The organism is Rickettsia australis str. Phillips (genome assembly GCF_000273745.1).
Lineage (GTDB): Bacteria > Pseudomonadota > Alphaproteobacteria > Rickettsiales > Rickettsiaceae > Rickettsia > Rickettsia australis.
In genome coordinates this window covers 1-56714 of record NZ_AKVZ01000027.1, presented here as the reverse complement: position 1 = coordinate 56714, position 56714 = coordinate 1, and the positions used below count along the sequence as shown (strand labels likewise).

Here is a 56714-nt window from a genome sequence, read left to right as displayed (position 1 = left end):
GGTAATATTCCGCTTCTACCGTCAACCATAAAACAAATTAAATCTGCCTCTAAAATTGCTTTAGTAGTCTGTTCCATTAACCTTGCGCCCATACTATCATGATTCTCTTCAAGTCCTGGGGTATCAATTAATAAAAATTCAAAAGAGCCGATTTTACCATCTGTATATTTTCTATCTCTAGTAATGCCTGGCAAATCGTGAACGATAGCTTTTTTACGTATGCTTAATCTATTGAAAAGTGTTGATTTGCCTACATTCGGACGACCAACTAAAGTAATGATTTTCTTAGTCATTATTAATATATTATTATGGTTAAGAGAACTAATAATGCTCCGATAAAACCTATTATATTTGCTATTATAATAGGTATATTTTTTATTAATATGCCGTATATAAGCCAACTACAAAGAGCAATAGCACTTATAGTAAAGGCATGCATAGAAACGGAAGCCGAAGATTTGCAGGTGAAAATCTTATGAGCCTGTACATAAAACATAAAATTGCCGATTGTACCGACAATCGTCATATATTTTTCGTAAAATTTCACGAATTTTGGAGACATATATTTATTTTTAAAAGTGATTTTACCGTTTTCGGTCCATGCAGGCAATGACGACTCTCAGACTACCCCTTAAAGCTTGCAATTACCGGTATATGATCTGAAGGTTTTTCTTGGGTCCTTAAATTATAATCCATATAGCAATTTTCTAAATAGTCAATAGTATTATTACAACCAAGAATCATATCAATTCGCATACCTTTATTTTGTTCAAAACATCCTGCTCTATAATCCCACCATGAAAATGCTTGTTTACTCGGATGCATCAATCTATATAAATCCTCAAACCCGGAATTTAGAATAGTACGTAGTTTTTTTTGTTCAACCTTAGTAAAACAAGTAGTTTCAGCAAGTAGCTTAGGTGAATATACGTCTATATCGAACGGTGCAATATTGACATCGCCGCCTATTATAGTTTTTTCGTCAAAAGATTTTTTAGTTGATAGATAATTGATAAAATTATCATAAAATGCTAGCTTTGCCACAAATTTATCGCTACCGACAAATGAACCGTTAGGAGCATAGAGCGAGATTATATTACAAAACCCTATAGGTAATGATAATTTTATTTCTAAGAATCTTGCTTGATCACTGCAGTAATTATTCGGAAAATCCTTAATTATTTCATCCGCAGGAAATTTTGAAATTATAGCAACGCCGTTATATGATTTTTGCCCGTGAACATAAAAATTATAAGGTAGATCGGATAATTCATCAAAAGGAAATTTTTCGGTTTCGCATTTTATTTCTTGTAATAATAAAATATCCGGATTTTCTTTAGATAAAAAATTACGCAATAAATTAAGTCTTGTTTTTATGGAATTAATATTCCAAGTAGCTATTTTCATGTTGGTTTTTCTAAGTTTGTGCTTTCATTACGGAATCGCCACTCAAGAAAACCAAAATGATAAACTAAGAGACTAGTAATAAATGCTCCGGAAATTACTATAATCATTGAGTATTTTATTGTATGATAATTTGGATTACTACCGTACATATCTAATAATACGCTAAAAGCTATACCCCATAATACAGTGATTTCAATACTAACACCTCTTGATACCCTCTTAATTGCATTTTCTTTCATAATAAAATCTCGTAATATTGTACCGCAATTAGCTATAATGAAAGCACAAAACGGGCCCCAAAAACTTAAAGGTTCAATTTTGTGAATAATAACCATTGCAACTCCTATAATTATAAAAGTTGTTTGTCCGAATGAATCGCAAATTGCTACTATATTATTTAATGATTGTTCTAAATAATTATCTTCAGCAATCTGTTTATTATAATAACTAAATAATTTAATAATTGTAAAACCGAGTAAAACTACTATAAATATGTAATAGAAATAAGAATGAGTAAAATAGAAGTTTAAATGTCCGGTATCATGGTTTACTATTAAATCGAGCATTATACAGCTACTAACAGACGGTAATACCGCAAATAAAAATGTACCGAATAAAGTACTATTTTTTCTACTACTCAAAATAATTCCTGCAAAAGCAAAAGCAAGGCAACCAAGTAAACCTATAACATGACACCAACGAGAATCTATAGATTTAGGTAATAGAATACGATATATGTATGTCTTAATAATTTTTTTATACTCGTTACTTGCAAGAAAATCATCTATCGTAAAATTAAATTGTTCAACTATATTTAAAGATACGTTTTTTTGCTAAACATTAAATGTAGAGGAGTTTTAATATTTAAGGGAACTTCTAATATATTCCTGTCCATTGTTTTTCCTAAAATATTAACGGCACCGACAATGCGATCACTAATGAAACCGTCAATTTCTTTCTTGATTAATCCATTTATCAATTCCATATTATTTTGATATATTCTAATTATATCTTGATTTTTCTCATTATATAAAAAATCCGTAAATTTAGGGTCTCCGTATACAGTACCTTTCACTATTCCTAACTGAAGATTAAATAGACGTATTTGTGCTTTTAGTTCATTAACATTTTGGAAATTTAACTTTTTGGCAAGCGGTTCAATAATAAATAATGATAATTCTTCAAGACGATAAAGCTTTGAAAAATAAGCATAGTTACTTCTCTCAGTAGTATAAGTAGCTCCTGCTGTCATGTTGGCATTTCCGCTTTGAATATCTAATTGATCTTGATACCAGCTATCTTGATTATACTCAATATTGATACCTATTTTTGCAGCAATAGCGTTAATTAATTCTATATCCATACCAGAAACGGTAGTATGACCGTTTGAAGTAGCAATTAAGTATTGGTAAGGTGCATTTATATACCATGCAGTTATCAAAGTTTTTTTATCAGCTGTCCCTTCGCATTCTAAAATTGCTTATTGTTCGTTTGCACCTATGCTCAAAGCATAAAAATTTTTAGAAATGAGCAGTATAAAAATAAAATTTTTAAAATTTTCATGTTCTGTATTTTTTAGAACTGTGTTTTGTCATTCCCGCCTACGCGGGAATGACATCGAATCCGTGTAATAAGTTCCTTAATTATGAACTACCTTAATCTCGCCGTCAGAAAATTTAATATTAAAAATTTTTTCATTCGCAGCAGCAATTTTAGAAGATAAAAAATTACCCGTTTCTCCTTTAACTATAGCAAAACCTCGTTTTAATACGTTATTATAATCAAGGCTTGCAAGTAATGTACTATTTAATTCTAATTTATACTCAAAATTTTTCAAAGTATTATTTGCCGCTTTTGATAGATAAGCTGTTTGATGTGTTAATTCTAATGTTTTGTAATTGAGTATTTTAGCAGGGTTAACTCTTTCTTTAGAAAAAGATTTAATTTTTGTTTCTTGTAGTGCAATAAGGCACAGTAAAGCATCTAATAAATTAAAACCGGTTTCATCCAGTAATTGCTGTCTATTATTCATATAGTGAGAGAGATATCTGTGTATTTTATCGTAATTTATTATATTGTGTTCGTGATACTTAATTAACCTGCTAGTATTATTCAATAATATTTTTTCATAAGAGTGTAGAGTATTATTTAAAATAGATCGTACTGGTACGGCAAACTCTGCAGCAGCAGTCGGTGTTGGAGCTCTTTTATCGGCTGCTAAGTCTATTAAAGTATAATCCACTTCATGACCTACTGCGGAAATAATAGGAATTTTTGAGTTGTAAGCGGCGCGTACTAATATCTCATCGTTAAATGACCAAAGATCTTCTATAGAACCGCCGCCTCTAGCAACAATTATAACACTTGGCTTATTTACCTCTTCTAAATTGTTAAATCCTTCAATTGCTTCAGCAATTTCATTGCTGGAATTTTCTCCTTGTACGCTAACCGGCCATATTATTATCCGAGTCGGAAAACGTTCACGAATACGATGAATAATATCTTTAATAACGGCACCGGTTATTGAAGTGATAACGCCTATTTTATCAGGTAAAAAGGGTATAGGAATACGTATTTTATTAAATAAGCCTTCTTTTTCTAAACGAGCTTTACGCTCGTTTAGAATTTGCAGCATAGCTCCAAGTCCTGCAGGTTGCAAATTATCTACCGATAATTGATAGCGTGAATTACCTGCATAACTTGAAAGTTTACCGCTAATCACCACTTCTATACCGTCATTTAAAGGAAATTTGATTTTAGCAAGAATAGGACGCCAGCAAGTACAAGCTAAAATAGCGGTATTTTCTTTTAAGTTAAAATAAGCATGACCTGAGCTTGCTATTTTTAAACCTGAAATTTCTCCTTTTACCTTAATACAGCCAAAATTATTTTCTAATAATTCTTTGATTTTATTAGAAATCTCACTAACTGAAAACTCTGTGGTTGCTTGATTTGCAATGAAATTATCTAGCATTTGTTTAAGATTATTTATAGTTTGAACGGGGGTTTATGTTATTCCCGCGCAAGCGGGAAGCCAGTAAAATATATAAAAAATTTAATTTTTTATATGTTTATTTTATCAAATATGTAATTTTATTTTTCTAGATTCCTGCTTTCGCATTAATGACATATATCTCTCCATAGAATAATCTTGCACTGCAAAAGCGCAAGCAAAATTTTTTATTATTTGATATATTACTAATAGCTTGCTATTATTTTTACTATTAAAATATATTTGTTAATATAAATGCTATTGCGAATAATATGTTTGCTTATTATCATAATATTTTCTTTGATAAGTTTTGCCGATTTTTCTAAGAATGGTCAAAATATTAAAATAAGCAATATGATAGCCGACTTCGTAGAGTATAACGAAAGTCAGGATTTGATATATGCTAAAGGTAATATAAAAATTATCACGGATGAGTATTTATTAACGGCAGATAATTTACTTTATGATATAGAAAACGATATTTTATGGGCAGAAGGTAATATCCGAATTAAGGATAAACAAAACAGAATAATAGAGGGTAATAAAGCAGTTTTAAAAAACAAATTTAAGAAAGGGGTCATATCGGAATTCATTTTACTTTCCGGTGATAATAATCTTTTAATTGCTAAACTTGCCGAAAGAATAGATAAAAATAATCTTAAGCTGCACCATGCCGAATTTACCCCTTGTTATGTTACTTGTAATAGAAATCCTATTTGGCAAATTGCTGCTAAGGATACTTATATTCATTCTGAAGAGCATAGAATAGTTTATAAACACGTATTTTTTGAAGTATACGGCGTACCGATTTTTTACTTACCGTATTTTTTCCATCCGACGCCTAAGGCCCCTGCAACTTCTGGATTATTGGTACCTGACGTCAAAAATAAAGGGTTTGGTATACCTCTATATTTACGTGCAAAACCTAATATGGATTTTACTCTCACTCCAAGGATTTTTAGTAAATATCAAACTTATGAGCTAGAAGCACGTTATCGTCTGAATGATACCGATAATATGAATTTTCAAGGTAGTTACGGTAAATTACCATATTTTCTAAAAAAAGACGGAAGTATAGTAAAAAATAAAAAAGTTTCTTCTTATCATTATATAGCAAGTGGCAATTTTATTAGTACTGATAAAGTTTATGATTACGGTTTTAGAGTAGAACGTACATCGGATAAAGCTTATTTAAAAAATGATTATAATAACTACGCTTCATATTTAACTTCTAAAATATTCTTAAATAAAATTCATGAGGCTGATTATTTTTCAGCGGAAGGATTAAGTTTTCAAGGCTTAGGTAGTAATGATAGTAAGTATACTGATCCGTTAGTATTACCGAAAATCAATACAAAAAACGTGATAAATTTGAATGATAATGACAACAGCCATATCGTTGTTGAAAATAATACGTTAATGTACAAAGAAAGAATAGGGAAACAAGTTGCTAGAACCTCTTTACAAGTATCCTTTATGCATAATGTGCTGACTTCTTCAGGGCAAATTTTTGATTTTGTAGCAAAAGATAGAGGTGATTTTTATCTTGTTAGATGGGCTTATTTAGATAAGCCGAGAGAAAGTAAATCATTTCAAAGAAATATACCGGAATTGCAAACCTTATGGCGTTATCCATTAGTAGGTAATATAACAAAAACGATAAATTTACTTATTGAACCGGTAGTTTCTTTTACTATGGGACGTAAACTATCTAAGAAAGATAAAAAATTTGTTATAATTGATCCTGCTAAATATGAATTATCTGAAAAAAATATCTTTTTATCCAATCGTTATAGCGGTATTGATTGCCATGATTTTGGTAATAGATTAAGTTACGGCTTAAATACTAGTATTGCTAAAGAAGAAAATTATTTAACATTATTTTTAGGACAGTCACGTAATACAAGATATAGTATAGATTTACCTGCCGATGATAAGGAAAATGTAGGGCAGATTCTAGGTAATCTTTCTAATAATTTAGAAGTGTTTTATAGCTTTCGGAAAGATAGATATTTTAAACCTATTAGAGATGAAGTGGGAGGAAATTTTAACTATGATAAGATTAACTTTCTAGGTAGTTTTATTCAGCTCACCAATCTTAAAAAATATTATTCCGTAGAAAGTATAAAGGTTTCAAATAACAGAGTACGACAATTTTATGGAGACATAAATTATCAGCTAGCGGAAAATTGGACTATAGGCTTTGGTGCCCGCATTGATCTCTCTAGACGTTCTACAAATTTACTTACTCGAACTATTAGGGTGACATATGCTAAAGATTGTGTTAGAATTACTACAAAGATTTATTCCGATTATCTAGCCGACGGAAGTAGAGGAATCAAAAAGACTACCTCTTCGCCTACTATTTCTATTGGTTTAAAGGTTTTGAATATGTGAGTTTCAAATGTGCCATATGTCATTACCGCGTAGGCTGGAATCCAGGGTAAAGCGAGATAAATCGAGCTTTATTCGGTATTGTGTATATCTTTTAATTACTAGATTCCCGCCTACGCGGTAATGACATCTAATTCCAATTATTACGTTATGTGAGTCTGAAAAAATATGAAAAAATTACTACTTATAATCATTACTGTTTTTTTTACTTTTAATGTAGCACAAGCATCATTACCGAATATAGTAGCATCCGTAAATGATGAACCTATTACTCTTAATGAGTTCCATGCTAGAAAAAAAATGATTATGACACTAAATAATATTGAGAGCTTAACGCCCGCTCAAGATAAGCAGTTGAGTGACTTGGCAATCAAGAGCTTAATTGATGAATCTTTGCTTTTTCAATATGCCGGAGATAGAGAAATTCCGCAAGAAGAGATAGACAACGCTATTAAATCTATTGAAGATCGTAATAACATGCCTCACGGTTCTCTTCTTCAGTATCTAAAAAGCAGATCAGTTAATTCTGATAGTTTTATTTCCCAAATTAAATACGAGTTGATTAAAATGAATATTTTATCAAGTCTATCAAGATCGGTACAAGTAAGTAATAAAGAAATAGATATCGCAATTTTATCTAGCGATCAAAAAGACGTAGAAATTTCAATGCAAGTATTTACATCTAAAGATAGTGGTAATAAAGCGTTTACGCAGATGAATCATTTGAAAAATCGACTAAAAAAATGTGCGGATGTTAAAAAATCGCTTTATGATAATTTCGCTACTATGGAAATGATTACCGATAAGCTTAGCAAGATAGAAGGCGTAAAACAAACTATCGTAAAGGACTTAAGCTTGGATAAAGCAAGTAATGTTTTTGAAGTAAATAACAAATTTGAAATAATATTAGTGTGCAGCAAAAAAATCTTAAATGTTAATGAAGATGAAAATAATTATGTAGTAAATTTTTTAACTAATAAAAAGATTTCGCAAAAAGCACAAAAAATGTTTGAAAATATGCGTAAAAAGGCAGCCATAAGAATAATGCTGCCGTCTTAGTATATTGTCACCCCGTGGCTTGACCAACGGGGTCCAGTCTTTATTAATAAGATTTTTTTGGGTGCCGTGGTCGAGCCACGGCATGACACTGGAAAAATAACAAAATTCCATTTCTACTAAAACAACATTACCCCATGCTCCCTTCAATTGCAAAACATGTAGCATCTCATCAAATTAATCCTCTTAAAAAGCACGGACAAAATTTTATTTTTGACAGTAGTTTATGTGATAAAATTGTACGTGCGAGTAACCTTGCAGAAAATAGCAGGGTGCTAGAAATAGGACCGGGCACCGGAGGGTTAACTAGGTCAATATTGCAGAAAAATCCTGAATTCTTAACTGTTATAGAAACAGATGAGAGATGTATCCCGCTTCTTAATGAGATTAAAGAATATTATCCTAATCTCAATATTATTAAACAAGATGCTCTTAAAATAAATTTAACTGATTTAGACTATGATAAAGTAACTATAATTTCTAATTTACCGTATCATATAGGTACTGAGTTAGTGATTAGATGGCTGAAAGAAGCACGGCTAATTACTGATATGACGCTAATGTTACAAAAGGAAGTAGTAGAACGTATTTGTGCTATGTCGTCAACTAAAGCATATGGCAGGTTATCGGTAATATGTCAGTTAATTGCTAAAGTGGAAAAATGCTTTGACGTAGCACCGACTGCTTTCTATCCACCTCCTAAAGTATATTCTGCGATAGTTAAACTAATACCTTTAAAAAATCCGCCGTCTATTGCTCTAATAAATAAAGTTGAGAAAATAACAAAACTTGCTTTTGCAGGACGGCGAAAAATGATCAAATCATCACTGAAAAATCTTGTACCTAATATACATGAAGTATTAACTCAGTTGAAAATCAATGATAATTATCGTGCTGAAAATCTTACCCCTCAAGATTATTTGAGAATTGCTACGAGGCTCTCAGTAAATAAATTTTAATTAGTAATTACAGAGCTTGTTAGATATTATTAAGTTTGCATTATTCAGCTTTATCTAACTTTTGTGCTTCTGCTTCTTGCTGTAATTTATACTCTGCTGCTTTTTCTTCTGCATAATTAAAAAAGAAATAACAGAAAGTTAACAAACTAGTCAAAACTATTCCAAGAGTTATTAGTATTACCTTAAGCTATTTCCTTGCATTGTAAGCTTTTAATCGCCTTGCTTCCTCTTCATCAATATAAGGCTCAGAGGTTAAAATTTCTTCTTCTTTATTTTTCATATAAAATTAGCTTATATATTAATGATAGAGTTTAATTTTTGAGAAAAGTAATTTATAGGGGGTAATTAAAAGCAGTCAATAATTATAATTGTTAATTGTAATAATTATATTTTTAATAAATCTATTTTACTCAAAAATACGGCTTTTCCTATTTACTAGGTAAATATGCATTAGTTCTTGAGGTTTGTAATTAAGCAATTAAACTTGATTTTACAAATTCTGAAACACAATAATAACAAACAAAATTTATTAAAGCGTATGTATTGTTAAGTAAAAAATGCTGAAAAGCTTGATTTTATGCTGCACTCGCCGTTTGATACATTGGTGAATTTGCCTAAAAATGGTGAATGGTACCCGCGGCCGGACTTGAACCGGCAAGAGCTTACGCTCCACGGATTTTAAGTCCGTTATGTCTACCATTCCATCACGCGGGCAGTTATAAATACAGAACTGTATTTTTCTAACTGGACAGATTAATAAAAAAAATACAAAAAAGCAAGTACAAAAAGCAAGTACTTTTATCGTTAATATATTTAGTCTGATATGGAAAAGTTATTAAACACCTTTACAATAGTTAATTTACTCATTAATTTATTAGATAATTAACTTAAATAGTGACAAAATAGTAATAATATGATAGATTAGTTTCAGAAAGTAATACTTTCTCTTGCATGTTATTGACATGTTTATTGACAAATGCCGCAAGGTAAGGTAGTTTTGCATAATGAATTTTTATCGGCTCTTATATTTAGGTGAGGCTTAAAGTAAAATTTAAGTTTCAGTTATTATAAGCGTGTGTTAAGTTCAAATAAGTAATTTCTATCTAATAAAGGTTTTTATGGCTACAAATATAGTAGGTAAAGTTAAGTGGTATAATTCTACGAAGAATTTTGGATTCATTGAACAGGAAAATGGCGGCAAAGATGTGTTTGTACACAAATCAGCCGTAGACGCAGCAGGTTTACATAGCCTTGAAGAAGGACAAGATGTAATTTTTGACCTTGAAGAAAAGCAAGGAAAAGCCTATGCTGTTAACCTCAGAATTAAATAAATGTATTTATAATACCAAACGCAGCTATCCAAAATTGTTTATAATTTAGGGTAGCCTAGTCATCTTTATCAAAATAGTAAATATTTTGTTTTTGTCTTATAATAACCTATATAATTTTAAGTATAATAAATTATTTTTACTAAAGGGCATGAAAATGCTCTAAATCTAATAATATTATTCTGGCTTGAATAAGATTCTAAAATAGTTTCATTATTCATTATCGTTTTATATATTTAGTTTGGTTTGTAATCTAGCTTAAGCATATTTTTTGATTCAGGATAATTATATAAGTCGTTATTTTAATTTACTATAACTTATTTTTTATACAATAGACCTCTTGCATAACTTATCTTAGAGGTTATTTGTAAATAAATTGTAATTAGTAATTAAATAGCTTTTTTAGCGAAAATTAATAAGATTTTTGTAGAAATAGTTATTCATATTTCAAAAAAATCTTATCATTTGCAACCAAAAAGAATTTAATTATCGGTTAAAACTTATTTACAGATAGGCTCTTAATAAAAGGAATAAGAGATTTTTACTCTACCCAAGCGTACTATAGTTAAGTATGTAAGGCTGAGAGAGCGTCTCATATATCTTTAAGAAATGGGTTATGTAAGTAGTCTAATCAATAATGTGCATATTTTGATTTAAAACTATATTGGATTATATAATGAAAAATTTTAATTTATCTGAAGAATTAATTATCGCTCTTGAGACAATGAATATCACTGAGCCGACTGAAATACAAAAGCAATCGATTCCGGTTGCAATGGCGGGGTCGGACATACTAGCTTCTAGTCAAACAGGTTCAGGAAAAACTCTTGCTTATTTATTGCCTTTGATTGATTCATTTATTAAAAATAAAACTACTGCTTTAATTCTTGTTCCGACTAGAGAATTAGCAACACAAATACACAGTACTTTAAATAAAGTAACTACATCCTATAAAATTAATAGTGCAGTTTTGATAGGCGGTGAACCGATGCATAAACAATTTATGCAATTAAAAAAGAATCCAAAAGTGATTATCGGTACGCCAGGGCGTATTATCGATCACTTAAATAGAGGAAGTTTGAAAATTGATCGCATAGGCATAACTGTACTTGACGAAATGGATAGAATGCTTGATATGGGGATGAAAGAACAGTTAGAAGAAATCAATAAATTTTTACCGGAAAAAAGACAAGTGTTAATGTTTTCTGCTACTATGCCAAAACATATTATTGCTGTTTCTCAAAAATATCTAAACAATCCGGTACGTATTACAGTAGGTGCTACCAATAAAGCAGCTGCAGAAATAAAACAGGAATCAATGTATGTTTCTGATAAAGAAAAATTTAGTGAATTAACTAAACAACTTGGTAATATGGAAGGATCGGTAATTATTTTTGTGAAGACTAAACGCTCTGCCGATCAATTAGCTAAAATGTTAAAATATGAAAATCATAAAGCAGAAGCTATACATGGTGATTTAAGTCAACGTCAACGTGAAAGAGTAATTTTATCATTTCGTAAGTTAAACCATAGAATAATGGTAGCAACCGATGTAGCGGCGCGTGGGCTTGATATTCCCCATACACAGCATGTTATTAATTATGATTTACCTATGTGTCCTGAAGATTATTTACATAGAATAGGTAGAACGGGTAGAGCAGGGGCTACCGGACATGCCTTGTCTTTTATTTCGTCTGATGATATTATTAGATGGCGTGCAATTGATCGGCTAGTCAATAAAGGAGAATCTACGCCGCGTAGTGAGTTTAGAGGTCATAAAAATAATCGTAAAAGATCATTCGGTAAAAGAGTCGGCGGTGAGGATAAAAAATTTAATTCTTTTGATAATAGCCGTAAAAGAACCTTTGACAGTAACATCTACGGTAATAAAAGAAAGAAAGTATCGTAGTAAGGTTAAGGTCTGATGTCATTCCTATGAAAGCATAAATCCAAAAACAAAGTATAAATACAGCAAATTTTTGAAATTAAAAGCTCAATTTATCTCGCTTTATAATGGGTTTCTGCTTGCGCAGGAATGACACCGAGCACTTTTCTTGAGCCATGCAATAACGCTGAATAAATCACGGGATGACAAATATAAAAAAGGAGGATAAATTCATAAGTTTAAATTTTTTACGATTTCAATATATGTCTAATATTTTCTTTATATTAATAATTTCTTTTCCCGGAGGTTTAATTTATTTACTTACCAGTTCAACACTTTCTTTTTGGCTTCGAGAATCCGGTTTTGATAAAATTACTATCGGGCTTTTTAGTTTAGTTAATGTTATTCATATATTTAAATTTTTATGGGGTCCTTTACTAGAAAAAGTAAGTTTTGCCCCTTTAAGTAAGCGAGGATATAAATATTGTTTAATTATTGCTTTGGTTAGCTGTATTTGTTGTGTATATGTTCTAACAAATTTTAACCCTAAAACTCATTTTATACCATTTGCTTTATGTTTAGTAGCGGTGGCATTTTTTTCTTCCATTTATGATATGTTGCTTCAATCATCACAGATGTTACTTATTACAAATAAAAATTGGGGCATAAGTGAAGCAGCTTGTACTACAGGCTTTAGAATAGGTATACTTATAGCAGGTTCAGGAGCGTTATATTTATCAACTATCATATCTTGGCAAGATGTTTATCGTGCTATGGCAATTTTATGTATACCGTCATTACTATTAATTATAATTTATCCACTTAAATTTAAAAATAAGATAATTATTAATGATTTTTATAGATTTTGGCATGCTTTTTATGACTTTATCAAGAAACCTAAATGGCTAATAATTGTTAGTTTTATGCTGCTATATCGTCTTCAGGATAATTTTCTTTCAATTATGCCAAATATGTTTTATCTCGATATCGGGTATACGAAGAAAGATTTAGCTTTTGGATATAAAGCTTTTGGTATGTGTGCTGCAGTCCTTGGAGGTTTTATAGGCGGGTTTTTGTGCCGAAAATATGAATATTCTTATTTGCTTAAAAGAGCATTAATATATCATGCTTTATCTAGCCTATCTTTTTTATTTCTCTATTTTTATAATCGAGATATTACAAGTTTGTATATATCGGTCTTTTTTCAAGAATTTACTAAAGGCTTAACTATATCGCCGTTTTTTTCTTATCAATTAAGATGCTGTAGTGCTAAATATTGTATAACCCAAATTGCTTTAATTACTTCTATTGCTTATATTAGTACCATATTGTTTGGTAGTATTTCAGGCTATGCAGCTACTTATCTTGGATGGAGTTATTTTTTTATCATAGCAGGATTTTGTTTTATTCCTGCTTATATATTAATTCAATATTTACCTAAACTATAAATATTGTATAATTTAAATTGTCGTTTTATAATAATCAACAAATTTATTAGTGTGATTTATTTATGTTTATTCAAACTGAAGATACTCCAAATCCGGATGCAATAAAATTTTTCCCAGGGCAAAAAATAAGTAGCGATCAGCCGGTATTTTTTAGTGAGCTTGCTGAAGTTAAAGGCAGAAGCCAACTTGCAGAATCGCTATTTCATATTAATAATGTAAAATCAATATTTTTCGGTAGTGATTTTATAACGGTAACTAAACAAGCTGAAGGTAATTGGCAAGTTATAAAGCCTGAAGTTTTAATGATTATTATGGATCATTTTGTTTCAGGCTTTCCTGTATTTGAAGAAAGTACCAAAGCAGATACTGTAAATCATAACCTTGAGGTGTTTTCAGAAATAGAGAAGCAGATCATAGAGATTATTGAAACTAGAGTGCGACCATCTGTTGCTCAGGACGGCGGCGACATAATATATAAAGGGTTTGAAAACGGTGTAGTTAAATTAGCACTTCGAGGTTCATGCCTTGGATGTCCTAGTTCCACAATTACCTTAAAAAACGGTATTGAGTCCATGCTTAAACATTTTGTACCTGAAGTACAAGAAGTTGAAGCTGTAGAAGAAGATTTTGAGTAATTTAGGCCTTACCTAAGTGAGTGGATTTTAAGTTTCGATGTCGTTCCCGCATTCTATGTCATTCCAGCTTCTGCGGGAATGACATAGAAGACATGTAATAACAACTTCAGCTACTTGCAATGACGATATCTATAATACTAACCTTCCTTTGCAGAATTGATTATATCATTTTGATGCCAAATAACGTAATATAGTTTAACATCTTTTGGAGCATATACTACGATAGGTAGTTTGCTATTATGTCTTAAAAATGTTTCATTGCCTAAAAATATACTTACCGGTTGCATCGTTGCTTTTATGTTTGGGCATGCCATCATTGTACTAGCAGGGTGATCGCTAACTTGCTCGATTATATAATAATTATATCCCCATCCTTCTAAAGTTTTTGTTTCCAGCTTACCGCCAAACCAAACACGATTACAATCTTTCATTGCATTTTTTGTTGCTTGTAATTCTACTTTAGCGTTGCTTCATTAGACTCTGTAGGTAAATAAATTACATAACGCTTTTGATTTTTAAGTGGTGTAGATAGGGTGCAATATCTTTTAACCGCTTATCGGCATTAGCTAAGCAAGCTGCTACCAAAAAGACCTAGTGTAAGAAACAATATAATTTTATTTGGCATATGATTATTTGTTTAATTAATTAAACTCCATTATCTCGCCTAAAGGAGTTATATAAGAAGAATTTATTTTACCATCGGCTATATCAGCACAAAACCTTCACTATAGTCAACCTCACCCTTTGCGTTTATTTTTTTACTTAAAAATAATATAGCATTTTCAAATTTATTTTCTTTAATATAGGCTGATTATTTAAACTGAAAACTTTCATGGCAAGCTTTTCATTATTAGGTAATCTAAAATATATTTCTGATCCGTTATTGGATTCAAAAAAATTACATTTATTTATTAGCACCTAATAATAAATTGTTTAATACATCTATGGTAACTTGTTCTTCAAGGTTTATAATTTTAGCAATAATATGTAATTATTGTGATTATTTTGTATATTTGAAATAAGAATAGTTTGAAAATTATTTTGTTTTAGTTCCGTAAAGGTTAGTTCAGCCTTATATTTTTGTTTGTCACTAGAAAAGTTAGGTAGCGTTTCTATTAAATTAAAATTAAGAAAGTTTTCGCTAACTCTTGTATTCAGCATATTATTTTGATTTAATTTGGTAAAATCTAATTCGGCATAGTATGTTACTCCATCAATATCTAAACTATAACTATATACAGGCTTATCTTCTAATATCTCTTCAAATAAATCTTCCCACAGCTCTTGTAACTCTTGTACAAAATTTTGAGCATGTTCTTTAGTTACAAGTATCAATTTGATTTGCAAAGCTTTTTGCTATAAAAAACTTTAAATCTTTTTGATACGATAAAGATAAATCATGAATATGACATTTAAATGTTTTATCGACATAATTTATTAGTGATGCAATATCTGCAGGAAAATTTTTAGTTATTTCTAATAATTCTTTTTTATGCTGTTCGAAATTATGTTCATTTTCTAATCTAATCCCTTTTCTTTCTTAAGAAAGCCGGTATGTCATGAATATCCGACTCTTTATTATCTTGATCTAGAGTATTAACAACAATGTTTTTGCGTTCTAAAGTTTGATTATTTGAAGCACGCAGAGAACCCCATATTTTTCCTAAAAATGATGGTTTTGGTGCGTCATCTTCAGATTTGTTAAAAGTATTTACATATAACCCTAGTTCTTTTTCATTTCCGATAAAATTTTGATTTATTGGAGAGTCGGTAATTGCAATATTTTCGGTACTGTAGCTGTTAAAATCAGGAATTTCTTCTATTTGTGTAGGTTGTACTATAGCTTCATTATGAGTTTCTTCAGGAACTATATTGGTAGTTTCAGCTATTGCGGGTTTATATGTCGGTACTTTATCGGCATCAATACCGGTAGCAACAACCGATACTCGGATAATTCCTTTTAATTCTGGATTAAATGTTGAACCGAAAATAATATTAGCATCAAGGTTATCTACTTCTTCTCTAATTCTATTAGCAGCGTTGTCAACTTCAAATAAGGTCATGTCGGAACCGCCAGTAATATTGATTAATACACCTCGTGCACCGCACATTGAGCTATGATCTAGCAGCGGATTTGAAATTGCAGATTCTGCTGCTTTAATAGCTCTATCTTCGCCGCTAGCTTCACCCGTACCCATCATTGCTTTACCCATTTCGCTCATTACTGCTTTAATGTCGGCAAAATCAAGATTAATAAGTCCCGGCATAATCATTAAATCCGTTACTCCTCTAACACCTGCATGTAATACATCATCTGCCATTTTGAAAGCATCGGCAAACGTCGTTTGTTCATTAGCAATACGGAATAGATTTTGGTTCGGTATTACAATTAAAGTATCAACGAATTGCTGTAGGTCAATAAGTCCTTTATCGGCAGTTTTCATACGATGACCGCCTTCAAAATGGAAAGGTTTAGTGACTACCCCAACCGTAAGGATGCCTAGTTCTTTAGCAATGCGTGCAATAACCGGTGCAGAACCGGTACCTGTACCACCACCCATACCTGCTGTAATAAATACCATATTGCTATTTTCTAAGTAACTACGAATTTCGCTTTCTGATTCTTGAGCAGCAAGTGCTCCAACCTCAGGAGAAGCTCCTGCCCCAAGACCTCTAGTCGTAGAAACACCGAGTTGTATTTTGTTCGTGCATAAAGAATGTTCAAGCGATTGAGCATCGGTATTAGCTACTACAAAATTAGCACCTTGCAGATTAGCACTAATCATATTATTTACTGCATTACTACCTGCACCTCCTACACCGAAAACCGTAATTGTTGGCTTTAATACTATATTTTCAGGAGCTTTTATATTTAAAACCATAATAATCTTTATATTTATATAATTATGTTCAAGTATAATAAAATTTTAAGGCTGTGTGAAGAAAAATTTAATTAATATATTTTTGTTCTTTTTGGCTGCAAATTATGAGATTTTTTTGAAATAGGAATAGCTATTTGCTGCAAAAATCTTATTAATTTTTGCTCAAAAATATCTCACAATATAAATAATTAAATTTTTTCACACAGCCTTAAAATTTCCACAGTATTTTATAAAAAATGTGGATTATGTTATTTTAATAATGGAACGCCGTTATTATGACAAGCTTTGATTAATGCTTTATTATTATTAGCCACAGGGAGCCCTTCATGCATGGCAGTTAACAAATAAGTTGCATAGTATGAAGTAAGATTATTGGTTCTTGCAGTATTCATAATTTTGTACATAGGAAAATCAAAATTTGATATATTGATGGGTAAGGAGTTTAAAAAATCTATAGTTTTAATAATTTTTGCTGAAGTTATTCTAGCACGTTTTGCTGCTATTAATATTGTATTAGTTACTTCAAATTTCCAAAGAAATGGTACTACTGCTCTAAATTTATAACAATAATCTCATGTAAAGTCGGAATATTCATCACGTTCATCATAAAGAACCATGAAGCAGTTATGGAGCAATCGGCTATAAATGGTTTAGAACTCATCTTCTACCTTCACCTCGAAGCTCTTTAATAGTATAAGGAGCCAATGTATTACCTTTGCTGAATTATCTTATTTGCTCTACTATATTATCTCTTTTAGGTTTTTAAGTTATAGGTATAATTTTTGCAACCGGCGTATAATGCCTTACAAATAGTAATTTGTTCGCCGTCTTGTAACACGCTGTATTAGATAGGAAAAATAAGTTTTTGTTTCTAGTAGGTTAATTTGATTAGATAAATTTTGTTTCACATAGGTAATATAATAAATAAACTAATTTAATAATAGCCTATTTATAAGATTTTGTGTAGTAACATTAATAGTTTAAATTTATATTTTTATATAAAACCTAAGGTTATCCAACCATTTTTTCAGGAACTACTATTTTATCAAAATCTTCTTCCGATAAAAGATTGAGTTTTTTAGCTGCTTCTTTTAGAGTACTCCCATGCTTATGAGCTTCTTTAGCAATTTTTGCGGCATTATCATAGCCTATATGCGGATTAAGAGCCGTAACAAGCATTAGCGATTTATCACGTAAATCATTAATGCGTGCTATATTAGGTTCTAAGCCTTTAACACAGTGAGTAACAAAGCTATTTACGCTATCGGATAACAGCTCTATAGATTGTAGGATATTGTATATTATTACAGGTTTAAAGACGTTAAGTTCAAGATGTCCGTTAGAGCCGGCAATAGTAACCGTAACATGATTTCCCATTACCTGACTGCACACCATTGTTAAAGCTTCGACTTGGGTAGGGTTTACTTTACCAGGCATAATCGAAGAACCGGGTTCGTTTTCTGGTAAATGCAGCTCACCAAGACCGCATCTTGGACCTGACCCAAGTAACCTTATATCATTTGCTATTTTCATTAAGCTAACTGCTATAGTATTAAGAGTGCCTGAAAATGCTACTAGTGCGTCGTGGGCAGCTAGACTTTCAAATTTATTAGGAGCAGTCTTAAAGGGTTGTTTAGTAAACTCTGCCACTTTCTCAGCAAATTTTATATCAAAGCCTATTTTTGAGTTAATACCTGTGCCGACTGCCGTTCCACCTTGAGCAAGTAGATAGACTTTTTTTAGTGCATCTCCTATGCGTTCTAAAGCATACTCTATTTGTGTAATATATCCGGAGAATTCCTGTTTAAGAGTTAAAGGAGTTGCGTCCTGCAAGTGGGTTCGTCCTATTTTTATGATTTTATCCCAATCTTTTGACTTGTCTTGCAAAGCGGTAAGTAAATTATTCAAAGCCGGTATAAGTTGTTGTTTAGTTGCAAGTACGGTTGCTATGTGCATAGCGGTTGGAAAAGAGTCGTTGGATGATTGTCCTTTATTAACATGATCGTTAGGATGTACTGGAGATTTGCCGCCTTTCTTGCTTGTTAATTCTTCATTAGCAATAGAGGCAATAACCTCGTTCATATTCATGTTTGTTTGCGTACCTGAACCTGTTTGCCAAACTACTAAAGGAAAATTATCCTCAAATTCGCCTTCTAAGATTCTATCTGTAGCTTTATCGATACTTGTAGCTATTTTAGCGTCTAAATCACCAAACTCATAATTAACCTGTGCTGCACATTTTTTTAAAATAGCAAGAGCACGAATTAAAATTTCAGGCATTTTTTGTTTGCCTATTTTAAAATTTTCTAAAGATCTTTGAGTTTGAGCTCCCCAATAAAATTTTTCTTCTATTTGAATTTCTCCAAAAGAATCGCTTTCGGTTCTGTAATTTTTCATAAATTGTTAAATGTTATATAATTATCTATTTTTTTCATAAAATGATCACTTACTACATTCAAGTCTAATTGCTGGGCTAATTTAGCAAAGCTATAGTATAATTTGTCTGTTAAAGAAGCTTTGTTTAGATTCTTAGCAATAAATATTAATGTGCTTTTTATCATAAGATTACGATTAAAACTATAAAATTTTTGCCAATGTTCGTTATATTTAGGTTCAGAAGATTCCATGTAATCGGAATATATAGCTTTAGTAATTACTGCTTTACCTTGATATATATCAAATATAGTATCATTAATGAATCTTTCATTTTTGAGGTTATTGATCACTTTATCAAAAAAATTATTTAATATAGCCGTTGTTATCTCTTCTTCTGTAAGTTCATTTATAAATATGTCTAATTGCTTTTCAAAACTCTCGATAATTTGTTTATTTGGTCCCCTTTTCATGACTTTGCTCTCACATTAATTGATATAATAAAAGTTTATGACTTTAATTTTAGTAGACTAAATATTTATATCGAAGTAAATAAAAAACAATATTTGATTTAAAAATATTATTGATGTAATGAATGAAAAATTATAGAAGCGGCATTTGATACATTAAGACTTTCAACTCTCCTAGAAATAGGGATTTTGGCTAAATAATCACATGTTTCTTCGATTAATCTTCGCATGCCTTTATCTTCTGAGCCAAATACTAATGCCATTTTGTCTGAAATTAATTTATCGGTAAAGTCATCATTTGCAGAACCGGTTAGACCTATAATCCAAAAGCCGTGTTTTTTAAGATAATTCATACATGAGCGTAAGTTAGTAACTTTAATTATAGATATTAATTCTAAAGTACCGCAAGCCGCTTTAGCAATGCCTCCGCTTTCATTCGGAGAATTATCTTGAGGTAATATTATAGCATTTATATCAAAAGCAGCGGCACTACGAATAATTGCTCCAATATTTTGTGTGTCTGTTATTTGATCAAGAATCGCAATTTTACATTTTGGGTTTTTTATATCTATGTGCTCTAAATTGTAAGAAAAAATTGGTCTAACTTTTGCAGCTATTCCTTGATGTGTTTGGTGTCCCAGTAATTTAGATAAAATATCGTTATTAACAATTTCATAAGATCTAGTACCTATTAATTTTTTGTTTGTATCAAAAATTTCCCTAGTGCATAAAATATTTTCAATTTGACGTTTTGGATTATTTAGAGCAGAAAATACAGGATGTTTCCCATACATATAATAACAATTTTTAGAATCAAGTTTTTTATTTTGCATCTTATTGAAAACCATCAGTAATTTGTTCTTGACAGAAACTACTATTTATTATAGAAAGTTACAACTAAATAAATGTGCAAGCTGCTACTTGTTTATTTGATAATTCGGCAAGAAGTTTTATTAAGTCCTAATACTAATTATATATTGTATTTTACAGTGAATTAGTCTATTTAATACAGTAAAGTTCTTTAGGAGGGGTGGCCGAGTGGTCAATGGCAGCAGACTGTAAATCTGCCCGCGTAAGCGTTCGAAGGTTCGAATCCTTCTCCCTCCACCACTTAAATGGTTCAGGGAAGCATGTCATTTTATTTTAAAAGATTTCATGTATATATGTTTAATTTAAAAATAAAACATAATTGTGTACATTTATAAATCTGAATAAAATTGATATAGGACTATTAACAAAATAGCTTTGAAATTATTTTATTAATAGTGGCACAATGCGGGTGTAGCTCAATGGTAGAGTTCCAGCCTTCCAAGCTGGCTGTGTGGGTTCGATTCCCATCACCCGCTCCAGAGATAGTGGTAATAAATAAATTGAGAAAAAAATTCATTTATAAAAAATTAACTATGTATTAAACCTAAAAAATTGTAGAGAGTAATAATATGGCAAAAGCAAAATTTGAACGAACTAAACCGCACGTTAATATAGGTACGATCGGTCACGTAGATCACGGTAAAACTTCCTTAACGGCAGCAATAACTATAGTACTTGCTAAGACAGGTGGAGCAAAAGCTACAGCGTATGATCAAATTGATGCTGCTCCTGAAGAAAAAGAAAGAGGTATAACTATTTCTACTGCACACGTAGAATATGAGACTAAAAATAGACACTATGCACACGTAGATTGTCCGGGACACGCTGACTATGTAAAGAACATGATAACCGGTGCCGCTCAGATGGATGGTGCAATATTAGTAGTTTCTGCTGCTGATGGTCCTATGCCGCAAACTAGGGAGCATATATTACTAGCAAAACAGGTAGGTGTACCTGCTATGGTAGTATTCTTAAATAAAGTAGATATGGTGGATGATCCTGATTTATTAGAACTAGTAGAGATGGAAGTAAGGGAATTATTATCACAATATGGCTTCCCGGCTGATGAAATACCTATTATTAAAGGTTCTGCACTTCAAGCTTTAGAAGGACAGCCTGAAGGTGAAAAAGCTATTAATGAGTTAATGGATGCAGTAGATAGCTATATACCGCATCCTGTAAGAGCTACTGATAAACCTTTCTTAATGCCTATAGAAGATGTATTCTCTATTTCAGGAAGAGGTACTGTTGTAACCGGTAGAGTAGAGTCAGGAATGATTAAGGCAGGTGAGGAAATTGAAATAGTCGGTTTAAAAGATACACAAAAAACTACCTGTACCGGTGTAGAAATGTTCAGGAAATTACTTGATGAAGGACAAGCCGGGGATAATGTCGGTATATTACTACGTGGTACAAAAAGAGAAGAAGTTGAAAGAGGACAAGTTCTTGCAAAACCTGGTAGTATAAAACCGCATGATCAGTTTGAAGCTGAAGTATATGTGCTTAGTAAAGAAGAGGGTGGACGTCATACACCATTTACTAATGACTATCGTCCGCAGTTTTATTTTAGAACAACAGACGTTACCGGTACAATAAAATTGCCTGCTGATAAGCAGATGGTTATGCCTGGAGATAATGCTACTTTTACAGTGGAATTAATTAAACCAATTGCTATGCAGGAAGGGTTGAAATTTTCTATACGTGAAGGTGGTAGAACAGTGGGTGCCGGCGTAGTAACTCAAATAAATAATTAATTGATTTTATAAATACCTATTATTTTTTAATAATAGGTATTTATATTTTAAGATGTCTGAAAAACATCTTGCTGTTTAAATATTAGGTTTACTGAATGAAAAATAAAATCAAAATTCGTTTAAAATCATTTGATCACCGTAGTCTTGATCAAGCTACAAAAGAGATAGTTAGTGCTGTTAAAAGAACATTTGCTAGTATTAATGGTCCTATTCCTTTACCTAGAAAAATTGAAAGATTTACCGTCAATAGGTCTCCTCATGTACATAAGAAGTCAAGAGAGCAATTTGAAATTAGAAAGCATAAAAGATTATTAGTTATAGATGATCCAAATCCGGCAGTTGTTGATGCTTTAAGTAAAGTTGATTTAGCAGCAGGTGTTGATGTAGTGATTGAATTAGAGAGTGGGGAATAAATGAGAACCGGTATAATTGCTCAAAAAATTGGGATGACTAGTGTTTTTAATGATAAAGGAGAAAGAATTTCTTTGACATTAGTAAAAGTTGATGATTGTCAAGTAGTAGGGCATAAAACTCTAGAAAAACATGGATATAATGCTTTGGTTATAGGTATAAAAGATAAGAAAATATCTAGAGTAACCAAGCCTATGAAGCAAGTTTTTGCTAATGCTAAAATATCTCCTAAAACTAAATTAAAAGAATTTAGAATTTCTGAAGAGAATTTTATTGATATAGCAGCAAATTTAGAAGTAGATCATTTTATGGCCGGACAATTTGTGGATATAACGGCAACTACTATAGGTAAAGGGTTTGCCGGTAGTATGAAAAGACATAATTTTAGAGGTCTTGAAGCTTCTCACGGTGTTTCTATATCCCATCGTTCGCATGGTTCTACAGGACAAAGACAAGATCCAGGGAAGGTTTTCAAAGGCAAAAAAATGGCTGGTCATATGGGATGTCACCAAGTTACTATTCAAAATTTGAAAATATTTGCCGTTGATAAAGAGCGTAAGCTTATTATGATTCAGGGTAGTATACCTGGTCACAAAAATTCGTATCTTTCAATAAAAGATGCAATAAAAAAGATTTCAATAATTGTATAATAGATATTTAGAGGCTATCAGTAAATGAATTTTAATTAAATAGTTAAAGAGCTTTTTTAGCAAAAATTGATAAGATTTTTGCAGAAATATTATGCATATTTCAAAAAAATCGTATGATTTACAGCAACAAAAAATTAAATTATCGGTTAAAATTTGTTTACTGATAACCTCTTAGACATGTTTGTGGAGGTTAAAGATTATCAAATTAACAAAACATCATGCAATATTATTTATATAAAAGTTTTATATAAGACTGTATAAGGTTAAATAAAGATGAAAACTAAAATATTAAGTCTTGCTAATGAAGAAGTTGGTGAGATTAGCTTAAATGAAGATATATTTGCTGTTGAATTTATCAGAAATGATATAATAAAGCAGGTTATTGATTGGCAGAGAGCTAAAGCAATGTCCGGTAATCATAAAACTAAAACAGTATCAGAAGTATCAGGAACCACAAAAAAACCTTTTAAGCAAAAAGGTACAGGTAATGCAAGACAAGGCTCTCTTAGATCGGTGCAGATGCGTGGTGGTGGTGTAGCTCACGGACCTAGAGTACGTAGTCATGCAACAAAATTACCTAAAAAAGTACGAAAACTTGGTTTAATTCATGCTTTATCTGAGAAATTCGCTGAAGGGAAATTATTAGTAATAGATTCTTTAAAGCTAGATCAGCCTAAAACTTCTGCTCTTGTAAATATATTAAGCAAATTCCAAGGGAAAAGTTTCTTTGTAATAGATGGCAATGAAGTAGATACTAATTTTTCTTTAGCTGCAAAAAATATTTATAATATTGTGATTGTTCCACAAGTAGGAGCAAATGTTTATGATATAATACGATATGAATATGTCATATTATCACAAGAAGCAGTGAGCGTTTTAGAAGAGAGGTTAAGATGAGTTTTTATAAATACTACGATTTAATTAGAAAACCTATTATTACAGAAAAAACTACTGCCCTTTCGGAACAAAATAAATACGCTTTTTATGTAGATAAATTTGCTAGAAAACTTACCGTTAAAAAGGCTATAGAAGAAATATTTAAAGTAAAAGTAAAAAAAGTGAATATTTTAAACGTTAAAGGTAAGAAGAAAATATTTAAAGGAATTATAGGGACTCAAGTCAATAGAAAGAAAGCTATTGTTACATTAGAAAAAGACCATAATATCGATTTTGCCGGAGGAATTAAATAAATGGCTTTAAAAAACTTTAATCCAATTACTCCTTCTCTTAGAGAATTAGTTCAAGTTGATAAAACTAGTTTATGGAAAGGCAGACCTTTAAAATCTTTGACCAAAGGTATATCTAAAACCGGTGGACGGAATAATCAAGGTAGAATTACGTCTTGGCACAGAGGTGGAGGACATAAAAAATTATATCGTATGATTGATTTTAAAAGAAATAAAATAGATATTTCTGCTATTGTTGAAAGAATAGAGTATGACCCTAATAGAACTGCTTTTATTGCTTTAATAAAATATGAAGACGGGGAGTATTCTTATATTCTAGCACCGCAAAAATTATCTGTAGGTGATAGAGTAATATCAAGTCAAGATGCTGATATAAAAATAGGAAATTGTTTACCTTTAAAATTCATTCCTGTCGGTACTATTTTACATAATGTTGAAATGAAAGTAGGTAAGGGTGGTCAAATTGCAAGGTCTGCAGGTACTTCAGTAGATCTAGTGGGTAAAGATTCAGGGTATGCTCAGATTAAATTAAGATCAGGTGAATTTAGGTTAGTACCTTTAGATTGTAAAGCTACTATAGGTAGTATATCTAATTCGGATCAAAAAAATATTAATTTAGGCAAAGCAGGTAGAAATAGGTGGCTCGGTTGGAGACCACATGTTAGAGGTGTAGCAATGAATCCTGTAGATCATCCTCATGGCGGTGGTGAAGGTAAAACTTCAGGAGGGCGCCATCCTGTTACTCCTTGGGGATTCCCAACAAAGGGTAAGAAGACACGTAAAAATAAACGTACTTCAAAATTTATCGTAAAGAAAAGAAAATAGATTTTAAATTAATTAGGTATTAGTATGGCACGTTCAATATGGAAAGGGCCTTTTGTAGACGGTTATTTAATAAAGAAAGTTCAAAAATTAATGGAATCAGGTAAATCTGAAATGATTAAAACTTGGTCTAGAAGATCAACGATTTTGCCTATTTTTGTAGGGTTTACTTTTTCTGTTCATAATGGTAATAAATTTATTCCGGTTTTTGTAAATGAAGAAATGGTTGGAAGAAAATTAGGTGAGTTTGCTCCTACTAGAACATTTTACGGTCATGGAGCAGATAAAAAAGTCAAAAGAAAGTAAAGATTTATATGGTACAGGAAAATAAAAATTTTGCTACGGCAAAAGCTAAATCTATTAGAGTAAGTCCAAGGAAGCTAAATTTAGTTGCAGCCTTTATTAGAAATATGAAAGTATCTGAAGCGCTGGTACAATTAACTTTTTCTCCTAAAAGAATTGCAAAAGTTGTAAAAGATTGTTTACAATCTGCTGTTGCAAATGCTGAAAATAATTTAGGTCTAGATATAGATAGATTGGTTATTACTAAAGCGATTGTAGGTAAGGCTTTAGTAATGAAAAGAGTTATGCCAAGAGCAAAAGGAAGAGCAACTAGAATAAATAAGTTTTTTAGTAATCTTTATATAACTGTTACAGAAAAAGAGGATAATTAAAATGGGGCAGAAAGTTTGTGCACATGGTTTTAGAGTTGGACCGACTTTAATTAAAGGTTGGGATTCCGTATTATATGCAGAAAAACATTATAAAACTCTTTTTATACAAGATTTAAAAATTAGGGATTTAATAAATAAGGGTTTTAATCAAGCTCAAGTTAGCAGAGTTTTAATTGAACGTCCTTCTAATAAAAGTATTATAATTAATATTAATGCCAAGAAACCAAATATTATTATCGGTAGAAATGGTAGTGAAATTGATAAGCTAAAAAAAGTTATCGAGAAAATGACTTCTTTAAAAGAAGTGTATATAAATATCCACGAAGTTAGAAAATTTAATATAGATGCTGCTATAGTAGCTCAAACTGTAGCATTACAGCTTGAAAAAAGAGTTTCTTTTAGAAAAGCTATGAAAACAGCAATTCAGGCCTCATTTAAGCAAGGTGGACAAGGTATAAGAGTTAGTTGTTCAGGGCGACTTGGAGGTGCTGAAATTGCTAGAACCGAGTGGTATATAGAAGGAAGAATGCCGTTACATACTTTAAGAGCTGATATTGATTATTCAACAGCTGAGGCTATAACTACTTATGGAGTTATAGGGGTTAAAGTGTGGATTTATAAAGGTGAATATACAGAAAATAAAAGATATAATTAATTTTAAGTATTAAAATGTTAGCTCCGAAAAAACAAAAATTTAGAAAAGCTCATAAAGGTAGAGTTGCTTCAAAAGCAAAATCAGGTACGGCGCTTGCTTTTGGATCATTTGGTCTAAAATCTATAGATGGTTGGCGTGTTACTGCAAGACAAATAGAAGCAGGGAGAAAAGCTGCTACTAGATGTATGAAAAGGCAAGGAAGATTATGGATTCGCATTTTTCCAGATGTTCCCGTTTCTAAAAAGCCTGCTGAAGTAAGAATGGGTAAAGGTAAAGGTTCTACTGAATTTTTTGCAGTTAGAGTTTCGCCTGGAAGGATTATGTTTGAAATTGAAGGGGTAGAAGAAAATATTGCACTTAGAGCTTTGGAGCTTGCAAGTGCAAAATTACCTGTTAGAACAAGGATAGTGAGACGTTATGAATGATTTAAAATTATTAAGAAGTAAGTTATCTACTGAAACAATAGAAGAGCTTTATAAAAACCTTAATCTTTTAAAAAAAGAATTGTTTAATTTAAGATTTCAACAAGCTTTAGGTGAGTTAAAAAATATTAGTAGGTTTTCGTTAGTCAAAAAGTCTATAGCACGTATTAAAACTGAATTAACAAAAAGATCTAATAGTGAGGAATATTAAAATGCCGAAAAGAGTGTTACAAGGCGTGGTTATAAGTTCAAAAGCTGATAAAACGGTTACAGTAAAAGTAGAAAGAAAGTTTAAGCATCCTATTTATAAAAAATTCGTGAAAGTATCTAAAAAATATGCTGCTCATGATTCAGAAAATAAATATCAAGAAGGAGATAAAGTTAGTATAATTGAAAATCGTCCTATTTCAAAAACCAAAACATGGATAGTGGTAAATGGGGAATAAAGTTTTTTAGTTTTTGACTTTATAAGGTAGATTGTTTATTTTATCTTTCGTGTATAAAAAATTGGAAGTAGTTTATGATTCAAATGCAGAGCATCTTGGAAGTTGCAGATAATTCCGGTGCTAAAAAAGTTATGTGTATTAAAGTTTTAGGTGGTTCTCACCATATGGTGGCAAAGCTGGGTGATGTTATAGTTGTATCTGTTAAAGAAGCTATACCTGGCGGTAAGGTTAAAAAGGGTGATGTTTATAAAGGCGTGATTGTTCGTACAAAGACCGGAGTAGTAAGACCTGATGGTAGTACAATAAAATTTGATAAAAACGCATTAGTGCTTTTGAATAAACAAGATGAACCTATCGGTACTAGAGTTTTCGGTCCTGTTACAAGAGAACTTAGAACGAAAAAATATGTTAGAATAATGTCGCTTGCAGAGGAAGTGTTATAAATGATTAAATTAAAAGTAAAAAAAGGTGATGAAGTTGTTGTTATTACCGGAAAGCACAAAGGAAAAAAAGGTAAAATATTAAAAGTTTTTCCTGAGGATAGTAAAGTAATTGTTTCTGGAGTAAATTTAGTAAAAAAGCATACTAAACCTAATCAAATGAGTGGAGGTGGGATAATAATTAAAGAATTACCTATACATATCTCAAATATTGCACATATCGATCCAAAAACCGGTAACCCTACCAAAGTAGCTTTTAAATTTTTAGAAGACGGCTCTAAGGTTAGAGTAGCAAAGAAATCAGGGGAAATTATCGGTAAGGAAGGTAAATAATGTTAAGATTTAAAGAATTATATCAGCAAAAAATTATTGAAAACTTACAAAAAGAATTTTTTTATAAAAATAAGCACGAAATACCGCAAATTAAGAAAATTGTTATAAATATGGGAGTAGGGGAAGCGATAGCCGATTCTAAAGTAATTAATAATGCGGTAAATGATCTTACTTTGATTTCAGGTCAGAAGCCGGTTGTAACGTTAGCAAGAAAATCTATTGCAACCTTTAAGTTACGCGAAAGTATGAAAATAGGCTGCAAGGTTACATTACGTAAAGATAGAATGTATGATTTTTTAGAAAGGCTAGTAATTGTTGCGTTACCTCGTGTTAAAGAGTTTCGTGGTTTTTCTTATAAAAGTTTTGATGGTAAAGGGAATTTTACTTTTGGATTAAAAGAGCAGATAGTTTTTCCTGAAATTAATTACGATAAAATCGATACAATAAGGGGTATGGATATTACAATCGTTACATCTGCTAAAACAGATAAAGAAAGTAAGTTTTTGTTATCAGGGTTTAATTTACCTTTTTATAATTAATTTTTAGGGTATATATAATGGCAAAAGTAAGTTCTATAAAAAAGAACGAAAGTAGGAAAAAAAAATCACAAAGTTTACATAATAAACGTTCAGCATTAAAAAGTAAAATTTATGATAAAAATATTTCATTAGAAGAGCGTTTTGCTTTGGTAATGTCGCTTGCACAATTACCTAGAAATTCATCATCCACTAGAATAAGAAATAGATGTGAGCTTACAGGTAGACCAAGAGGCGTTACAAGAAAATTCGGTATATCGAGGAATAAGCTTAGGGAATTAATAGGTAGAGGTTTAGTTCCCGGTGTAGTTAAATCAAGTTGGTAAAAGTCGATAGGTAAATAATATGTCAATGACGGATAATGTAGCAGATATGTTAACTAGAATTAGAAATGCTTATAAAAGCAAATTGATAAATGTTTCTTTTCCTAGTTCTAAAATTAAAACTTCAATTTTAGATGTTTTGCAAAAAGAAGGTTATATAAAAGATTATGTAACTACTCAAAAAAATAATATTAGTTATACTGAGGTAGCTTTAAAATACTCTGTAAACGGTGATGCTTCTATATGCGAAATTCATAGAGTATCAAAGCCTGGCAAAAGAGTGTATTCTGCTATTAAAGCTTTGAAAGGATATTATAATAATATGGGTATATATATTCTTTCTACTCCTTACGGTGTTATGTCTGATAGAGAAGCTCATATTAAAAATGTCGGCGGCGAAGTAATTTGTAAAGTATTTTAAGGTAAAAAAATGTCACGTATTGGAAAATTGCCGGTTACTATACCTGAAGGTGTAACAGTTGGTTTAAATGATTTAGAAGTAAAAATATCCGGACCTAAAGGCGAATTATCAAAAACTTTTAAAGGTAATATAGCAATTTCATTGGCAGAAAATAAGCTTTTAGTAAAACCTTTAGCCGCAAATAAAAATGCACGTGCTATGTGGGGTACTGCAAGAAGCATAATATCAAATATGGTTACCGGCGTTAAAGAAGGGTTTAGGCTTAAACTCGAAATTAACGGAGTCGGTTACAGAGCAATGGTAAAAGGTAAATATTTAAATTTAATGCTTGCTAAAAGCCATAATACAAAAATTGAAATACCTTCAGATATTAAAGTAGAGGTGCCTAAGCAAAATATTATTATTCTTGAGGGAACAGATAAAGAAAAATTAGGACAATTTGCCTCAATTATTATAAAACAGAGACCACCTGAGCCTTATAAAGGAAAAGGGATTAAATTTGAAAATCAATTTATACCGCGTAAAGAAGGTAAGAAAAATTAAATTTAAGAGTTAAATATGCGTAGTGCTAAGCTAAAATTTGAAAAAAGAAGAAGTAGAATAAGACATAAAATATCTAAAACATCTAATAGAGTTAGATTATCGATATTTAAATCAGGTAGACATATATATGCACAAATTATTGATGATTCTAAGTCTATAACGATTGCTGCTGCTTCAACTTTAGATGAGAAAATAAAAAAATTAAAAAAATCTTATTGTAATATTGAAAATGCTATCAAAGTAGGTAAAGAAATAGCAAAAAAAGCTGATTCTGTAGGGATAAAAGAAGTAGTATTTGATAGAAGCGGATATAAGTATCACGGTGTTGTAAAAGCTTTAGCTGATGCAGCTAGAGAGAAAATAAAGTTTTAGGTTATAAGGTTGTAGTAATGTCTAAAGTTAAAAAAAATGAAGAGACTTTAAGCGAAGTTTTAGTTGATGTAAATAGAGTTACAAAAGTAGTAAAAGGTGGTAGAAGATTTGCTTTTTCTGCTTATGTAGTTGTTGGTGATAAAGCTGGCAGAGTCGGAGCAGGACACGGAAAAGCTAAAGAAGTAAACGAAGCCCGAGGAAAAGCAAAACAAGCTGCTAAAAAGAGAATGATGAAAGTGCCGTTATATCAAAATAGGACTATTCACCATGATGTTGTCGGTAAAAGTGGAGCTGCTAAAGTGATTTTAAGAAGAGCTAAAGCAGGTACGGGCGTTATAGCCGGCGGGTCTATGAGAGCAATTTTTGATTCTTTAGGCGTTCATGATATTGTTGCTAAATCAATAGGTTCAACGAATGTTTACGCAATGATTTCTGCAACATTTGATGCATTAAATAAACTGGCATCACCAAAATCTATTGCTATGAGAAGAGATAAAAAAGTAAATGAAATATCTGTAAAATCTTCTGATATTCACGTTAATGAATAATGTTGCTTAAGTAAGGTGAAGTTATGAATAATAAAATCAATAATATAAAGATTACTCAAGTTAAAAGTGCTATAGGTCGTAAGTATGATCAACGATTGACATTAGTTGGGCTTGGTTTAAACAAAATTAATAAGAGCGTTATTCTTGAAAATACTAATGCAATCAAAGGTATGGTTAAAAAAGTAAAGCATTTATTAAAAATAGAAAATATGTAATTAGAGTTTTTAAATGAAATTAAATGAATTGTATAATAATATAGGTGCTAAAAAAAATAAGAAAAGAATAGCACGCGGTATTGGTAGCGGTAAAGGAAAAACTGGCGGTAGAGGCATTAAAGGTCAAAAATCTAGATCCGGTGTTGCAATAAAAGGTTTTGAAGGTGGTCAAACACCTATGATCAAAAGACTACCTAAAAGAGGATTTAATTGTATTTCAACTAAAAAGTACAATATAATAAACATTTATAATATTGAAGAAGCATTGACCGATGGGCGTTTAAGTGCTGATGATACTATTACCAAAGAAAAATTGGTAGAAGTCGGATTAATTAATAACAAAAATCTAGTGAAGTTATTATCTATTTGTAGTGATGATTTTGCTTCTCCTCTATCATTAAAATTAGATGCTTATTCTTCTAAAGCTAAGGATTTAATCAAGAAAGCAGGTGGAAAATTATTATAATATATGGGGCAGAATTTTTCTAAAAGATCTGGTAATGATTTAGTTAGTCGTATTATTTTTACTATGCTCATTCTTATAGTATGTAGATTTGGGTCCTTTATACCTATACCTGGTATAGATTCAATTGCTTTAAGTAGTGTGGCTGAAAAGAATCAATCTGGAATACTAGGAATGTTCAACATGCTGTCCGGAGGATCGCTAGGTAGAATGTCTATTTTTGCTTTAGCAATTATGCCGTATATTACCGCCTCAATTATTATCCAATTAATATCAGTTGCCTACAAGCCTTTAGAAAATTTAAAAAAAGAAGGTGAAGTTGGTAAAAGAAAAGTAAATCAGCTATCAAGATATTTAACGGTTCTGCTTGCTTCTTTTCAGGCTTATGGAGTTGCTATAAGTTTAGAGTCGATTGTAACAAATACCGGTTCTGTAGTAATTTTAGCGGGTTTTTTCTTTAGGGTTACAACCGTAATTACTTTGGTTGTAGGTACTATGCTATTAATGTGGTTAGGAGAACAAATTACACAACGCGGAATAGGTAACGGTACATCTTTAATTATATTTATAGGTATAATTTCAGGAGTACCTAGTGCTATTATTAGTATGTTTGAATTATCAAGAAAAGGCGCATTATCGTCTTTAATAGCGATAGCTGTTTGTATTGGAGTAGTTGTATTAATAGCTATAATTATTTTTTTTGAAAAAGCCCAAAGAAAATTATTGGTGCAGTATCCTAAAAGACAAGTAGGAAATAAAATTTATGGAGGAGAAGCAACGCATATGCCTCTTAAATTAAATACTTCTGGTGTGATACCTCCAATATTTGCTAGTTCAATTTTGCTATTTCCTGCTACGCTTGCTAATTTTTCTAATAGTCATTCAGAAACTATGGGCATGCTTACTTATTACTTAGGGCATGGAAAACCTGTATATATTTTATTATATGTAGCATTAATTATGTTTTTTAGTTTTTTTTATACTGCAATAGTATTTAATTCTGAAGACACTGCTAATAATTTAAGAAAATATGGTGCTTATATTCCTGGTAAAAGACCAGGGAAAAATACGTCTGATTATTTTGATTATATACTTACAAGGCTTACTGTTATAGGTGGTATATATTTAAGTGTAATATGTGTAATTCCGGAGCTATTAATGAATAAGTATGTAATCTCTCTTTCTTTAGGAGGTACAAGTTTTTTAATTGTAGTGAACGTGGTACTTGATACTATGACTCAGATCCAAACTTACTTATTTAGTAGTAAGTATGAGGGTTTAATGAAGAAAGTAAAATTAAAAAATTAAAAATGAGATTAAATAGTGATAGTAATTTTTTTAGGTCCTCCAGGAGCTGGAAAGGGAACACAAGGAAAAAAGGTAGCTAAAAAAATTAATTTACCACATATAGCACTCGGTGATATATTTAGAACAATTATTAAAACATCAACTAGTGAAGCAGAATTAATTAATAATTATGTTAAGCAAGGGAAGCTTGTCCCTAATGAAATAGTTAATCAAGTAATCAAAAATTTTTTATTATCCTCTGAATATAAAAACGGCTATATATTAGATGGATATCCACGTAATTTAGAGCAAGCAAAATTCTTTGAATCATTTATTAAAGAAAAAATTAAAATAATATATTTTGATGTTTCAGATGAATTATTAATTAAAAGAGTTTTAGGAAGATATAGTTGTAAAAATTGCAGTAAAATATACAATAGTTACTTCTTGCAGCCTAAAACTGATAATGTATGTGATGTTTGCGGTTCCAGTACATTTGATTATAGAAAAGACGATAATGAAGGAGTAATACAAAAAAGAATTGAAGTATATAAAACAGAAACATATCCGTTAATAGATTATTATAAGAATAGTAGTGGTAATTTTTATATAGTTAATGGAAGTAAAAATGAGCAAGAAATAGAAATTGATATACAGAAAATACTAAAAATAAATTGACTTTATCAAAGATTTTTATATTATTTTCTAGTTACTAGTAAAATTTTGGAGATTATTTGTGGCAAGAATTGCAAATGTTAATATTCCCGATAATAAACGTTTAGTTGTGAGTTTAACTTACATTTACGGTCTTGGACCTGCTATGGCAGCAGAGATCTGTAATAAAGCAAAAATATCGAAAGATAAGAAAGTTAAGGAACTTACGGATCAAGAGTTAATAAGCTTACGTAATATTATTGAAAGTGAGTATAAAGTTGAGGGTGATTTAAGACGAGAAGTTACGCTGAACATTAAGAAGAAGAAAGATATAAGATGTTATCAAGGGCTTAGACATATACGTAAGTTGCCGGTGAGAGGACAGAACACGCATTCTAATGCTCGAACTAGAAAAGGTAAAGCTATTGCGATAGCCGGAAAGAAAAAAGCTGTAAAATAATAGTTTAAGTATAGAGTATAAATAATGAATCAGACGGTTAAAGTTAAGAAAAAGAAAAAAACTATCACTCTTGGTGTTGTGCATATCCGAGCATCATTTAATAATACTATAGTAACATTTACTGATATCCAAGGTAATACTATTTCTTCTGCATCGGCAGGAGGTAATGGGTTTAAAGGAGCAAGAAAAGCAACACCTTACGCAGCTCAAGTAACAATTGATAGAGCATCGGAAAAAGCAAAAGAAAATGGTCTAAAAACTATTTCTATTAGGATTGGAGGACCGGGAGCTCAGCGTGAATCAGCAATGAGAGCTTTATTCGGACAAAATTTTGTGGTTACGTCAATTTTAGATGTATCGTCAATTGCTCACAATGGAGTAAGACCGCCAAAAAGAAGAAGAGTATAAGAGAATCATAGGTATTAAATGTTATCGTTAAGTAAAAATTGGAATACTTTAATAAAGCCGAATAAAGTCGCTTATGAAAATTTGCCGGAAACCAATAATAAAGCTAAAATTGTAGTTGAACCTTTAGAAAGAGGTTTTGGTTTAACACTCGGTAATGCTATGAGAAGAGTATTACTCTCTTCTTTACAAGGAGCGGCTATCACTTCTATAAGAATTCCTGCTATAGAACATGAATTTTCTTCTATACCCGGTGTAAAAGAAGATGTATCGGAAGTAATTTTAAACATTAAAGGTATTGAAGTAAAAATGCATGTTGCGGAAAAACGTATCATGAAATTAAAAACAACGGGACCTTGTGTTATAACGGCCGGTATGATTGAAACAGGGCATGATGTAGAAATACTGAATCCGGATCATATAATTTGTAATCTAGCTAAGAACAAGCAGCTTGAAATGGAATTAACTTGTAAGGTTGGTAAAGGATATGTACTTAGCACAAATAGCTATGAGGATAATTTACCTATTGGTGAAATAGCTATAGATGCTTTATTTAACCCGGTAAAGAGTGTTACTTATAAGGTAGAAAATACTAGGGTAGGTCAGGTTACCGACTATGATAAATTAATTATGTTTGTAGAAACTAACGGTGATTTATTACCTGAAATGGCTGTAGGTTTAGCTGCACGTATCTTACAAGAGCAATTACAATTATTTATTTCTTTTGAAGAACAGGAAGAAGATAAGCAAGTTAAAACTGATGTTTTATCGTTCTCACCTTATTTACTTAAGAGAGTTGATGAATTGGAATTATCGGTTAGATCGGCAAATTGTTTGAAAAATGATAATATAATATATATAGGGGATCTAGTAAAAAGAACGGAATCTGATATGCTGAGAACTCCAAATTTCGGTAGGAAGTCTTTAAATGAGATTAAAGAAATATTGGCAAAATTTAATTTAAGATTCGGTATGGATGTACCGGATTGGCCACCGGAAAATATTCAAGAATTATCTAAACGTTATGAAGATTCTTATAATTAAGGACTAATAAAAATGCGACATAAAATTAAAGGTAGAAAGTTAAACGTAACAAGTAGTCATAGGCGAGCAATGCTTGCTAATATGGCTGTGGCACTTGTAACCCATGAACAAATTAAAACTACTTTACCAAAAGCTAAGGAATTAAGACCTTACATTGAAACTCTAATTACTAAAGCTAAAAAAGCTGATTTAACGGTAAGAAGAAGTGTTTTATCAAAAATAAAAGATAAAAAAGCAGTAGAAAAGCTTATAAATATTTTAGGTACTAGATATAAAGATAGACATGGCGGTTATACTAGAATAATAAAAGCCGGATTCCGTTATGGTGATTTAGCACCGATAGCATATATTGAGTTTGTAGATCGAGATATTAATGCTAAAGGAAATATACAGCAAGTTGCTAATGAAGAAATTAAAAATTAAAATATAAGGGACTTGGTCATGGCTAATCATTCTTCAGCAAAAAAAGCTGATAGACAAACAGTAAAAAGAACTCTAATCAATAAAAAAAGATCTAGTGCAATAAAAACTTTTATCAAGAAAGTTGTACATGAAATCAGTCTTGGTAATAAAGAAAATGCTAACTTAGCTTTATCTATTGCTCAGTCTAAGATAATGCAAGGTGTGAAAAAAAATATAATTAAATTAAATACCGCTTCAAGAAAAATCAGTAGGTTATCAAAACAAATAAAAAGTTTGAACGAAAGTAAATAACACCTTATAGGTAATTTAAAAGCAAGAACTAATAAAATTTTGCTAAATTACTTATATATGCTTCTTATTAATTATAAATAATGTTATTTTACTATTAATAAGAAATATGGGCGATTAGCTCAGCTGGTAGAGTATCTCGTTTACACCGAGAGTGTCGGCGGTTCGAGTCCGTCATCGCCCACCAATCGAAAGTTTTTAGTATTTCAACGAAAATATCAAATAATACATGAAGCTTAAACTGAAGCTTTTCAGCCTTAAATGTTACAATAGTTAAACCTATCAAGAAAAACGGTGTCTTTGTGAAATGGCATTTTTAACTAAGTATATATAGTTAATAATTTAATGCCATTGCAAAAAAATTACGGAGTAATTGGCAAGATAATCCAGTTAAAAATACTAAAATTATTAGTATTTTTAATTATTTTTTCTAAATTTCTACGTTCTTTTTTCAGTTATAGTGTTTTGTTGCATAGATCAGGAGGTACGCTTAGTATCATACAATAGACCTCTTCGGAAACTCTACTTCTAGAGGTAATTTGTACGTCGATCCTTACCACTCATTCTTACATATTAGTATGTACGTTCAACTCCGGTTTGAAGTGAAGTATCTTTTTACAAATTCCTCTCTAAATCCTCATTTCCGAAGAAGTCTAATAAAGTTTACGTAATTCGTTGACAAGAAGAAAACGAGAAGAGATTGTCCATTTAGAGATTGATATAGCTAGGGTTAAATAAAAATGGTATGCTATTAATTTGTCATCCCCTGGCTTGACCATGGAATCTAAAACTTTTTAAGGTTTCTGGATACCGGGAACAAGTCCCGGTATAACAGTTTATATTTTTTTATCTCACTTTAGTCGTAGTTACGTATTTCATTATAATATTACATTAGTTTGCTATCCTTTTTGAAACCTGCGGTCAAGCGAGTTAGGATGATATGAGTGGAATTGATCCACGTAATAATGCTATATCGTGGTCAACAAGCTATGATATGACACTAAATAAATTTTCTAATTTCATAAAAAGGAGTTTTTAGAATCTTTCATATACAGCATAATTCATAAAGCTTGATACAAGCGAATTTTGTACTATAGCTTTTGCTCATATGTTAATATACGCCTAGTTAGCTCGCCTTTAAATTTATCTTGTTGGGACCTTTTCGCATTCTACTCTAATTCTTTGCCGCATTATTTATTACTTTTGTTGTTATTTTACTAGTTTTTCAAAAAAATAGCAAAATATAAATTGTGAGAGGACGTAGAAGTTAAAGCAGCTAATAAATTAAAATGATAGTTGCTAAAATACAAAATAACCAAAAGTTGTTAATATATTTAAAATGAAAAAATTATTTGTTATTACAATTTTTTAATTTTTGCTTTAATTGTAATCAACTATTATTAACAAAAATAAAAAATAACTTTTATGGCAGATTAAGTTCTTGGAAAAAAAGTTTGAAGTATGCGTTTACGCTAAAAAATTACTTAATAAATTCGAATATTTAAACCCTAAAGACAAAATCCTGTTGATATAGAGGAGGTTAAAAAAGGTATCTACTACGCTCGTAAATATCACGGTTCTCAAAGGCGTCAATCAGGTGATCCTTATTATTCTCATCCGATTGAGGTGATGATTATGCTTGCGGAGTTTGTAACTGAAGAAGTGTGCCTCAGCTTTTTACAACCATAATGCTACAAGCTGCTTTACTTCATGATACTATTGAGGATACAGAATTAACTGAGGGAAATGATTAACGGCATTTTTGGAGCAGAGGTAGCGAAACATGTAGAAGGTCTAACTAGAATTAAACCTTAAGGAAAAATCACTGCTGAAGAAAGCTTAAATCTATTAATTAAACAGAAAAGATATAATACAGCACTTATAAAACTTTTTGATAGAGTCCATAATATACAGACTTTAGGCACTAAATCACCTGAGAAAGCTAAAAAAAATAATAAAAGAAACCTTAATGAGCTTTTTATAAGTTTGTGCATATCTTGAGATATATACAATAGAATATATATTGGTTCAACTTTGTTGGAATATATTTTCAACTTTGTTGGAATATATTTAAACAACAAACTCATTTAAGCGCATTAAACTTGAAAGCATAGATTTTTAACTCTAATAATTATACCAAACTTTTTCAAGTGATTCAAAATGTGTCACTCCCCAGTAGAACGCTACACCCACCGGTAGTATAATAAGAAGAATTCCGTAAGTTCCTAACATATTTACTAAGTAAGCTATGCCACACGAAGTAACTACGTATATAAAAATTGATGAAAACGCATAAGAGTAGGAAACGTAAATCTTTTAAATATTGGAAAATTTTTATAAAGTATTGATGCAGCAGTACTGGTGGTTATACTCATCATAACTAATAGTAATTGAATTTTAGATAAACTTAAAGAAGTAGTTATATTATTTAGTAAAAAATGCTAAAGGACATACAAATTAAAAATATAATTGCTCTAACTTTTAATAATTTAAGAGGATGAATTTTTTGTTAACAACACTAATGTAATCATTAAGATTAATTGAGCAATAGCAAGACAAAAATTATTTTTTATAATTTCAAGTGCAGTATAATTAAAATTTGTTTTTAATAATGATGCACAATAAATATACGTAAGATAAAAACAAGCAGACCCAGAATTTACAAGAAAGAAATAAGCTAAAATAGTTTTTATGTTCATTTTCTCTTCTACATATTCTTTAAATGATAATTCTTTATCATTTATTCCAAAATTTTCTAAAGTGTTTTTTATTCGACATTTTGCATCTATAAACTCCGTTGATTCACGTAAATTAGTTCTTGCTATAAAACCTACTAAAGCTATTATAGTTCCTTCCCAAAAGGTATAACGCCAATAAAAGTAGGTAATACTCATAATACCAAATGCTAATGCCATAATGCCACCCCACTGAGCAGCTATATTTATTATACCCACATAGGTATATTGAACGGGTGGTTTAGTAGTCTCAGTAACATATAACTCAGCTCCTACTCTTTCTCCCATAGAAGAGACACCTTGAGACATACGACAAATTATCATAATCCATGAAACTACGATGCCTTTTTCTGCATAAGTAGGTAAAGTAGCCATAATAAAACATGATATAGCCATTATAAATGTGGTAATAATAACAGTTGCTTTACGACTTATATTATCACCTATCCATCTAAGTGCCAAAGCCTCAAATGGTCTTAATAAATAAGTAGAACAAAATGCGGTAGCAGATAAAAGGTAAGCAACTTGAGTATCAGTTTTAGGAAAAAATAATTCATTGATAACTACTGCCATATGTATATATAAAAAATGTTCCAAAACATATTAGTCCTATTGCTTCTTGTTGCTTACGTGTTAAGCTTCTTTGTTCTTTCTCATAGCCGAGCATAATGTCTTTACAAAAGTTAAATTGTAAAAAAATTATACTGTTTTATATAAAAATCAATAGGAAATTTCGTTTTATACGATAAATAAGAAAGCGAAATACAACTTACCATTAGCTTATTTTTACTTATTCATTAATGATTTAATAATATGATAATAAACTAATTGAAAGAAAAAATATTTGTACGTCAATCCAGTACTAACTCTTTATAAGATTAGGTTATGCAAGAGGTTTATTGATGATTTCCTATTTTACCTTATTAACCCTAAGTCTTTTTTTTTGCAATTCTTTTTATATAATTATTTGGTGTATCTGTATTTTTATTAGCAATAGTATTATTATTAATTAATTGTTTCCCAATGCTATTTACTATATTTTCTGTGCCACTTAGTTCTAATTTCTTTTTTAATTGTATCGTTTTATATTCCTTATGATCATTAGTATTTGTATTTTTAACTGCTGTTGTTAACACGCTTTTATGGGTAGTTATTTGTTCTGGTTGTTTATAAAAAGGATTATGTGTTCTATTGATATCTTTTAGTACGTCTATTATATTTTGTGATGTTATTTTTTTGCAGCATATTCTAATGCTGTCCTTAGTGTTATTGCTTTACTAAGCTGATTAAATCTTTGTTGTTTTTCTTGATCGGTAAATTTAACGTAATTCTTATCTTGTAATAAAGCGGTTAATGCTTCAGTTTGAACAGCTTGTTTATATCCTATCTCTGCTAATTCTTGGATATCTTTATAATTACCTATATCTGTTTTTTGTTTTTCTTGATTAATATTATGGTTTAACTCCTTAATTAACTTTATTCTATCCTGAATCTGATTTACCGAATCTTTAGAACATTTTAATGATTGTAAGACTATATTTATTGATGAAATTATTTGTGCTACACCACCACCGATTATAGCTGCAGATACCCCTGCTACGTTTACTATATTACTTATTCCATTTGTTATAACCGATGCTATAAATAATGATTTGGTATTTTGAGTATTTTTACCTTTCGTTTGATTAGGATCATTATGTATATATAAATCATCTTTACTTTTTACTGTTTCTTGAGAAATGATACGCTCCAAGTTACGCCTGTGTATAACTTCTATATCATCCATACTTATAAATATTGGAGGCCGCTTTTTAGGTGCTGTGTCTATATTATTATATGATGCCTTTTTTCTGCTCCTTTACAATATCTAAATCTTTTGCTAGTGATTGTGCATATTTATTTTCTTTTCTATAAGTCTTGCCATTCTATTCGCTCTATTTGTATGCCTTTAATCTGTTTTAAGGTGCATTATAGATAATGATTAAAATTTGTTAATAATGATCTATAATTAAATTACTTAAAATGCAAATTTAAGGTAAATCTTTATCATGAATTAGTGATAATAGAGCAAAGAGAGATAAATAATAACATAAACTAACTAAAAGTTATTGTATTATTAAAAAATTCATATATTAATTAAAATACAAAGTTATTTATTAATCATTATGTCAAATACACCTAAGTTAGAAAATCACTATAATAAATTGTTACAAGATATCATGCTTAAAACATTAGAGCAGAATAAAATTGTAGAAACCTATTTAATACAAGAAGATTTTAGTAGTGCTTTAGATGAGCTGCAAAAAATAAACGAAAAGCTTGAAGAATATTGTAAGTTTTTTTTTCTGCTTGAAATAATTAAAACCGAATTAGCTAAAGAAGATAAAGTATATAACTAATTTAATTTATATAAAAGGTGAAAGCCGCATTTCGCCTTTTATATTCAATAATAATTTCCTGCTTCAACTTCTAGCTTTTTAAAATGTGATATACCGCGACTATAGCCTATAATAATAGGAATTACTATCATTAACAATTCTAAATTATTAAACGTTTTGTTAAATAAACAAGCCCAAAAGAACTAATTACGTACATAGCGGCTCGTGAAGAAGCATATATAAAGCTGGCATAGGTAAATCGTTTAAAAACCGGAAAACTTTTATAAAATATTGGAATTGCCGGAAATTCACTTGGAGAAGAAGTAACTACAATTAGTTGAATTAAGAGAATTTGCTAGCCTTATGTTATATTATCCAATATTAATGGACTAAATAGCAGAAAAGTTAAAAATATTACCAATTGCGTTTTTAAAATTTTTAATGGGTGAAACTTATAACATAAACACGTAAGTGCTAGTGCTATAAAAAATTTTACATAGAAATAATGAAATTTTGATGTATTACTGCTTCAGCGGTATAGTGTAATGAATCTTGAAGTATATTACTACAATGAATATAAGCAAAATAGAATCATATCGGTTGTGCTAGTTGTATTAAAAAATAATAGATTGCAGTCTTCTTATTAACTTTTTCCTGCTATACATGGTTATTTTTTATCTCTGCTACATCAATTATATTACTGTCTTTTATCGTTTCTTGTTCTACGCTTAGCATCAACAAAATCCGGTGTTTCACGTAAAGTAGTCCTAGCAGCACTACCTAAAGCAATTCCTGCACCTACCCCAAAATGCGATACGCCAATTAAAGCCATAGGATGTAACTAAGGTTGCTACGCCAAGGGCGACAGTTAATCCTAAGCTGGTACATATCCCTACAAATGCTATGGCAGGAAAGCGTTTAGGAATTCTTACGGATTACGTTAAATATAATGCTGCTCCTACTCTTTTTCCCATGGACGACATACCTTGCACTATAAGGCATATTGTTACTATCCAAGCGGTACTAGCACCTACTTGGTCCATAAGTAGGAAGATTAGCCATAACGACGCAAGAAAACGACATTAAAATAGTGGTAATAATGACTGTTATTTCCAACCTATATTATCGCCTATCCAGTCAAATAATAAAGCTTCCAAGAATCTAAAATAAAAGTAGAACAAAAAGAAAAAGCTGCAAGAAGGCGATGAACGTGAGTATCATATTGCGGAAAGAAAAGATCATTAAGTAAGTACTGCCATATGAACATATAGCATAAGATTAAAATACTCTAAAAAAGTACTATGGATAATAAGCCTATAGTCTGTTTTGGTTCTCTATTTAAATTTTTTTGTTTTTGTTTGTATCCCAACGCAATTTTTTCTAAAAAGTTAATTGATAGAAAGGTTATCTTGAGAAGATTTAAAGTCAAGGAAAAAGTTACAATATTTTATGATTATAGTTATTTAAAACTTCTTTGACTAATGAAGTTGTTATTTTTCTTTTAGAAATTAAAGCAAAATGGTTAATATTTTCTAATATTTCTATAATTTTAGAATATTCCCTAGGCAAATTTACTAAAAGAAAATCTATTATCTGTCCGGATATTGTGACCGAAGAAATAGAAAAATGCTTAAATATTAGAATTTTGATTAATTCATCGTCAGGTGAGTTTAATGCTATACTAAGTACTGATTTAATACGTGAAGATAAATCGGGTAAAGTAAAGTTGCTGGTTTTATCAGATGAGGTAAGTAAAAGATATTTTTGTTTTTCGTTAATAATATTAAATATATGAAGTAATGCCGGCTCTTGCCAGTTTTCAATATCTTCAATGATACAAGCATTGTATTTTTCTAAAATTTCTTCATTAAAAAAACTATCTTTAATAATATAGGCATTGCTTAAGTTTTGCCATATTTTGGTTAAATAAGTTTTTCCTGATAAAGAAGGCCCTTTAATTAATACAGTAAATTTATAAGGATTAACGCCAAAGCTGCACTGCCAATTTTTTACAATATTATAAGCTTGCTCATTAGAACTAGAAACAATAAACTCATCAGGATGATATTTATTAGAAGTAGTAAAACGAAATATATATTGCTGCATTTATTAATCCTTAGCAGCATTGTTGTAGGTCGAGGGGGTCATTTTTATACTTCTCTATTTCATTCCGGCTGTTGCGGGAATGACATTAGACACTTGTTAAAAATCATACAATAATATTATAACTTAGCCGTCTGTTCGATAGAACTTACTAAATTTATAAAATTTAATTAGATTCAAGAGTAAAATTTTTGTAATCCCTGCAATCGGTATAGCAAAAAATATTCCAATAATTCCAAATAAACTGCCGCAGGCAAAAATCGAGAATATAATCCAAAGAGGATGTAACCCTATTTTATCGCCGATAATTTTAGGGGTTAAGATATAAGACTCACAAATATTTCCAACTAGATAAATTATCATTATATATAGTAATTTGGTAGTTACACCAAAAGTTAAATAGCCAATAATTAGAGTTAAAAGAAACGATATAAAAGTACCAAGGAAAGGAATAATAACTAAAAATCCTGTTAAAATGCCAAGTAAAAGAGCAAGATCAATACCTATTACGGTAAATGCAATACTATAATAAGTAGATAATAATAAGCAAATATTTAGCTGTCCTCTTATGTAAGCAGATAACAGATTATTAATTGCCGATAATATTTCTAGAATTTTCGGTCGGGTTTTTATAGGTAATAATGATTGCATGTTTGCAATAATTTTAGCCCAATCATGTAGAAAATAGAATAATATTATAGGTATAAGTAAAAATAAAACAAATATGTTAATGGTAATAATGGTATAACGCCAAAAATTATTAGCAATACTGCCAAGTATAGTAAATATGCTATTTATAAAATTGCTTAAAGAATTCTTAATTTTATCGGCAATATCAGGTTCTATCAAATAAATTTTTGCCATTATAGGCGGTAATATTTCTGCTTGTAAATAATTTTTATATTTTGGAATATTATTTATAAAAGTAGAAAGTTGTCCATAAATTATCGGCACTAAAATAGTTAAGCTTAAGAAAAATATGCTCAAAAATATCAGATAAATTATGCTTGATGCAAATTTATTTGATATTTTAAATTTTGATGCGATAAAACCTACAGCAGGTTGTAGTAAGTAAGATATTATAAATGCGATAAAAAATGGTTTTATTGCGTCTGAAATTAGCATAAAACCGCTTATAAAAAGCCCTAAAAAAACTAGCCAAAATATAGCGGCTCTATTCATATTATTTTTTCCATTTTCTATACGAAGATCAACTTCAAAAAGAGCTAGGAGTGCATAAGGTGCGGATCGCAGCATATACTTAATATAGTTCGAACCGAAGCTCTTGTAGAACGACAATGCCAATTTTTGAAATTCTATCTTAGTATTAAGATTTTTTAGCTACTTGTACGGTAGCAGGGCGAAGCAGCCTATCTCTAATTTTATATCCTGATTGCATTAAAGTAATAATGCTATTCGGTGCATGATCAGGATGTTCTATCTGCGAAATTGCATTATGTAAATTATAGTCGAACATTGATCCTATTTCCGGCTTTATTTCTTCAATATGATGTTTATGAAAGATTTTATCCAGTTCATCTTTAGTCATCTGAACGCCTGCAATAATATTTGTGACTTCTATATCAGAATTTGCCGGCTTATGTGCTAATGCTCTTGAAAGATTATCACTAACATTTAATAGCTCTTTAGCAAATGTAGCAATTGCATAATCTTTTGCTTCGTCACGTGCTTTTTCTAAACGTTTTCTTGTATTGTCTATTTCAGCAGTAGCCCTAATTAGTCTATCTTTTAGCTCTTCAATTTCTGCTTTTAACTCTGTTATTTCCGGATTTGCTGTTTCAACTATCTCTTCAGCAATATCATTTATGGTTTGTTCATTATTTTCTATATTATCATCTATCATATTATTGACTTTATATTTATATTCTTTTTTGAGCTATAATATATATAATAAAAATTTTTTCAATGGTATACTCGTTTAATTTGAAAAATTAAACGAGTATACTACTTATTTTTACTTATGGAGTACAAATTATATTATGAGACAGTCAGGAAGAAAAAGCAACCAATTACGTCCTATTTCATTAGAATTATCACCGCTTATTAATACGGAAGGTTCATGTCTTATTAAAATCGGTAATACGCATGTCATGTGTAGTGCTACTTGCGAAACTACCGTACCACCGTTTTTACGAGGGCAGAATCAAGGTTGGGTTACCGCTGAGTACGGCATGCTCCCAGGCTCTACATCCCAGCGTATTAAAAGAGAAGCAGCACAAGGGAAGCAAGGCGGAAGAACCCAAGAAATACAGCGTTTGATAGGAAGAAGCATGCGATGTGTAATTGACTTGAAGAAACTAGGTGAGAGGCAGATTATTATAGATTGTGATGTTATTAATGCTGATGGTGGTACTAGAACGGCAGCGATAACAGGAAGCTATGTAGCATTACACCTAGCTATTAGATCATTGATGAAAAAGAGAATTTTAAAGGTAAATCCGTTAATTAGTCAAATTGCAGCTGTTTCTTGCGGGATATATAAAGGTGAGGTGATACTAGATTTGGATTATTTAGAAGATAGTGATGCTGCAGTGGATAGTAATTTTGTATTTGCAGGTAATGGTAATTTAATTGAAGTACAAGGCACGGCAGAGCAAGAACCTTTTTCCGAAGAGCAGTTTATAGCAATGTTAAAACTTGCTAAAGGCGGTACGGCAGAATTATTTAAACTACAAAATCAAGTGCTGCTTGGGGCTTAGAGGTGTTATTTTGTGGGGCGGTAAAATGCTCTTGATGTCATTCTGCGAGGCATTGCCCGAGCGGATACTACTCCGTCATTGCGAGCAGCCGTAGGCTGCGTGGCAATCTCATGAAATAATAATAAACTCCTGAGATTGCTTAGTCAAGTACTACGTAATTTCTTCGCAATGATGTTACCTATTCACACTTAAATTTAAGCGTAGGGATTATCATAAAAATTAGTATCTTCACCTGATAATATAATTATCTTATCTCGATTGGTATTATTTATAAATACCTTATGATTAAGACCTGTTACTTTAACACTACTATGTGATCCTAAGATTAATGCCCCAATATTACCTAAGCTTTTAAACGTGACCCGCTGATTAGATCCAATTGTTATTTTATCGGGGGGATATTTTTGATATTAATAAGGTACATGCCTCGGCATGGTTGTTAGAGCAGGAAAGATACAGAGATATTGTGGAGGGTAATAAAGTTAATAAGATATCAAAAAACGAGAAAAAGCAAAGAGAAGAAGCAGTTTTATACCTGAGAGAAAGAGTAACTTATCCATGGGCGTCCCTCAAAAAAAGTAAGTGATCAGCCGAGTCTTCATGCAAAAATCTTGCGGCAAATAAAAAGATTAGAGCAGAAGATAATAGAATTATCATCTTACCAAGATGAACAATTTGCAAGTAGTTCAATAGAATATGGTATTACTGATAATCAGAATATAGGAGTACATTTTTTGTACAAAGAAGATAAATTTTTGAATGAAAAAAACATAAGCACGGATGCTTCTATTTATTATCAATTGAAGCTATTTGAAGATAAAGATTTTGTTATTTCTGCTCAGCCTAAAATTTTAATGAGTAAGAGTAAAAAACTTAAAGAAGATTTTTTAGGAGAGATATCTTTACTAATGGGAATGTCTAAAAATATCCTCTCTGTTACTATCTTTAACCAAAATATATTTAGCTTCAGACATTCAATTAATAATCTTGGCTCTAAGAAGATGTATTATAATTTTTCTACTTGTGAAGGGATTAAATTGAAAAACGGTATAATGCTTACAAGTTTTACAAAATACCATACTCGGCAAAATTACGGCTATGTATATGATAATTTAGTTTATGAGCAGCTAGGAATTGCAAAGATAATTAATTTCGGTAAAGAGAATAGAAATTCATTAATGACTCAAATCGGTTATTTTTGGGATCACAGTCTTTCAAATAAGAAATATAAAATATCAGGTATAAGTTTTTCAGCATGGTTAGATGTATAGACGCAGATGTAATCTTAAGAATAATCAAAGATAAAACTTATTGGGTAAAAACAAATTAATAGTTTAAAAACTATTATCGAAGAAGCAATTATTGATAATGAGATAATGATTGATAATGAAAATAAAATATTGCCGCTAATAAGCAATATTTCTTATATTAAAATTTATAATTATTCTTATATACAAACTTATGTAGTGAATGGTTATTTTATATATGAAGATGTTCACGGTAATAAAATAAATAACTGCTATAAATGATCTCAAAATATTGTTTGGTAATAATAATATTTTTAGATCATAATGCTAATCAAGAAATATTATGTTTATAAATTATTAGAAAAAAGTTTTGCTCATTTAACTAGTATCAAAGCAAAATATGCTCTTGGATTGACAGTGGGACCAATTGTTGCTAAGAATATTAATTATACCAATAAAGTAATAATATTTTTTGTCGTGTTTATAGCCATATTGATTTATCTGCCGGTTTTATTTCATGTTGCTAATAATATAAGTTATTGTTTGCAAAATATTTTAAAATCCCTGTTGTTTATAAGGGCAGTAAGGGAATTGCCTTAGGTAGGATTGCAAGGATTAAAAAGCATATTCGGTGTCATACCGTGGCTTGACCACGGTATCCAGAAAATAGTTAAAAATACTAATATTGGTATTTTTAATTGGATCCCGCGATCAAGTCGCGGGATGACAGCGATGGCATCGCTGCGCACAACAATGCCTTGCCTAGACAACAGATCAAGTAGCATCCAAAATAATCAGGTGGAATCACAAATTTCTCAGAATGAGGCGAAAGCTTTACTGATCTATACAGTTTTAGTATCGTTATATAAAGAATTAAGTAAGTTAAGGTCAATAATAAAAAATATTTCATTAATTAAATTATACAAAAGATAAGCTAGACGTTAAAATTATTATCGAAGATGATGATTATCTAATGATTAAAGAAATAGCCTTATATAATGTACCGTCTTATTTTCATGTTATACTTGTTCCAAGAAGTCTACCAAGAACTAAACCGAAGGCTCTTAAATTATGCTTTAGAATATTCACGTGGTGAGTATCTAGTAGTACATGATGCTGCGACAAACCTGAACATCTACTTAAAGCTCTAACAACGTTTAGAAGTTTATCTGATGAATATGTTTGTCTTCAGGATAAGCTCAATTTTTATAATAAAAATGAGAATATTTGAACCGAAATGTTTAATATGGAATATAGTTATGGTTTAAATATATCTTGCAATGATTAAGTTTATTAAAACTTCCTACCCCTCTTGGTGGTACTAGTAATCATTTTAAAACGGATATATTAAATAAGCTTGGCGGATAGGATGCTGATAATGTAACGGAAGATGCCGAGCTTGGTATAAGAATTTACTCACAGAACTATAAAGTAGCTATCCTTGATTCCTATACTCTAGAAGAAGCTCCGAATAGTTTAGGTAATTGGCTAAACCAAAGATCCCGCTGGATTAAAGGTTTTCTGCAAACATTTTTTGTATTTAAAGTACAAAAAGATAAATACTGAAAATTTACTTTACCTCAAATAATAACAATTTATATTTTTATCGGCTTATCTACCTATAATGTTTGGAGTTTACTTTTATAATATTTTCTATTGTTATAAATAAAAATTCTATAATTAATTATTTATGGCTTGTTAATAGTATTTTTTCGCTTTTATATCTTTATAGTACTGCTCTGTATATATTAAAGAATTCTTTAAAAAGCAGAAAAGTAAAATTTCAGGATATAGTAGCTTTGATCTTATAGACTAGTTATTTCATATTACATACCGTAGCTTCATATAAAGCAGTATTTGAAATAATTTTCTGTCCTTTCCAATGGCACAAAACTAACCACGGCACTAGCTTAGAGGATTTTGAGCAAGAGTAGGCCTCTTGTATAAACAAAGAAGAATTTGAAAGAGGTCAGTAAAAAAAATTATTCTTGCCCCTTGAACTAGCAAAAATAAAATATATATAGTATGTACATTTAACGATTTAATAATTGGAGGTTAAAATGTCTTTTAAACCATTACATGATAGAATTGCAATAAAGCCTATCGAACACGAAGAAAAAACTAAAGGTGGAATTATTATTCCTGATACCGCAAAAGAAAAGCCGATGCAAGGTGAAATAGTAGCCGTAGGTAACGGTATTCGTAATAAAAAAGGTGAAATTCATCCTTTAGAGCTAAAAGTAGGTGATAAAGTTTTATACGGTAAATGGGCAGGTACCGAAATTGAAATTAAAGGTGAAAAATTGATCGTTATGAAAGAAAGCGACGTATTTGGTATTATTAATTAATTATTTGTTTTAAGGAGAAATTAAATATGGCAACAAAACTTATTAAACACGGTTCAAAAGCTCGTGAGCAAATGCTAGAAGGCATTGACATACTTGCAGATGCAGTAAAAGTTACTTTAGGTCCAAAAGGCAGAAATGTACTTATTGAGCAATCATTCGGTTCACCGAAAATTACCAAAGACGGTGTGACGGTTGCAAAATCGATCGAGTTAAAAGATAAAATTAGAAATGCAGGAGCTCAGCTATTAAAATCAGCTGCCACAAAAGCTGCAGAAGTAGCCGGTGACGGTACTACTACAGCTACGGTACTTGCTAGAGCATTAGCTCGTGAGGGTAATAAGTTAGTCGCAGCGGGCTATAATCCTATGGATTTAAAGCGTGGTATGGATTTAGCGGTAAACGCAGTAGTAGAAGAAATTAAAAAATCCAGTAAAAAAATCAATAGCCAAGAGGAAATCGCACAGGTTGGTACTATCTCTTCAAACGGTGATAAGGAAATTGGTGAGAAAATTGCTAAGGCAATGGAGGAAGTCGGTAAAGAAGGCGTGATAACCGTTGAAGAAGCAAAGAATTTTAGCTTCGATGTTGAAGTAGTTAAAGGTATGATGTTTGATAGGGGTTATCTATCACCATATTTTGTAACGAATTCCGAGAAAATGGTTGCTGAACTTGAAAATCCTTTCATCTTACTATTTGAGAAAAAGTTATCAAATTTACAACCGATGTTACCTATACTTGAGGCTGTAGTACAATCACAACGCCCGTTATTAATTATTGCTGAGGATGTTGAGGGCGAAGCTCTTGCAACGCTCGTAGTCAATAGATTACGTGGTGGTTTAAAAGTTGCAGCAGTAAAAGCTCCAGGTTTTGGTGATAGAAGAAAAGCAATGATGGAAGATATTGCTATCCTAACTAAAGGTGAGCTTATTACTGAAGATTTAGGTATGAAGCTTGAAAATGTGAGTATTAAAAATCTAGGGACGGCAAAAAGAGTAACAATTTCTAAAGAAAGTACTGTAATTGTTGACGGTAATGGTGATAAGAAAAATATTGAGGATAGGGTATTACAAATTAAATCTCAAATAGCTGAAACTACTTCTGATTATGATAAAGAAAAACTACAAGAGCGTTTAGCTAAACTTTCCGGTGGTGTGGCCGTATTAAAGGTTGGCGGTGCTACGGAAGTTGAAGTGAAAGAGCGTAAAGATCGTGTTGAAGATGCACTTGCTGCAACACGTGCTGCAGTTGAGGAAGGTGTTGTTGCCGGTGGCGGTGTAACATTACTTCATGCATCACAAACTTTAACAAAGCTTAAAGTCGAGAATAAGGATCAACAAGCAGGTATTGAGATAGTAATAGAAGCTTTAAAGGATCCGCTAAAACAGATTGTTGAAAATGCCGGTGACAACGGTGGCGTAGTAGTCGGTAAATTATTAGAACATAAGGATAAAAATTATGGCTTTAATGCTCAAGATATGCAATATGTCGATATGATTAAAGCAGGAATTATTGATCCGGCTAAAGTAGTGCGTACTGCACTTCAAGATGCTGCTTCCGTTGCTTCGTTAATTATTACCACGGAAACTTTAATTGTTGATGAACCTTCTGATAAAGAAGATTCAATGCCGCCAATGCGTGGTGGCATGGGCGGTATGGATTTCTAAGTCTATATCTCCATAAGATAGGTTATGCAATAGGTCTAACGTCTTATTGCATTGCTTGTTCCCGTCATTGCGAGGAGATATTGCTGCATGGATCGGTTTTACCGTCGTCACCCCGTGGCTTGACCACGTAGTCTAGTTAAAAGTACTAATATTATTAGTACTTTTAGTTGTTTTATTGGATACCGTGGACAGGCCACGGTATGACACCGAGTACGTTTTGTGGTCTACGCAGGCAATGCCTGTTTATAATAATGATTTTAACAACGTACCGTACAACATATTATCAAGTCGCAGTAAGATACTGAAAAACTGATGTATGCAATAAATGGGTTTTAAAGCAATTCTTTGTTTAATTTGAAAATAAATTCTTTAATAAAACTCTTCCTTAAAAAATAAAATACAGAGTTTCTTATAATGATTTCAATAAATGATTACAAATATTTTTTAATTAATTATAATGGCTCAACCTTTGGCATTTATCCTATGAAACTGTTAACAAAATAATTTTAAAGCTCATTAAATGCTTTTTAATTGCAAATTATAAGTTTTTTGAAATAGGGATAGTTATCCTCTCAAAAATCTTATTAATTATCAATTAAAGTTATTTTGTTACAGTCCTATATAGGAGATCAAAAGGTTTAAAGCAGTTTTGCCTTAATTATTAAGAATAGATTTCTTGTTGAAGCTATAGGCACGCTTATATATGTTCGTTTAATTTAAAAAATTAGTAATAAAAGTTTTTAGCTTTTGGTCGGTTAACTATGCTAACTAAAATTAGTAAGGTTTTAGAAAAATTACTATTATTATTTTAAAAAAACCTTATAATCTATACAGTTAAGAAAGGCTAAAATAAGATAATTTAAATTTTATATGTAAAACTTAAAAAGATTAGCTTCTAAAAGATAAAAATAATGGGGTAGGGTAGTGCGAAGCTCGCCAGAAGCTTAATTTTTCCTATTAATATCCAACTAACGCTGAGGTTTATTAATATTTGCTAAAAATAGCACATTAATTAGAAATATTAATAGAACTTAATCAAGTTTATTGCTTTTAATGGGTGTTTAATTATTCATAAGTATAACTATTAACTAAATTAGTATAAATTAAGGAGGTAGTTTTGCTCCAAGGGGTTATTAAACATTTAAATCATAATTTATCTGAACATGATATTACTGCTCAAATCACAGGTAGGATCAAACATCCAATATCAATTTTATATAAATTATATCGTAAGGGTATAAAGTTAGAAGAATTAACAGATATTTTTGCGATAAGAATAGTGGTAATAGATGAAGAGAAATGTTATAAAGCTTTAAAAGTAGTTCATGCTCTTTATGTGCATGAAAAGGATAAATTTAAAAATTATATTCTTAATCCTAAGCCAAACGGCTATAAATCTTTACATACTATTATTACAACTGAGGATAATTATAAAATAGAGATACAAATACGTGATCATAAGATGCATTATCATGCAGAGAGCGGTGAAGCTGCGCACTGGAAATATAACAATAGTGTTTAGCTAATATACACTTTCTTTCTAAAGTAGTATTGCATCCTCTTTAATTTATTTTGTATTATTTTGAAGTTTAAAAAAGAAATTTCGTAAACCGATATTTTGAAATATTTCTTTTTGTTCTGAAGGGAAATGTTGCTTGATAAAATTAGTGCAAACATTTGATAGTTGTTGTTCTACGGTTCGTATTTCTAAATAAACTGCTATGAGTAAGAAGCTTTCTATAGTTTCTTGTACTGTTTCTAAAGCCTTTTCCGTAGATTTAGCATTTATAGTTTGTAAATTATGTAGGCGATCAAACACTTTAATAAGTGCAATATCATATCTTTGTTCTTGTATTAGTAAATTTAACATTTCGCTGGAGCTAATTTTACCGTACGGCTTAATTCTTGTTAAACGTTCTACGCTATTGGCAATATTCTTATCAAAAATTTTGCTAATATCAGCATGTGTAAGTATTGTATCCTCTATAGTATCATGAAGAAGGGCAACATTTATCATATATGATTTATACAGTTTAGGAGCTTCAAGAGCAGTAAAATCTGCAATCATAATTGCAACTTCTATAGGGTGAGAATAATAAGGTTCCCCTGATTGACGCATTTGAGAAGCATGATATTTACGGGTATAATAAAGACCTTTTTTAATTTCTGCTATATCTATAGGTGAGTCTACTATAGTATTCAAATATTTAATTCGATCAATTAGTTTTTTACTATAATCACAAACCTCAAATTTTTTCTGCCAAACATCAATATCTTCCATAAACCTACTAATTATTTAAACTTCTTTTAAAAGGAGTATATGCATACAATTAGTATAAAATATTTTTATAAGAAAATTAATAAGATTTTAGCAAGATATGATATTTATTTTGTAAATTTATCGATAATCAATGCTTAAGCGCAAGTTACACTATATCTTGATTTGTAAATAGGATTATATTTTTGTGATTTTACAGTCATATTAAATTAATATTAATTTTCATTAACATAATAAATTGAATATATCAGTATAATAATAGTTAGTAGCTTCAGTCAAAATATAACAATAGTTAATAAAGTTTAATAAAAAGAAAAGCATTTTTTATTTATTCTCAAATATTTTTTCCCTTTAGTGTTTTATAATTTCTTGCAATATATTAAAAATTTAGTAAGCATTGTTAATTGTAAAGGTAGATGATTATTCAATCTATTGATATATATCATAAATATAATTTAAATTAATAGGTAAATTATGACTAAAAAAACTAGTTGATAACAAAATAGCTCCTAATAAAGCAGAGTACGATAAGAAATTTTCGCATGTTTTAGGTGTTACCCCATATCATTGGGCAGTAACCTGACCTAAGACAATGGCTTTAGTTTGTGAAGAGTTAAAGTTGTTAAAGGATAGCTCACAGAAAAATGAGATGGCAGGAGGAAAAAACTTTCTTAGTGATGTTGACTTTCCTGATGATGCTGTAAGTGCACCAGCATTAAAGAGTGGCATCCTTCTTAGCGGTGGAAAAGAAGATAAGAGAGATTCTGTTAATGATACTAATGTATAAATGCGACAATTTTCATCTGACAAAATATTTGATTGGAGAGATGGAAGCAAGTGCCATCATGTTCATAAAGTAAAAGCTGGTGACAAGTTTGATATACATTGGGATTATAGCATGGCATATAAAACACGTGGTTATTCATATGAGATTACTGATCATCTTACTGATTTTTCTCAAAGACTAACTTTTAATGAGCTTAAGACATTTTATCAAAATATAAGCCAAGCAAAACCATTTTGGAGTTATCTATTACCTGCTTCTACAAATCATTTAATAATTCTGTCGGAAAGGGAAGCAGGATTTCATGTTCTTTTAGAAAGATGGATAGTAGCTGATACCGGCATGGCATTTCATCAATCATGGGTTCTTGAATATGAAGCAAGCTTAGGCGGTGAAGGACATGGAGATCATTGTTAATGCAATTAGGTAACTTATTAGCAAATTGTCATGAGCTTTAAGCGGCTTATGGCATTGTTTGCATGGATACCTAAATCGTCATTGCAAAGAAATGACGTAAGTAATTGACGAAGTAATCCAGTTAAAAATTCTGATTTACAGAATTTTTTATTACTTTTTCTAGATTGTCGCCTAGCAATGACGACGAAAAACAGTCCACGCAACAATGCTTAAATTCCGTTACTATCTACTCAAAGCTTTTAGACCCTCCTTTAAGCCGTCTTTTATAAAGGAAATTTTAGCTTGTTTGCCGTCTGCGGTAATTAGTTCTATATAATTATCATTAGATAAAATCATGTCTAGATCGTCTTTTTTAATAACAGCCAAAGCCTGACAGCCGTTTATCGTACAATTTACGTATTTTCCGGCTGCTATTCGTTTGTCACCGCTATTAATAACTGTACCTGCCGGAATTTGAACATTTGACGGGACTATTTCTATTATTTTTAATTCCTGTTCTTCTTGCTCCCCATTGAAATAACCTATGTGATAAATGGCTAATATTTCCTTTTCGTTCTCTAGATTATTAATTTGTTGTGATAAGAAGCAAAGTTGTTTTTTCTCATCATTAAGAGTACAATTTAAAGTCCAAGCTCCGTACTTTTTTGGTGCTGATGAAGCATCGACCTTTTCTACTTTGTATACAATAAAAGTACCGGTTATTATAAATAATCCACTAAGAACAAAAGCAACTTTTTTTATACAATCTTTCATATAGTTTCTAGCCTTTTTAAAATATTTTCTTTTCCTAAAATTTCTGCAATTGCAAATATGCTAGGTGATGCGTTCATGCCGGTTATTAAAGCTCTTACAGGCTTCATAATGTCACTCAGCTTTAAGCCGTTTGCTGCTGCTATTTCTTTAAATTTATTCTGTACGGATTCCTTATCAAACTGCTCAATCTTGTTTAAACCTTCTGTAACTTGCTTGATCAAATCTTTATCACAATTTTCTATAATTCCCTTTGCATCTTGGTTGTAGACGATGGGCGAATCTACGAGATAAATTTGAGCAAGCCGTGCTAAATCTAATAATGTTTCGCTTCTAACTAACAAGCTTGACATGGCTTGTTTTATATAACTTACCTCTTTCTCACTAATCTTATAATTTTGTTTCAATATCTCTACAGTCTTTGAAGTTAAGCTATCATTGTCAAGCATTCTTAAGTAATAAGCATTAAGGCTATTCATTTTAGCAAAATCAAGCCTAGAAGGTGATTTACCGAGCGAATCAAGATTAAACCATTCTATAGCCTGAGTCATTGATATAATTTCATCATTACCGTGACTCCATCCGAGACGCAATAAATAATTACACAAACTTTCCGGTAAATATCCCATATCTTTATAAGCTTCAACGCCTAAGGCTCCATGTCTTTTTGATAATTTTGCTCTGTCTTCTCCATGAATTAGCGGAATATGAGTCATGCTCGGTACTTCATAACCGAGAGCCTGATAAATAGCAATTTGCCTTGCTGCATTGGTTAAATGATCGTCACCTCTAATAATATGAGTTATACCCATATC

Annotated in this window: 73 protein-coding genes, 4 tRNA genes and 3 pseudogenes (1 of these 80 running past the window's edge); 54 read left to right on the top strand and 26 right to left on the bottom strand. The window is 30.8% G+C overall.

Annotated elements, in window-relative coordinates:
* The 7 genes and pseudogenes from der to A452_RS12125 all read right to left on the bottom strand — a co-directional run.
* Positions 1-293 carry the 5' end (the start) of a ribosome biogenesis GTPase Der gene (gene der, locus A452_RS0105000; RefSeq protein ID WP_014412427.1) on the bottom strand. Its footprint begins 1051 nt before the window's first position, so the window shows 293 of its 1344 coding nt (coding positions 1-293); the start codon lies at positions 291-293; its stop codon lies off the left edge, out of view.
* Between the two features lie 2 nt (positions 294-295).
* Positions 296-562: a SemiSWEET family transporter gene (locus A452_RS0104995; protein ID WP_014412428.1), complete on the bottom strand. Its 267-nt coding sequence runs from the start codon at positions 560-562 to the stop codon at positions 296-298.
* A gap of 62 nt (positions 563-624) precedes the next feature.
* A complete protein-coding gene (gene xth, locus A452_RS0104990) occupies positions 625-1407 on the bottom strand; it encodes an exodeoxyribonuclease III (protein WP_014412429.1) in 783 nt (260 codons plus the stop codon).
* Positions 1404-2048, bottom strand: coding sequence for a hypothetical protein (locus A452_RS12135; protein WP_017208611.1), 645 nt, complete (start codon positions 2046-2048; stop codon positions 1404-1406). The genes xth and A452_RS12135 overlap by 4 nt, the downstream gene beginning before the upstream one ends.
* A 173-nt stretch (positions 2049-2221) precedes the next feature.
* On the bottom strand, positions 2222-2848 hold the full coding sequence (locus tag A452_RS12130; protein WP_017208610.1) for a substrate-binding periplasmic protein: 627 nt from the start codon (positions 2846-2848) through the stop codon (positions 2222-2224).
* Between the two features lie 198 nt (positions 2849-3046).
* On the bottom strand, positions 3047-4381 hold the full coding sequence (gene xseA / locus A452_RS0104975) for an exodeoxyribonuclease VII large subunit (RefSeq protein ID WP_014412430.1): 1335 nt from the start codon (positions 4379-4381) through the stop codon (positions 3047-3049).
* Between the two features lie 105 nt (positions 4382-4486).
* Positions 4487-4689: pseudogene (locus tag A452_RS12125) on the bottom strand (hypothetical protein).
* On the opposite strand from A452_RS12125, the gene A452_RS0104970 reads away from it, so the two are divergent.
* The 3 genes from A452_RS0104970 (at position 4655) to rsmA (ending at position 8808) form a co-directional block, all read left to right on the top strand.
* A complete protein-coding gene (locus A452_RS0104970) occupies positions 4655-6796 on the top strand; it encodes an LPS-assembly protein LptD (RefSeq protein WP_017208609.1) in 2142 nt (713 codons plus the stop codon). The pseudogene A452_RS12125 and the gene A452_RS0104970 overlap by 35 nt on opposite strands.
* A 165-nt stretch (positions 6797-6961) precedes the next feature.
* Positions 6962-7852: a SurA N-terminal domain-containing protein gene (locus A452_RS0104965; RefSeq protein WP_014412432.1), complete on the top strand. Its 891-nt coding sequence runs from the start codon at positions 6962-6964 to the stop codon at positions 7850-7852.
* 134 nt (positions 7853-7986) lie between these two features.
* Entirely contained in the window at positions 7987-8808 is an 822-nt protein-coding gene (gene rsmA, locus A452_RS0104960) for a 16S rRNA (adenine(1518)-N(6)/adenine(1519)-N(6))-dimethyltransferase RsmA (protein ID WP_014412433.1), read from the top strand.
* A gap of 628 nt (positions 8809-9436) precedes the next feature.
* Here rsmA and A452_RS0104945 read toward each other — a convergent pair.
* Positions 9437-9522, bottom strand: a tRNA-Leu gene (locus tag A452_RS0104945).
* A 404-nt stretch (positions 9523-9926) separates the two neighbouring features.
* On the opposite strand from A452_RS0104945, the gene A452_RS0104940 reads away from it, so the two are divergent.
* The 4 genes from A452_RS0104940 (at position 9927) to A452_RS0104925 (ending at position 14104) form a co-directional block, all read left to right on the top strand.
* The gene (locus tag A452_RS0104940) at positions 9927-10139 is read left to right on the top strand and encodes a cold-shock protein (protein WP_008579233.1); all 213 of its coding nucleotides are present in this window, start codon (positions 9927-9929) and stop codon (positions 10137-10139) included.
* A gap of 673 nt (positions 10140-10812) precedes the next feature.
* Positions 10813-12045 carry a DEAD/DEAH box helicase gene (locus A452_RS0104935; RefSeq protein ID WP_014412435.1) on the top strand — a complete coding sequence of 411 codons (1233 nt, stop codon included), beginning with the start codon at positions 10813-10815 and terminating at the stop codon, positions 12043-12045.
* Positions 12046-12224: 179 nt separating this feature from the next.
* Entirely contained in the window at positions 12225-13469 is a 1245-nt protein-coding gene (locus A452_RS0104930) for an MFS transporter (protein ID WP_014412436.1), read from the top strand.
* 62 nt (positions 13470-13531) lie between these two features.
* Positions 13532-14104 (top strand): NifU family protein, encoded by a 573-nt coding sequence (locus tag A452_RS0104925; RefSeq protein ID WP_014412437.1) that lies wholly within the window; start codon positions 13532-13534, stop codon positions 14102-14104.
* A gap of 137 nt (positions 14105-14241) precedes the next feature.
* On the opposite strand, the gene A452_RS12120 is transcribed toward A452_RS0104925, so the two are convergent.
* From A452_RS12120 to A452_RS12110, 4 genes are all read right to left on the bottom strand, one after another.
* The gene (locus A452_RS12120) at positions 14242-14535 is read right to left on the bottom strand and encodes an ecotin family protein (protein WP_014412438.1); all 294 of its coding nucleotides are present in this window, start codon (positions 14533-14535) and stop codon (positions 14242-14244) included.
* A gap of 535 nt (positions 14536-15070) precedes the next feature.
* The gene (locus A452_RS12115; RefSeq protein WP_014412439.1) at positions 15071-15439 is read right to left on the bottom strand and encodes a hypothetical protein; all 369 of its coding nucleotides are present in this window, start codon (positions 15437-15439) and stop codon (positions 15071-15073) included.
* A 188-nt stretch (positions 15440-15627) separates the two neighbouring features.
* Entirely contained in the window at positions 15628-16986 is a 1359-nt protein-coding gene (gene ftsZ, locus A452_RS0104910; RefSeq protein WP_014412440.1) for a cell division protein FtsZ, read from the bottom strand.
* Between the two features lie 248 nt (positions 16987-17234).
* Positions 17235-17378, bottom strand: coding sequence for a PIN domain-containing protein (locus tag A452_RS12110; protein WP_231289997.1), 144 nt, complete (start codon positions 17376-17378; stop codon positions 17235-17237).
* Positions 17379-17382: 4 nt separating this feature from the next.
* Between A452_RS12110 and A452_RS12105 the strand changes: the two genes are divergently transcribed.
* A complete protein-coding gene (locus A452_RS12105) occupies positions 17383-17550 on the top strand; it encodes a hypothetical protein (RefSeq protein WP_017208608.1) in 168 nt (55 codons plus the stop codon).
* Positions 17551-17643: 93 nt separating this feature from the next.
* On the opposite strand, the pseudogene A452_RS12840 reads toward A452_RS12105, so the two are convergent.
* From A452_RS12840 to rlmB, 4 genes and pseudogenes are all read right to left on the bottom strand, one after another.
* Positions 17644-17894: pseudogene (locus A452_RS12840) on the bottom strand (type II toxin-antitoxin system Phd/YefM family antitoxin).
* A gap of 103 nt (positions 17895-17997) precedes the next feature.
* Positions 17998-19383, bottom strand: a complete 1386-nt coding sequence (gene fumC, locus A452_RS0104895; protein ID WP_014412442.1) for a class II fumarate hydratase — start codon at positions 19381-19383, stop codon at positions 17998-18000.
* Positions 19380-19832 carry a hypothetical protein gene (locus A452_RS0104890; RefSeq protein ID WP_014412443.1) on the bottom strand — a complete coding sequence of 151 codons (453 nt, stop codon included), beginning with the start codon at positions 19830-19832 and terminating at the stop codon, positions 19380-19382. Before A452_RS0104890 ends, fumC begins: the two co-directional genes overlap by 4 nt.
* A 107-nt stretch (positions 19833-19939) precedes the next feature.
* Positions 19940-20662, bottom strand: coding sequence for a 23S rRNA (guanosine(2251)-2'-O)-methyltransferase RlmB (rlmB, locus tag A452_RS0104885; RefSeq protein WP_014412444.1), 723 nt, complete (start codon positions 20660-20662; stop codon positions 19940-19942).
* Positions 20663-20853: 191 nt separating this feature from the next.
* Here rlmB and A452_RS0104880 point away from each other — a divergent pair.
* From A452_RS0104880 to A452_RS12100, 33 genes and pseudogenes are all read left to right on the top strand, one after another.
* Positions 20854-20939: transfer RNA gene (locus tag A452_RS0104880), tRNA-Tyr, on the top strand.
* Positions 20940-21104: 165 nt separating this feature from the next.
* A tRNA-Gly gene (locus A452_RS0104875) sits at positions 21105-21178 on the top strand.
* 90 nt (positions 21179-21268) lie between these two features.
* Positions 21269-22453: an elongation factor Tu gene (gene tuf / locus A452_RS0104870; RefSeq protein ID WP_014412445.1), complete on the top strand. Its 1185-nt coding sequence runs from the start codon at positions 21269-21271 to the stop codon at positions 22451-22453.
* Positions 22454-22548: 95 nt separating this feature from the next.
* Positions 22549-22866 (top strand): 30S ribosomal protein S10, encoded by a 318-nt coding sequence (gene rpsJ, locus A452_RS0104865; protein WP_014412446.1) that lies wholly within the window; start codon positions 22549-22551, stop codon positions 22864-22866.
* A complete protein-coding gene (rplC, locus tag A452_RS0104860) occupies positions 22867-23514 on the top strand; it encodes a 50S ribosomal protein L3 (RefSeq protein WP_014412447.1) in 648 nt (215 codons plus the stop codon).
* 273 nt (positions 23515-23787) lie between these two features.
* Entirely contained in the window at positions 23788-24411 is a 624-nt protein-coding gene (gene rplD / locus A452_RS0104855) for a 50S ribosomal protein L4 (protein ID WP_014412448.1), read from the top strand.
* A complete protein-coding gene (gene rplW, locus A452_RS0104850) occupies positions 24408-24704 on the top strand; it encodes a 50S ribosomal protein L23 (RefSeq protein ID WP_014412449.1) in 297 nt (98 codons plus the stop codon). The genes rplD and rplW overlap by 4 nt, the downstream gene beginning before the upstream one ends.
* On the top strand, positions 24705-25526 hold the full coding sequence (gene rplB, locus A452_RS0104845; protein ID WP_014412450.1) for a 50S ribosomal protein L2: 822 nt from the start codon (positions 24705-24707) through the stop codon (positions 25524-25526).
* Positions 25527-25550: 24 nt separating this feature from the next.
* Complete coding sequence (rpsS, locus tag A452_RS0104840; RefSeq protein WP_014412451.1) at positions 25551-25829, top strand: 30S ribosomal protein S19; 279 nt, start codon at positions 25551-25553, stop codon at positions 25827-25829.
* Positions 25830-25837: 8 nt separating this feature from the next.
* Positions 25838-26197: a 50S ribosomal protein L22 gene (gene rplV / locus A452_RS0104835; RefSeq protein WP_014412452.1), complete on the top strand. Its 360-nt coding sequence runs from the start codon at positions 25838-25840 to the stop codon at positions 26195-26197.
* Position 26198: 1 nt separating this feature from the next.
* Complete coding sequence (gene rpsC / locus A452_RS0104830) at positions 26199-26852, top strand: 30S ribosomal protein S3 (protein WP_014412453.1); 654 nt, start codon at positions 26199-26201, stop codon at positions 26850-26852.
* Positions 26853-26866: 14 nt separating this feature from the next.
* Positions 26867-27277 carry a 50S ribosomal protein L16 gene (gene rplP / locus A452_RS0104825; RefSeq protein ID WP_014412454.1) on the top strand — a complete coding sequence of 137 codons (411 nt, stop codon included), beginning with the start codon at positions 26867-26869 and terminating at the stop codon, positions 27275-27277.
* On the top strand, positions 27270-27485 hold the full coding sequence (gene rpmC / locus A452_RS0104820; protein WP_014412455.1) for a 50S ribosomal protein L29: 216 nt from the start codon (positions 27270-27272) through the stop codon (positions 27483-27485). Before rplP ends, rpmC begins: the two co-directional genes overlap by 8 nt.
* 1 nt (position 27486) lies before the next feature.
* On the top strand, positions 27487-27720 hold the full coding sequence (gene rpsQ / locus A452_RS0104815; protein ID WP_014412456.1) for a 30S ribosomal protein S17: 234 nt from the start codon (positions 27487-27489) through the stop codon (positions 27718-27720).
* A 74-nt stretch (positions 27721-27794) separates the two neighbouring features.
* A complete protein-coding gene (rplN, locus tag A452_RS0104810) occupies positions 27795-28163 on the top strand; it encodes a 50S ribosomal protein L14 (RefSeq protein WP_014412457.1) in 369 nt (122 codons plus the stop codon).
* Entirely contained in the window at positions 28164-28493 is a 330-nt protein-coding gene (rplX, locus tag A452_RS0104805) for a 50S ribosomal protein L24 (protein ID WP_014412458.1), read from the top strand.
* Positions 28493-29032 (top strand): 50S ribosomal protein L5, encoded by a 540-nt coding sequence (rplE, locus tag A452_RS0104800; protein ID WP_014412459.1) that lies wholly within the window; start codon positions 28493-28495, stop codon positions 29030-29032. Before rplX ends, rplE begins: the two co-directional genes overlap by 1 nt.
* A gap of 17 nt (positions 29033-29049) precedes the next feature.
* On the top strand, positions 29050-29355 hold the full coding sequence (rpsN, locus tag A452_RS0104795; RefSeq protein WP_014412460.1) for a 30S ribosomal protein S14: 306 nt from the start codon (positions 29050-29052) through the stop codon (positions 29353-29355).
* A 19-nt stretch (positions 29356-29374) separates the two neighbouring features.
* Positions 29375-29773: a 30S ribosomal protein S8 gene (gene rpsH, locus A452_RS0104790; RefSeq protein WP_014412461.1), complete on the top strand. Its 399-nt coding sequence runs from the start codon at positions 29375-29377 to the stop codon at positions 29771-29773.
* Positions 29774-29782: 9 nt separating this feature from the next.
* Entirely contained in the window at positions 29783-30316 is a 534-nt protein-coding gene (gene rplF / locus A452_RS0104785; RefSeq protein WP_014412462.1) for a 50S ribosomal protein L6, read from the top strand.
* A 15-nt stretch (positions 30317-30331) separates the two neighbouring features.
* Positions 30332-30688 carry a 50S ribosomal protein L18 gene (rplR, locus tag A452_RS0104780; protein WP_014412463.1) on the top strand — a complete coding sequence of 119 codons (357 nt, stop codon included), beginning with the start codon at positions 30332-30334 and terminating at the stop codon, positions 30686-30688.
* A gap of 17 nt (positions 30689-30705) precedes the next feature.
* Positions 30706-31236, top strand: coding sequence for a 30S ribosomal protein S5 (gene rpsE / locus A452_RS0104775; RefSeq protein WP_014412464.1), 531 nt, complete (start codon positions 30706-30708; stop codon positions 31234-31236).
* A gap of 23 nt (positions 31237-31259) precedes the next feature.
* The gene (rpmD, locus tag A452_RS0104770) at positions 31260-31451 is read left to right on the top strand and encodes a 50S ribosomal protein L30 (protein ID WP_014412465.1); all 192 of its coding nucleotides are present in this window, start codon (positions 31260-31262) and stop codon (positions 31449-31451) included.
* A 13-nt stretch (positions 31452-31464) separates the two neighbouring features.
* Entirely contained in the window at positions 31465-31917 is a 453-nt protein-coding gene (gene rplO / locus A452_RS0104765; protein WP_014412466.1) for a 50S ribosomal protein L15, read from the top strand.
* 3 nt (positions 31918-31920) lie between these two features.
* A complete protein-coding gene (gene secY / locus A452_RS0104760) occupies positions 31921-33222 on the top strand; it encodes a preprotein translocase subunit SecY (RefSeq protein WP_014412467.1) in 1302 nt (433 codons plus the stop codon).
* A 15-nt stretch (positions 33223-33237) separates the two neighbouring features.
* Positions 33238-33879: an adenylate kinase gene (locus A452_RS0104755; protein WP_014412468.1), complete on the top strand. Its 642-nt coding sequence runs from the start codon at positions 33238-33240 to the stop codon at positions 33877-33879.
* Between the two features lie 58 nt (positions 33880-33937).
* Entirely contained in the window at positions 33938-34315 is a 378-nt protein-coding gene (gene rpsM / locus A452_RS0104750) for a 30S ribosomal protein S13 (RefSeq protein WP_014412469.1), read from the top strand.
* Positions 34316-34339: 24 nt separating this feature from the next.
* Complete coding sequence (rpsK, locus tag A452_RS0104745; protein ID WP_014412470.1) at positions 34340-34723, top strand: 30S ribosomal protein S11; 384 nt, start codon at positions 34340-34342, stop codon at positions 34721-34723.
* Positions 34724-34741: 18 nt separating this feature from the next.
* Positions 34742-35764: a DNA-directed RNA polymerase subunit alpha gene (locus tag A452_RS0104740; RefSeq protein WP_014412471.1), complete on the top strand. Its 1023-nt coding sequence runs from the start codon at positions 34742-34744 to the stop codon at positions 35762-35764.
* Between the two features lie 12 nt (positions 35765-35776).
* On the top strand, positions 35777-36187 hold the full coding sequence (gene rplQ, locus A452_RS0104735) for a 50S ribosomal protein L17 (protein ID WP_014412472.1): 411 nt from the start codon (positions 35777-35779) through the stop codon (positions 36185-36187).
* 18 nt (positions 36188-36205) lie between these two features.
* Complete coding sequence (rpsT, locus tag A452_RS0104730) at positions 36206-36478, top strand: 30S ribosomal protein S20 (protein WP_014412473.1); 273 nt, start codon at positions 36206-36208, stop codon at positions 36476-36478.
* 108 nt (positions 36479-36586) lie between these two features.
* Positions 36587-36662, top strand: a tRNA-Val gene (locus tag A452_RS0104725).
* Between the two features lie 1245 nt (positions 36663-37907).
* Positions 37908-38549: pseudogene (locus A452_RS12100) on the top strand (HD domain-containing protein).
* A gap of 415 nt (positions 38550-38964) precedes the next feature.
* Here the strand turns inward: A452_RS12100 and A452_RS08440 are convergent.
* From A452_RS08440 to A452_RS0104710, 3 genes are all read right to left on the bottom strand, one after another.
* A complete protein-coding gene (locus A452_RS08440) occupies positions 38965-39783 on the bottom strand; it encodes an MFS transporter (protein ID WP_238533856.1) in 819 nt (272 codons plus the stop codon).
* Positions 39784-40139: 356 nt separating this feature from the next.
* Positions 40140-40346, bottom strand: a complete 207-nt coding sequence (locus tag A452_RS0104715) for a hypothetical protein (RefSeq protein ID WP_014412478.1) — start codon at positions 40344-40346, stop codon at positions 40140-40142.
* Positions 40347-40438: 92 nt separating this feature from the next.
* Positions 40439-40996 (bottom strand): hypothetical protein, encoded by a 558-nt coding sequence (locus tag A452_RS0104710; RefSeq protein WP_014412479.1) that lies wholly within the window; start codon positions 40994-40996, stop codon positions 40439-40441.
* 379 nt (positions 40997-41375) lie between these two features.
* On the opposite strand from A452_RS0104710, the gene A452_RS0104705 reads away from it, so the two are divergent.
* Positions 41376-41609, top strand: a complete 234-nt coding sequence (locus A452_RS0104705) for a hypothetical protein (RefSeq protein WP_014412480.1) — start codon at positions 41376-41378, stop codon at positions 41607-41609.
* A gap of 676 nt (positions 41610-42285) precedes the next feature.
* On the opposite strand, the gene A452_RS12580 is transcribed toward A452_RS0104705, so the two are convergent.
* From A452_RS12580 to grpE, 4 genes are all read right to left on the bottom strand, one after another.
* Positions 42286-42420 carry a hypothetical protein gene (locus A452_RS12580; RefSeq protein WP_014412482.1) on the bottom strand — a complete coding sequence of 45 codons (135 nt, stop codon included), beginning with the start codon at positions 42418-42420 and terminating at the stop codon, positions 42286-42288.
* 605 nt (positions 42421-43025) lie between these two features.
* Positions 43026-43694, bottom strand: a complete 669-nt coding sequence (locus tag A452_RS0104685) for an HdaA/DnaA family protein (protein WP_014412483.1) — start codon at positions 43692-43694, stop codon at positions 43026-43028.
* Between the two features lie 123 nt (positions 43695-43817).
* Positions 43818-44873, bottom strand: coding sequence for an AI-2E family transporter (locus A452_RS0104680; RefSeq protein ID WP_014412484.1), 1056 nt, complete (start codon positions 44871-44873; stop codon positions 43818-43820).
* Between the two features lie 145 nt (positions 44874-45018).
* Positions 45019-45555 (bottom strand): nucleotide exchange factor GrpE, encoded by a 537-nt coding sequence (gene grpE, locus A452_RS0104675; protein WP_014412485.1) that lies wholly within the window; start codon positions 45553-45555, stop codon positions 45019-45021.
* 136 nt (positions 45556-45691) lie between these two features.
* On the opposite strand from grpE, the gene rph reads away from it, so the two are divergent.
* The 10 genes from rph to A452_RS0104630 all read left to right on the top strand — a co-directional run bounded on the left by rph (position 45692) and on the right by A452_RS0104630 (position 53192).
* On the top strand, positions 45692-46411 hold the full coding sequence (rph, locus tag A452_RS0104670; RefSeq protein ID WP_014412486.1) for a ribonuclease PH: 720 nt from the start codon (positions 45692-45694) through the stop codon (positions 46409-46411).
* 379 nt (positions 46412-46790) lie between these two features.
* On the top strand, positions 46791-46997 hold the full coding sequence (locus A452_RS0104665) for a hypothetical protein (protein ID WP_017208606.1): 207 nt from the start codon (positions 46791-46793) through the stop codon (positions 46995-46997).
* Positions 46998-47145: 148 nt separating this feature from the next.
* The gene (locus A452_RS0104660; RefSeq protein ID WP_037197501.1) at positions 47146-47682 is read left to right on the top strand and encodes a hypothetical protein; all 537 of its coding nucleotides are present in this window, start codon (positions 47146-47148) and stop codon (positions 47680-47682) included.
* Positions 47683-47787: 105 nt separating this feature from the next.
* The gene (locus tag A452_RS13025) at positions 47788-47940 is read left to right on the top strand and encodes a hypothetical protein (RefSeq protein WP_017208604.1); all 153 of its coding nucleotides are present in this window, start codon (positions 47788-47790) and stop codon (positions 47938-47940) included.
* Between the two features lie 42 nt (positions 47941-47982).
* A complete protein-coding gene (locus A452_RS13020; protein WP_017208603.1) occupies positions 47983-48258 on the top strand; it encodes a hypothetical protein in 276 nt (91 codons plus the stop codon).
* A gap of 6 nt (positions 48259-48264) precedes the next feature.
* A complete protein-coding gene (locus A452_RS13015; protein WP_017208602.1) occupies positions 48265-48591 on the top strand; it encodes a hypothetical protein in 327 nt (108 codons plus the stop codon).
* A gap of 471 nt (positions 48592-49062) precedes the next feature.
* Positions 49063-49224 carry a hypothetical protein gene (locus A452_RS13010; protein WP_410524393.1) on the top strand — a complete coding sequence of 54 codons (162 nt, stop codon included), beginning with the start codon at positions 49063-49065 and terminating at the stop codon, positions 49222-49224.
* 494 nt (positions 49225-49718) lie between these two features.
* On the top strand, positions 49719-50006 hold the full coding sequence (locus A452_RS0104640; protein ID WP_014412487.1) for a co-chaperone GroES: 288 nt from the start codon (positions 49719-49721) through the stop codon (positions 50004-50006).
* A 26-nt stretch (positions 50007-50032) separates the two neighbouring features.
* Positions 50033-51670, top strand: a complete 1638-nt coding sequence (gene groL, locus A452_RS0104635) for a chaperonin GroEL (RefSeq protein ID WP_014412488.1) — start codon at positions 50033-50035, stop codon at positions 51668-51670.
* Positions 51671-52787: 1117 nt separating this feature from the next.
* Positions 52788-53192, top strand: a complete 405-nt coding sequence (locus A452_RS0104630; protein WP_014412489.1) for a bifunctional (p)ppGpp synthetase/guanosine-3',5'-bis(diphosphate) 3'-pyrophosphohydrolase — start codon at positions 52788-52790, stop codon at positions 53190-53192.
* 45 nt (positions 53193-53237) lie between these two features.
* Here A452_RS0104630 and A452_RS0104625 read toward each other — a convergent pair whose 3' ends face one another.
* Positions 53238-53951 (bottom strand): HD domain-containing protein, encoded by a 714-nt coding sequence (locus A452_RS0104625; RefSeq protein WP_014412490.1) that lies wholly within the window; start codon positions 53949-53951, stop codon positions 53238-53240.
* Between the two features lie 589 nt (positions 53952-54540).
* Between A452_RS0104625 and A452_RS0104620 the strand changes: the two genes are divergently transcribed.
* Positions 54541-54735, top strand: coding sequence for a hypothetical protein (locus tag A452_RS0104620; RefSeq protein ID WP_014412491.1), 195 nt, complete (start codon positions 54541-54543; stop codon positions 54733-54735).
* On the top strand, positions 54736-55149 hold the full coding sequence (locus A452_RS0104615) for a lytic polysaccharide monooxygenase (protein WP_014412492.1): 414 nt from the start codon (positions 54736-54738) through the stop codon (positions 55147-55149).
* Positions 55150-55371: 222 nt separating this feature from the next.
* Here A452_RS0104615 and A452_RS0104610 read toward each other — a convergent pair whose 3' ends face one another.
* Both A452_RS0104610 and A452_RS0104605 read right to left on the bottom strand, forming a co-directional pair.
* Positions 55372-55902, bottom strand: a complete 531-nt coding sequence (locus A452_RS0104610) for an invasion associated locus B family protein (RefSeq protein WP_014412493.1) — start codon at positions 55900-55902, stop codon at positions 55372-55374.
* Positions 55899-56714 (bottom strand): glutamate--tRNA ligase (locus A452_RS0104605; RefSeq protein ID WP_017208600.1); only part of this gene is annotated, 816 nt, incomplete at its 5' end. The genes A452_RS0104610 and A452_RS0104605, both read right to left, overlap by 4 nt.

Bases quoted from the DNA above. Each gene is read 5' to 3' on its own strand.
- rplN (WP_014412457.1), top strand. From the start codon at position 27,795: ATGATTCAAATGCAGAGCATCTTGGAAGTTGCAGATAATTCCGGTGCT.
- secY (WP_014412467.1), top strand. From the start codon at position 31,921: ATGGGGCAGAATTTTTCTAAAAGATCTGGTAATGATTTAGTTAGTCGT.
- rpmD (WP_014412465.1), top strand. From the start codon at position 31,260: ATGAATAATAAAATCAATAATATAAAGATTACTCAAGTTAAAAGTGCT.
- tuf (WP_014412445.1), top strand. From the start codon at position 21,269: ATGGCAAAAGCAAAATTTGAACGAACTAAACCGCACGTTAATATAGGT.
- A452_RS12120 (WP_014412438.1), bottom strand. From the start codon at position 14,535: ATGAAAGATTGTAATCGTGTTTGGTTTGGCGGTAAGCTGGAAACAAAA.
- A452_RS0104995 (WP_014412428.1), bottom strand. From the start codon at position 562: ATGTCTCCAAAATTCGTGAAATTTTACGAAAAATATATGACGATTGTC.
- rpsC (WP_014412453.1), top strand. From the start codon at position 26,199: ATGGGGCAGAAAGTTTGTGCACATGGTTTTAGAGTTGGACCGACTTTA.
- rplV (WP_014412452.1), top strand. From the start codon at position 25,838: ATGGTACAGGAAAATAAAAATTTTGCTACGGCAAAAGCTAAATCTATT.
- rplF (WP_014412462.1), top strand. From the start codon at position 29,783: ATGTCACGTATTGGAAAATTGCCGGTTACTATACCTGAAGGTGTAACA.
- rph (WP_014412486.1), top strand. From the start codon at position 45,692: ATGAGACAGTCAGGAAGAAAAAGCAACCAATTACGTCCTATTTCATTA.
- rplP (WP_014412454.1), top strand. From the start codon at position 26,867: ATGTTAGCTCCGAAAAAACAAAAATTTAGAAAAGCTCATAAAGGTAGA.
- A452_RS0104705 (WP_014412480.1), top strand. From the start codon at position 41,376: ATGTCAAATACACCTAAGTTAGAAAATCACTATAATAAATTGTTACAA.
- rpmC (WP_014412455.1), top strand. From the start codon at position 27,270: ATGAATGATTTAAAATTATTAAGAAGTAAGTTATCTACTGAAACAATA.
- A452_RS0104965 (WP_014412432.1), top strand. From the start codon at position 6,962: ATGAAAAAATTACTACTTATAATCATTACTGTTTTTTTTACTTTTAAT.
- rpsT (WP_014412473.1), top strand. From the start codon at position 36,206: ATGGCTAATCATTCTTCAGCAAAAAAAGCTGATAGACAAACAGTAAAA.
- rpsJ (WP_014412446.1), top strand. From the start codon at position 22,549: ATGAAAAATAAAATCAAAATTCGTTTAAAATCATTTGATCACCGTAGT.
- rpsQ (WP_014412456.1), top strand. From the start codon at position 27,487: ATGCCGAAAAGAGTGTTACAAGGCGTGGTTATAAGTTCAAAAGCTGAT.
- A452_RS0104970 (WP_017208609.1), top strand. From the start codon at position 4,655: ATGCTATTGCGAATAATATGTTTGCTTATTATCATAATATTTTCTTTG.
- rplO (WP_014412466.1), top strand. From the start codon at position 31,465: ATGAAATTAAATGAATTGTATAATAATATAGGTGCTAAAAAAAATAAG.
- groL (WP_014412488.1), top strand. From the start codon at position 50,033: ATGGCAACAAAACTTATTAAACACGGTTCAAAAGCTCGTGAGCAAATG.
- rpsS (WP_014412451.1), top strand. From the start codon at position 25,551: ATGGCACGTTCAATATGGAAAGGGCCTTTTGTAGACGGTTATTTAATA.
- rplC (WP_014412447.1), top strand. From the start codon at position 22,867: ATGAGAACCGGTATAATTGCTCAAAAAATTGGGATGACTAGTGTTTTT.
- A452_RS0104930 (WP_014412436.1), top strand. From the start codon at position 12,225: ATGACAAATATAAAAAAGGAGGATAAATTCATAAGTTTAAATTTTTTA.
- A452_RS0104620 (WP_014412491.1), top strand. From the start codon at position 54,541: ATGGCTTTAGTTTGTGAAGAGTTAAAGTTGTTAAAGGATAGCTCACAG.
- A452_RS0104890 (WP_014412443.1), bottom strand. From the start codon at position 19,832: ATGAAAAGGGGACCAAATAAACAAATTATCGAGAGTTTTGAAAAGCAA.
- fumC (WP_014412442.1), bottom strand. From the start codon at position 19,383: ATGAAAAATTACAGAACCGAAAGCGATTCTTTTGGAGAAATTCAAATA.
- A452_RS0104685 (WP_014412483.1), bottom strand. From the start codon at position 43,694: ATGCAGCAATATATATTTCGTTTTACTACTTCTAATAAATATCATCCT.
- rplD (WP_014412448.1), top strand. From the start codon at position 23,788: ATGAAAACTAAAATATTAAGTCTTGCTAATGAAGAAGTTGGTGAGATT.
- rplW (WP_014412449.1), top strand. From the start codon at position 24,408: ATGAGTTTTTATAAATACTACGATTTAATTAGAAAACCTATTATTACA.
- rsmA (WP_014412433.1), top strand. From the start codon at position 7,987: ATGCTCCCTTCAATTGCAAAACATGTAGCATCTCATCAAATTAATCCT.
- A452_RS0104935 (WP_014412435.1), top strand. From the start codon at position 10,813: ATGAAAAATTTTAATTTATCTGAAGAATTAATTATCGCTCTTGAGACA.
- A452_RS0104625 (WP_014412490.1), bottom strand. From the start codon at position 53,951: ATGGAAGATATTGATGTTTGGCAGAAAAAATTTGAGGTTTGTGATTAT.
- A452_RS0104940 (WP_008579233.1), top strand. From the start codon at position 9,927: ATGGCTACAAATATAGTAGGTAAAGTTAAGTGGTATAATTCTACGAAG.
- xth (WP_014412429.1), bottom strand. From the start codon at position 1,407: ATGAAAATAGCTACTTGGAATATTAATTCCATAAAAACAAGACTTAAT.
- A452_RS0104610 (WP_014412493.1), bottom strand. From the start codon at position 55,902: ATGAAAGATTGTATAAAAAAAGTTGCTTTTGTTCTTAGTGGATTATTT.
- rpsK (WP_014412470.1), top strand. From the start codon at position 34,340: ATGAATCAGACGGTTAAAGTTAAGAAAAAGAAAAAAACTATCACTCTT.
- A452_RS0104925 (WP_014412437.1), top strand. From the start codon at position 13,532: ATGTTTATTCAAACTGAAGATACTCCAAATCCGGATGCAATAAAATTT.
- A452_RS0104710 (WP_014412479.1), bottom strand. From the start codon at position 40,996: ATGGATGATATAGAAGTTATACACAGGCGTAACTTGGAGCGTATCATT.
- rpsH (WP_014412461.1), top strand. From the start codon at position 29,375: ATGTCAATGACGGATAATGTAGCAGATATGTTAACTAGAATTAGAAAT.
- grpE (WP_014412485.1), bottom strand. From the start codon at position 45,555: ATGATAGATGATAATATAGAAAATAATGAACAAACCATAAATGATATT.
- A452_RS0104740 (WP_014412471.1), top strand. From the start codon at position 34,742: ATGTTATCGTTAAGTAAAAATTGGAATACTTTAATAAAGCCGAATAAA.
- rplX (WP_014412458.1), top strand. From the start codon at position 28,164: ATGATTAAATTAAAAGTAAAAAAAGGTGATGAAGTTGTTGTTATTACC.
- A452_RS0104640 (WP_014412487.1), top strand. From the start codon at position 49,719: ATGTCTTTTAAACCATTACATGATAGAATTGCAATAAAGCCTATCGAA.
- ftsZ (WP_014412440.1), bottom strand. From the start codon at position 16,986: ATGGTTTTAAATATAAAAGCTCCTGAAAATATAGTATTAAAGCCAACA.
- rplR (WP_014412463.1), top strand. From the start codon at position 30,332: ATGCGTAGTGCTAAGCTAAAATTTGAAAAAAGAAGAAGTAGAATAAGA.
- xseA (WP_014412430.1), bottom strand. From the start codon at position 4,381: ATGCTAGATAATTTCATTGCAAATCAAGCAACCACAGAGTTTTCAGTT.
- A452_RS08440 (WP_238533856.1), bottom strand. From the start codon at position 39,783: ATGGCAGTAGTTATCAATGAATTATTTTTTCCTAAAACTGATACTCAA.
- A452_RS12580 (WP_014412482.1), bottom strand. From the start codon at position 42,420: ATGGCTTTAATTGGCGTATCGCATTTTGGGGTAGGTGCAGGAATTGCT.
- rplE (WP_014412459.1), top strand. From the start codon at position 28,493: ATGTTAAGATTTAAAGAATTATATCAGCAAAAAATTATTGAAAACTTA.
- rplB (WP_014412450.1), top strand. From the start codon at position 24,705: ATGGCTTTAAAAAACTTTAATCCAATTACTCCTTCTCTTAGAGAATTA.
- A452_RS13020 (WP_017208603.1), top strand. From the start codon at position 47,983: ATGCTAATCAAGAAATATTATGTTTATAAATTATTAGAAAAAAGTTTT.
- rpsN (WP_014412460.1), top strand. From the start codon at position 29,050: ATGGCAAAAGTAAGTTCTATAAAAAAGAACGAAAGTAGGAAAAAAAAA.
- A452_RS13025 (WP_017208604.1), top strand. From the start codon at position 47,788: ATGATTGATAATGAAAATAAAATATTGCCGCTAATAAGCAATATTTCT.
- rpsE (WP_014412464.1), top strand. From the start codon at position 30,706: ATGTCTAAAGTTAAAAAAAATGAAGAGACTTTAAGCGAAGTTTTAGTT.
- A452_RS12110 (WP_231289997.1), bottom strand. From the start codon at position 17,378: ATGAATACTGCAAGAACCAATAATCTTACTTCATACTATGCAACTTAT.
- rplQ (WP_014412472.1), top strand. From the start codon at position 35,777: ATGCGACATAAAATTAAAGGTAGAAAGTTAAACGTAACAAGTAGTCAT.
- A452_RS0104680 (WP_014412484.1), bottom strand. From the start codon at position 44,873: ATGAATAGAGCCGCTATATTTTGGCTAGTTTTTTTAGGGCTTTTTATA.
- A452_RS0104615 (WP_014412492.1), top strand. From the start codon at position 54,736: ATGCGACAATTTTCATCTGACAAAATATTTGATTGGAGAGATGGAAGC.
- rlmB (WP_014412444.1), bottom strand. From the start codon at position 20,662: ATGCAAAATAAAAAACTTGATTCTAAAAATTGTTATTATATGTATGGG.